This window comes from Acinetobacter sichuanensis (assembly GCF_003024515.2).
Lineage (GTDB): Bacteria > Pseudomonadota > Gammaproteobacteria > Pseudomonadales > Moraxellaceae > Acinetobacter > Acinetobacter sichuanensis.
This window is the reverse complement of record NZ_PYIX02000030.1, coordinates 1-53,356: the sequence shown is the minus strand read 5'-3', so window position 1 is coordinate 53,356 and position 53,356 is coordinate 1. Positions and strand designations below refer to the sequence as shown.

Genomic DNA, 53,356 nt, shown 5'->3' with positions numbered 1-53,356 from the left:
ATCCGACTTTTACCGTATATTTAGAATTTGAGTCACTGATTTCTATTAATGATAAAGAACGACATTATGCTTTTCCAACAGGCAAAAACTGGTTAACTCGTTTACCTATACTCGTGCAACTACCTGAAGACCGTAGTCTATTTAACTTACAAGAATTGTATCGTACGATGGAGTTTGATTTGAGTAAAATGAATCAAAAATGGACTGCTGCTATGAGTGCCTAATGATCTTGAAATTAAATTAAAATTTTCTATTTTATTAAAATACTTTACATTTATTCTTCATAAGAAATGTAAAGTATTTTTAAAGATAAACTTATTTAACATAAATCATTTATATTACAATTCTACAATACTTTTATTTTAATATTTATCTTAACTTCAAATAAGGAACATCCTACTTCTATTCACTAATTTTAATGTTATGGGGGTATTTACTTATGTTAAAAACAATTATTGTAACCTCATGGAAATACAATACAACTTCAAAATACTTAAAAATATTTTATAATAATGGCAGTGGTGAACTTTATTATCCTGTACCTGAGTTTATTTATAATAACTTATTGCGGTGTAATGATAAAACAGCTTTTGTACAAAAATATTTAGAGTATGATCTACATTTTACTCGGCTTACTATACTTTAAATCAAAAAAATCAGGCTAGTCCTGATTTTTTATCGTATATAATCTTTAAACGTAATCATAAATAAACCTGCACCTAAAGATAATGTCGTAGTTAAAAACCTTTGATCATTTTTAACTGCTTGTAGAAAAGTTTTTACTTCAGCAGTATGGGAAATGACATTATCTACAAATAATACACCACCTTGCTTATTCATTATTTCACTTAAATAAGGCCAATATTTAAGATATTGATCACGTTCAGCATCAAGTAAAATAAAGTCATATTTTTCTTGTGTTTGCGCTAAAAAATCAAAAGCATCACCTACCCAAAAATCAACTAAATGATCCAACTTAAAATCTTGAGCATAAGCTTTTGCTTTAATCGTACGCTCTTCATCAATTTCTAATGTGGTAATCCTGCCTTCTGTAACCTGTACTGCATCAGCAAGCCACAATGTAGAATAACCCGTCGAAGTACCTATTTCTAATACTTTTTTAGATTGTTGAATACGGATTTGCATTGCTAAATATTGAGCAGAATCGGGTTCAATATTTCTATAACGCTTTATTCGATCACATTGAGTGGCATCATATTTAATAAAAGATTGGTATAAATGATTTATTTTTTCAACAAAGTTTAAACTCATACTCATCACAATAATCCATTTTTTCTATTTAGTTTTAATATTGCACTTATTTACGTCAAACATATGACATTTAAAATAAATTACAATCTATTCTATTCCCTTTGAACAAGTACGACTATATCACTATTGTATTTATAAAATCGATTCGAATTCATTAATAAACTCAAAACGTGGTTGAACTGTGCCATTTTCCAACTCTATAGATTCATTAAACATGTCAAATGGTCTCACCCATATAGAAAAATCACCATATAAACACTGATAAACAACAAGTTTTTCTTGGGTTTCGCTATGCTGTGCCACATGTAAAACTTGATATAACTTTCCTTTATAATGTCGATAGATACCTTGTTTCATTCATTTAAACTTTTAAATTAAAAATTGAGTATAAAATTAAATTTTCTCTTATACAAATATTTAAATATAAAAAAATCCGCTTCAAGAGCGGATTTTTTTATATTTTCAATTAAGAAAAATCTAATTCTTTTTCAAAGCCTTTTAACTCATGACGAGCCATTGCTAAGTTTGATTTAGCACGATCTAATACTAAATAAAGGAACAAGTTTTCATTTGATTCTAAAGGACGAATTAAATGATACTGTTTACCTAAAGTAATTAGAATATCTTCAATTTGGTCATCTAGTTTTAATGCTTTTGCAACTTTACGTTTAGCACGAACAACTTCTGTATTACCAGCAGCAGCTAATTCTAAATCAATACCTGTACCAGCAGTAGCAAGTGATAAACCACTTTCGCTATCTACTAATGCAGCACAAACAAAACCATCAATATCTGATAAAGGTTCTAAAGTAATACGAGCCATAGGATTCCCCATTGTTTTCTTGTTTAACGTGTTATTCTGTTCTAGTTATATTATGAACTACAACTAAAACAATATTCCCCTCGATGGTTTAAATCGAGTTCTTTTCAAAAATCAATATGAAGTAATTTCAAAGTATTTACTCCCATATTCGACTTTTTATCTCTACCTAACTTTGCACTAATATATCAATATATAACGGTATGTATACAGTTTATTTTGAAATATTTTTATTTTTTTGTACGTCTTTCATTAAGTTGAATATTTAGATAAATTTTCAACCGTTGACTTCGTTTCGTAAAGCATTTGTCCAATTAAAATATCTTTAGATGTTAAAGCCACTAAAACCATTGGATACTGAGGGTGAGGCACCGCCGTTAATAATGCCTTACCATTTTCCGCATCAAGGGTAATGGTTTGGCATCCCACTAAATTAATTTCTGAAATAAAGGCTGTCACCATTGCAAGAATTGAGCTACTTACAGCCGCAATTTTTCCTGAATTATTGACATTCTTTTTATTTGCTAATGCAATTTCAAAACCATCTGAAGAACATAACATCACAAAATCAATACCAGAAACGCTGTTGAGCAAATTTCTAATTTTTAGTTCGCCATATGCTACAAACTCATCTGGAATTTTTCTTGATAGATTCACATCTAACATAACCCCACCTATAAATAGATTTAAATTAATTTACTTTTCATAGATATGACTCTAATTAAAAAGTTATTAATTTTATATTCGCCCCAAATTATAGTGAAATATATCACACATTTTTAAGTTTAATATACATACAACGCAATATTTTTTGTTATTTTCAGATTATTTTTTGCCTTTTCTGCACTCCTAAAACGTTTATTTAATTAACTTTTCAACTTAAATAAAATTATACTTAAGATGAGCTAAATTAAAATCATCTTGATTTATGCTTTAATATATGTACAAAGTGATTATTTAATAAAATCGAAAAAATAGATCACCAAAATAAAAACAAACTGTTTTACCTATGTTTAAAATTATCTTACTATAAGCTCAATGAATAAATTTACTCCCTTGGAGATTGTTAGCATGTTAGATGCAAATACTTCTGCTCAATTAAAAACACTTTTAGAACGCCTTGAAAGCCCGATTGAAATTGTTGCTTCTTTAAATGATTCTGATAAATCTGACAAAATCAAAGAACTTGTGACTGAAGTTGCTGCTCTTTCAGATCAAGTAACTGCTCGTTTTGATGGTCAAAATGACCGTAAACCAAGCTTTGGGATCGCAAAAGTTGGTGAACAACCGCGTGTATTCTTCGCTGGCTTACCTATGGGGCATGAGTTCACTTCATTGATTCTTGCACTTTTACAAGTTTCTGGTTATGCACCAAAAGTTTCTGATGAAGTTTTAGCACAAATTAAAAGTTTAAATTTAACTGCAAATTTTGATGTATTTGTCTCTTTAAGCTGTCACAACTGTCCAGATGTGGTTCAAGCATTAAACTTGATTGCGATTAATAATCCAAATACCACTGCAACCATGATTGATGGTGCATTCTTCCAAGATGAAGTTGAAGAACGCAAAATCCTTGCTGTACCAATGGTATTTCAAAATGGTGAGCATATCGGTCAGGGTCGTATGACGTTGGAAGAAATTGTTGCCAAATTAGATACAGGATCGGCAGCTAAAGATGCTGAAAAACTCAATGCCAAAGATGCTTTTGATGTTTTGGTGATTGGTGGTGGACCTGCTGGCGCAACTTCTGCGGTCTATGCTGCACGTAAAGGCATCCGTACAGGTATTGTTTCTGAACGCTTTGGTGGTCAGGTCATGGATACTATGGACATCGAAAACTTTATTTCAGTGCAAAAAACCCAAGGTCCTAAGTTCGGTGCAGATATGGAAGCGCATGTACGTGAGTACGGTGTAGACATTATGAATCTACAGAAAGTCAAAAACATAGTTGGTGCTGACCAAACAAGCAACGGCTTAGTTGAAATTGAACTTGAAAATGGCGCAAAACTTGAATCGAAAACCGTAATCCTATCTACTGGTGCACGCTGGAGAGAAATGAATGTACCGGGTGAGAAAGAGTATAAAACACGTGGTGTTGCATACTGTCCGCACTGTGATGGTCCATTGTTCAAAGGTAAACGTGTTGCTGTGATTGGTGGCGGTAACTCAGGAATCGAAGCGGCGATTGATCTTGCAGGTATTGTAGAGCATGTAACCGTGGTTGAGTTTGATACCAAACTGCGTGCTGACCAAGTTTTACAAGATAAATTAAACAGCTTGCCAAATACCACAGTAATCATGAATGCACTTTCAACTGAAGTGATCGGTGATGGTTCACAAGTGACTGCTTTGAAATATAAAGATCGTGCGACCAATGAAGAGCATATTGTTGAACTTGCAGGAATCTTTGTGCAAATTGGTTTATTGCCAAATACAGATTTCTTGAAAGAAACAGCTGTAGAACTTTCTAACCGCAACGAAATTGTAGTTAATGACCGCAACGAAACCAATGTCAAAGGTGTATTTGCCGCAGGTGACTGTACCACTGTGCCATATAAGCAAATCATCATTGCTGCGGGTGAAGGTGCTAAAGCCTCTTTATCTGCCTTTGATTATATTATTCGTTCTGGACAATAAGATATTTCACTTAAATTCTCTATTAAAAAAGCCTTTTATCTTTACTGATAAGAGGCTTTTTTAATGATCATTTTTTCATTAACAATTTTAAATATTTTTTTCTCATGATTTTGTTTATATTGCCAATATCCATTGTTATGGATTTAAAAAATAATAGGTTAAGAAGGTAAAACAAATGAATAAATTACTTGTTGCTTTAGGTCTTGCTGCTACCGTTGCACTTGTGGGTTGTAATAAAGACAAAGCTCCTGAAACTGGTGCCTCTACTGGTGAACATTTAGAAAATGCTGCTGAGCAAGCTGGACATGATGTTGCAAATGCAACTGAAAATGCAGCTAATGCAACTGCGACTGCTGTAGATAACGCTGCAAGTGCAACTGTAGATGCTGCTCATGATGCTGCTAATGCAACTGCACATGCTGCTGATGCGACTGTAGATGCTGCTAAAGATGCCACTGCTGCAACTGCTGGTGCTGTTGAACAAGGCGCTGCTAATGTAAAAGATGCTGCTAAAAACTAATATTTTCATACTATATAAAAAACTCCCACGGGAGTTTTTTATAATATTTGTACAGCTATCACATTCATCTCATTTATTATAAAAATAATTTAATCAAAATTACTGATTTCACTCATCAATTATTCTCAATATATTGCTCAATAATATATGTATTATAAATCTATGATCTCGTAATTAGTCACTTAAATTCTCTCACTTACTCAGCTTTTTATACTTCTCCTATGTCTATTGTTGCTGCAAAATCTGACCGATCGAATGCCTCGGTTTGGGTCGCTCTTGTTCTTTTAATTCTAGGTACTTTCGGTGCTTATTCCGTGGTTGGGCTGAATCAAGCCTTATTATTTCTTATTGGCGGTGCTTTGGGCATGACGCTCTATCACGCTTCTTTTGGTTTTACCTCAAGTTGGCGTGTGTTTTTAAATGAGCGTCGTGGTCGTGGACTCCGTGCTCAAATGATCATGTTGGCGCTTGCAGTGTTGCTGTTTTTCCCTGCTTTAGGCGCTGGTGAATTGTTTGGTCAATCTGTACAAGGTAATGTTAGCCCTGTCTCCATGTCTGTCATGATTGGTGCTTTTATCTTTGGGATTGGCATGCAACTCGGTGGTGGTTGTGCTTCGGGTACCTTATACACTGTTGGTGGTGGTAGTGCCCGCATGGTGATTACCCTGATCTTCTTTTGTCTGGGTTCATTGATTGCGACAACACATTTACAATGGTGGTTTGATTTACCACATTTCGCACCTGTTTCACTGGTGACAAGTTTAGGTGTTGTGCCTGCATTACTGCTCAATTTCGTGATTTTCGCAGTGATCGCATGTCTGACCGTTTACTTTGAGAAAAAGCGTCATGGCTCACTTGAAGTTGAAAAAGCAAGCACTCATCAAGGTTGGTCACGTTTTTTGCGTGGTCCATGGCCTTTGATTTGGGGTGGCATCATCTTAACTTTATTAAATTTTGCCACACTTGCTTTGGCAGGTCGTCCATGGGGCGTGACCTCTGCTCTGGCGGTCTGGGCAGCCAAATCTGCAAGTCTGCTTGGGGTTGATGTTGCTTCGTGGGCATATTGGCAAATACCTGCCAATGCCAAAGCACTTTCTCAATCTTTATGGTTTGATATTACCTCAATGATGAATTTTGGCATCATGCTCGGTGCTTTATTGGCAGCAAGTCTTGCAGGTAAATTTGCACCGAACCTGAATATTCCGAAACGTTCAATCATTGCTGCTGTTGTTGGTGGTTTATTATTGGGTTATGGCGCACGTTTGGCGTATGGATGTAACATCGGCGCTTACTTCAGTGGTATTGCTTCAGGCAGTTTGCATGGTTGGTTATGGCTTGTTTTTGCCTTTTTGGGCAATGCTATTGGGGTAAAAATTCGTCCATTTTTCTTTCCGAATGAAAAACCTCAAGCAACTACACTTACAGGTTGCTAACTGTTGTATAGGCTGATATTAAAAACTTAAATATTCAGTCCAAATGTTAAAACTTTAAGTCCTCTTGATTTACATCAAGGGGCTTTTTTTATATCCATTCTTAAATCAGTACAGCTCATCTATTTCAGCTTATACATTTGATATAGCTCTCAAGAAAAGCTCAAAAAATGTCATGCATTTTACAGCGGTCTAAAACAACATATTATAAGATGTATTTAATATATATTTTCATAAAAAATACTGAGTATAATTTGCTAATTTTCTTCAGCTTGGGCAAAGTAAAATAAAATATACGGAGCACATGGATATGACATTATTGGAACAATTGGGGATTCAGCATCCTATTTTACTTGCTCCAATGGCAGGGGTTTCCACGCCTCAACTCGCTGCTGAAGTTTCTGAACAGAATGTATTGGGTTCCTTAGGTCTTGGTGCAAATACGGTTGAAACAGCACGTCAGCAGATTTTGCAAACACAAGCTTTAACTCCAAAATCATTTCAGGTAAATTTTTTCTGTCATGACAATGTTGAAAATGACAGCGCAGCCAATCAAGCTTGGATTGATTACTTAAGCCCTCAATTTGCACAACTGAATGCTGAACCGCCAACAGAATTACAATGCATTTATCCAAGTTTTAAAGACAATGATGATTTTCTGAATTTGTGTCTGGAGACTAGGCCTAAAGCAGTCAGTTTTCATTTTGGTATTCCACATCCACATCAGATTCAAAAGCTTAAGGATGCAGGTATTGTGACCATGGTTTCAGCCACCAATCTGGTTGAGGCTCAAGCCATCGAAGCGGCAGGAATCGATGTAATTATTGCTCAGGGTGTAGAAGCTGGTGGGCATCGTGGTATTTTCAACCCATCCATTGATGCTGCCATCAAAACTTCGGATCTGGTGCAGTTGATTAAAAAACATTGTAGCCTGCCGATCATTGCGGCAGGTGGCATCATGAATGGTCAACAAGCCAAAGCCATGCTGGCGCTCGGTGCGGATGCAGTACAACTTGGGACAGCATTTGTACAGTGTAAATCATCCAATGCCAATGCAGCTTATCGTCAAGCCTTGTTTAATCAGCCTTTGACTCAAATTACAGCCACCATTTCAGGACGTCCTGCCCGTGGTTTAATTAATCATTGGCATGAGCAAATTGATGTTCCTGATCGGGCTGACCTTGCACCCTACCCTTATGCTTATGATCTTGCCAAACAACTTAATGCATTGGCAAGTAAACAAGGTGATTTTGGTTATGGTGCATTTTGGGCTGGTACAAATGTTGCGCAAATCCGTGCATTGGAAGCTCAGGATTTAATTAATCAGTTGGTCGTGGAAATCAATCACGCTTAATGCTTAGGCTAAAATTAATCATATTAAATGAATCTGTCACGATCAATCGACACAAAATGATTCATTATGTTGCTGCCATTACCTGAATCATTTGTGCTTCTGAGCATTACACAGGAGGGAATTTATTTTCATTTTTTACAATGTAAAATTATTCCCTTCTCTTTTTTTAAACAAAATAATCAATCACTTCGCCTGTCAATTTAACCGCACTTATGTCTCAGTTGATCACTCGATTCAATCTGCATTTAAACCACAATTATTAAGCCTAGCTTAAAATCAATCACAATATTTACATCTTAATTTCGCCAAAATAACAAGAATTATCAATGTAATTGTTTAATTTTAATTATCAAATATTTAACAATAAAAATAGCGCAAAGAACTATTTTTAGACCTGAATTATGCCGAACAGATATTGACCATCATTCAACTGAAAAATAAAATCCGCTCACAATTGAAATGATAATGATTATTAACAATCTTACGTCTATCAAAAATGTAGACGAAGCCTTCTGGGGAAGATATGAAACGAATTGGCTTGAGCATCATCATACTTGGACTGTTCCAAAACAGTTGGGCAGATGAAAACCTTTTTGGTTATGTAAAAGGTGCTGAAACTTTACCTAAAGGTGGACAAGAGCTTTATCAATGGGTGACCAATCGCAGTGATAAAGGTGCGGGACACTACTCTGCTTTTGATTATAAAACGGAATATGAACGCGGAATCACTGATAAATTTAATGCTTCCGTTGCCTTAAAAGCCATGTCATTGGACACCTCTGGCATTGTCATTGATGGTTATATGCCTGAAGACAAAAAATTTGCATTCAAAATAAGTGGTGTGGAATTGGGTGGAAAATATAATTTCCTGAGCCCTGCAAGTGAAACCGTGGGACTTTCCAATCAGTTTGAACTCAGCTATTCCACGATTGACCCACATTCAGGTCAGGACAAAGATACACTCAGCTTTGAAAATAATTTAATTTTACAAAAATACTTTATGGACGCAAGTCTGGTTTGGGTTGGTAATCTTATGTTTGAAGGTACCTATGCGAAACGTAGTCCAATCAATAATTTACCTGAAAATTTTGAATGGCCAACCAAACCTGAAATGGAGCTTGAGCTACAGCTTGGAACAGGTTTGAGTTATCGTTTCGCCCCAAACTGGTATGCAGGTGCTGAAACACAGTATGAAACAGAGTTTGAAACCGAAGTTGGGCAAGAGCGTTGGTCATGGTTTATGGGACCTTCTCTACACTATGGCTCTAAGGATTATTGGCTGACTGCAACATGGTTTCCACAATTACGGGGCGGGCGTGAAAAATTTGATGAACAGGATGATCGAGATCTGCACTTGATTGAAAAAACAAAAAATGAGTTCCGCTTAAAGTTTGGTTATAACTTTTGATTTAACAGTCGAGATATCAATATGAAATGGATGCCTTATGCAACAGCGCTGCTGAGTATTAGCCCGATCGTTGCACATTCTGCAGTTTATCTGAGTGCAGAACAAGCACAGAAACTGATGTTCCCAAACCTTGCACTAAAAAAAATACCTATCCATCTCAGTGAAGATCAACTCAAAAGCCTCAAAAAATCCTCTGGAATTTTTTATCCCTTCAAAGCTGATCAGGTTTATAAAAGCAGTGATGGAGGTTGGTTGGTCATTGATCAGGTATTGGGTAAACATGAAATGATAACCTATGCTGTTGCGTTGACCGCCAAAGGTGCGGTCAAACAAGTTGAAATTCTGGAATATAATGAATCTTATGGTGGACAGGTTCGTGATGCAGCATGGCGTCAACAATTTGTGGGTAAAACGCTGTCCTTACCTGTTGCCTTGAATAAAGACATTAAAAATATCAGTGGTGCCACCCTATCTTCCAAACATGTCACAGATGGGGTCAAGCGTATTCTTCAATTTCATCATTTGGTATTAGCAACATTAACAGTATAAGAGCCAAACCTTTATTGGGCACCATGGTTGAAATCAAACTGTATGATGACTTCATACCTCATGCGGCACATTCAATCATGGATCAAGCATTTGCCTGTATTGAAAAAGTTCAACAATTGATGAGCTTTCATGATCCTGCAAGTGAGTTATCACAGATCAACCGCAGTGCTTTTCAACAAGCGGTGCGGGTTCATCCATGGACTTATGCTGTTTTACAACGTGCTCAACGGGTATTTACAGCCTCTTCAGGCGTATTTGACTGTACTGTTGCCAATACTTTGATGGACTGGGAATTGTTGCCTACGCATCTCCCTATCGTAAACCCTGAAAAAATGAATTTGTCACAGGCACATTTACATTGTCTTTCTGCCAATAAGATACGGTTTACAGCTCCAATTGTGCTCGATCTGGGCGGCATCGCCAAAGGCTTTGCGATTGATGTAGCTATTTACTCCCTACGTAAACATGGCGTGAAAAATGCAGTGGTCAATGCAGGTGGAGATTTACGTGTTTTAGGGAATATTGCTGAACAAATCTTTATTCGAGATCCTCAGGCTCCTCAGCAATTATATGCCTGTGGAGAATTGGCAAATGGTGCGATTGCCACCTCTGCCTGCTATTTTTCCAAAGCCAAAAATCAAGGGCAATGGATCAATGCTTTGGTCAACCCATATACACGCCATGCATTGGATACCGACCACAGTTTTAGTGTGATCGCACCAAATGCCTGTATTGCCGATGCACTGACCAAAGTTGTTGCGATCACTCAAAATCTACAACACCCCTGTTTGCCTTTATTTTCGGCACAGGCATTCATTCTATAAATTGAGTTGGTATTGCCATGACATTTAGCTTAAAAATTCCGTTTCTGCAACGCTACTTGCTCTTTTTTATCTGGCTGATTCTTGCGCTAAGCGGACTCTATTTCGCATATACGCAGGACTGGAAAATGCAAGATCCTAGCGATTTTACGGTCAATGTACTAAAAACACATGGTATTTCGGCAGCCATTTTTTTAGTGATTTTCGGCTCAGTCATTGCTGTACATATCCGTATTGCACTGAATTTAAAGCGGAACATGCTGACTGGCTTAAGCATGCTTGTATTGATGAGCATTTTAGCGCTGACAGGAACAGGTCTATACTATAGTCCTGAAGAATGGCATGAAAATATCAAATGGACACATATTTGGCTTGGTTTAATCTGCATTTTTTGGTTGCCACTCCATATATGGATGGGTATTTTACTGAGAAAATCTAAAAATATAGCTTAAAATATCAGCTATACTTTATATTTACCTCTTGATTATTCTGCTTGTAACTCCACCAACATATAAACCAAATCAAGCTCGGGACAGCCATAACCCAATGCAGTCATGGCAGCCGTGATCTGCCCACGATGATGGGTGCCATGATTAAACACATGCAGCAATGTTGCAGCAAATGGCAAACACATCGCCTGTCCTAACGCTGTTTTATAATTTAAATTGCCCTGCAATACCGATTGATCCAATTGATTTAACCATATCATCCAATGATTTGACTTCTGCCTTAAATCATTCAGCAAAAGGTTTCTATCAGAATGAACGATTTGATTCAACGCTGAAACTGGAGATTGGTTCAAGGCAAATCTTGCGTACCACAAGCGATGTTCACCCAAAAGCAAATGATTGAGCGTGCCAAAAATACTGTTAAAAAATAATCCTGTATCCTGATAAAAATGTTGATCTGAAACAGATTCTAAGGCTTCCACCAAACGTTGTGTTGCCCATACATTATATTGGGCAAGTAAAAGTAAATTTTCTTTAGAATTTATCATCAACATCCCGTCTATTCATACTTGCTAAAATTTTATATCTGAATAAAATACACACAAAATTTCTCTATTTCACATTTTTATCATGATGAATCTAATTGTTTGCCAAGCGGTAAATCATTTTCCACTTGTTTAACTCAGTTTTTTAATTTTCAAAAACTTGGTTAAATTTTTAAGTGAGATTCATTATGCCTGCATATCATGAAATTCGTGCAGTATATGACCGTGACAGCATTACGGTCTATCAAGCCTATAACAAACAGATCGCGCAACTTGCCATTCAACAGCAAAAATTTGTTTCTCCATTTTCATTTCAAAGAATGACATGGATTAAACCGTCACTTTTATGGTTGATGGGACGCAGCAATTGGGCAAATAAATCGAGTCAGGAACATATTCTTGCGATTCGTATCCCACGTGATTTTTGGGAAATGTTGTTGAGTCAAAGTGTACATACCGATCCAAGTTTATTTCACCCCCAACACGATCAACCATGGCTAGACCTATTTGAGCAAGCACAGGTGCATATCCAATGGGATCCTGAACATAATTTGAAAGGTGCAAAATTAGAGCATCGCAGTATTCAGATTGGCATCAGTCGTTTTTTAATCCATTCATTTAATGATGCAATCCTAAGCATAGAGGATATCAGTCCAAAGGTGCAAAAAATGGCTCAGTTTCGTCGTAAGGGTCAATATAAACATGCGGAAAAATTATTGCCAAAAGAGCGGATTTATCCTGTGAGTGCCTCGCTCAAAAGACATTTAAATATTTCTTAAAATTATATGCTATGAAAAATGGGAGTAAATTTACTCCCATTTTCAACTATAATATCAATATGATTAAGCACCATATTTTCGTTGTAAATAATTTATAATTGCTTCAGATTCAAATATTTTTGCCCCTGTATTTGGATCTTCAAAATAAGGCACTTGAATATCTTTTTTCACACGCCCCATAACAGAGACAATCTTTTCACGCTTTCCGCCTTTTAGTGCTTCGTATTTACCTGGTTTCAAACGTAAAATCGAAGGACCTTGATCTTGCCAGCGCTCTTTTGCCACATTATGAAATACAAATGGAATCTCAAGCTCTGTTAAAACACCACGTACTACACGTGTATATGGGCTTGCTTCAAATCCCCAGAGCTGAACCAACTGCTCAGGTGCACTACGATTAATAATTTTTTTATTGATCCAAACGCCACGCGCGCCATTAATCAAAGTACCTGCAAATGCAACCAATGGAAGTTTTGGATAATGTGTATATTTTTTTGGTGTTTTTCCTGATTTACCGTAATTTTTAAACAAATATTGGATAATATCTTGTGATTCATACAGTTTTTCGCCTGTATTTTCATCTACAAAAAATGGAAATTGTGCTTTTCCACCCAATTCTTTTACAATTTTACGATATTTTGTGCCACCCTTAGGACAAGGATAGACCTCATAGTCTAGATTCAGTAGTGTCATCACTTCACGAACCCGACGACAAAATGGTGAACCTTCAAATTCATAGAGCTTTAATGCCTTTTCTGGCTGATTTGGAAATGCTGTTCCATTTGCACCACGACCACCTTCTGTAATGGCTGAAGCTAAAGCTTGTACAACTTTAATTTGATGATGTACCATTTTGCGATCCTTTGGGATGACCCTATTTTATAAATCAACTAATTTTTCTTTTGAAACAATAATTCCGTTGTTATCTACATAGATATATTCTTCAGAATTAAAGCTTACATTACCAAAATACAGCGTAATATCAACCTCTCCAATGCCTTTACGATTACTTTTTTGTGGAATTGAAGCCAATGCATGTACACCTAAGTCAAGCTCTGCTAAAGCATCAACATCACGCACACAGCCATAAATTACAACACCATTCCAGTGATTTTTAACAGCAGACTCAGCAATCATATCGCCCATCAATGCACAGCGCATAGAAGCACCTCCATCAACCACCAAAACTTTTCCAGTTCCATCTGTAGCCAATAATTCCTTAACACGTGAATTATCTTCAAAACATTTTACAGTCACAATCTGACCACCAAATGTTTTACGTGCGCCATAACTTTTAAAGAATTTTCCATCTAAAGATGGAATTAAAGTTTGAATGGCTTTTTCAGGGTTATCATCCAATAAATCACAAGTTACAAAGGGTACTGAAGTCACTTTAATTCTCCATTATTTGGCATTTTGTATGCTTAAATTATCATATATTTCAAATTGATGAGTTTGATTTTGTGCAGCCTCGACCATAGTATGAGCCACTTGCTCGGCTGTCACAGGTTTATATTTAAACGTATTTGGTATTAAATGTGAAAATTTTTGATAGGTCTTTTGAGAGATATCTTCTAAAAACCGTTTTTCGTTGCGCTCGCCCAATAATAATGATGGGCGAATAATCGAAACACGCATTAAACCAAGTTTCTCAATATACTGTTCCAATTCTCCTTTAACACGATTATAAAAAATTGGAGAAGATGGATTTGCGCCCAAAGCACTCACGAGCAGCAAATGAGTTTCAGTGCTTTCCAATAAATCAGCAAAATGTGCATTGATCTCAAAATCAATATTATAAAATGCTTGTTTTGATCCTGCTTTTTTAATGGTTGTACCTAAACAACTAAATGCATGACTATAACCATTTACATCTTGATCATTCAGCAATAAAAAGTCATCTAAAAGTAACTGATCTACTTTAGGGTGTTTTGCAAAGGCATCATCTTTTCGACGCACAACAACTGTTATTTTTTCACAGCAAGTTACTTGGTTGAGTTGTTCAACCAGACAACGTCCAACTAAACCTGTTGCACCAATAATAATTGCATTTTTAATCGAATAAGCCATTTTTTAATCAATCTCCTGAATTTATTACTAATCTAACGTTTTATTTAAAAAGTTTCTGCATCTATAATGTTGCCAAAGCAAGTCAAGACTTGACTTTAGGCTGTGCTTTAATCACAATATGGCACTTGTTTACGGGCTGGTGATAATCCTCTGATGTTGGTTTTCAGATGTGGTTTCAGCCCGCCCAGACCAATCTAATTCAAGGAGTGCACGAGTGGCAAACTCTGCTCAAGCAAAAAAACGTGCTAAGCAAAACGTAAAAGCGCGTAAACACAACGCAAGCTTACGTTCTATGGTTCGTACTTACATCAAGCGTACTATCGCAGCTATCTCAGCTGGTGAATATGCTGCTGCAACTGAAGCTTATAAAGCTGCAGTTCCAGTAATCGACCGTATGGCTGATAAAGGCATCATCCATAAAAACAAAGCAGCTCGTCATAAGAGCCGTTTGAATGCACAAGTTAAAGCGTTAGCTAACTAAGTTGTTGCATAGAAAAGAGCCCTTTTTAGGGCTTTTTTTGTGTCTGAAATTTGCTAATTTACTATTGAACTTGAATAACATTTGAACGTATAAAACCCCTTAAATAATGTCCCGTCATTACACGGCATTGTAATGGTTGATTTAATCGTTCTTTATTTTGCCAATGATCTAACTCAAGCTCTATTTGATAAATATATTTTTGATGTTTTGCATCAAATAGTGCAGGTGTTTTTTCAATCAACCCGATATATTCTGCTCCTGTTGGCGTATATGACCATGCTGTTAAATTTAATTTTTTATCATTTGTACAAAATAAACGGCTATTTATTTCAAAAAAACCACGTGTTCCAAAATCCTTGGAAGATTGTAGATGAATGATTATTTTCTGTGGATCCTGTTGCACTTGTTGTAATTGAATAACAGACTGAGGATAAACTCGCCAAACCTGCCATCCAATAATAAACAAAAGAAAACAGCCTAAATATTGTATGGTTTTATTTTTAAATATTTTCATCTCATTTTTAAATCATATCCGTTAGCACTTTTCAAAAATGAGCAAATCTTGTCATCCACTCAATACATTGCATAGTAATTCTATATAAACTATTTACATTTATAAAATTTTCAATATCTAAAATAACAACTTATAGAATTAATCTTTCATAAAGATATAAATAGATAGATTACAACACTCACTTAAAAAATAATCTAATTTTCCAACTTTTGAAAATCTCGAATAGATAATTGATTTATCTCACCACGCCAAATCCATTTTAAAAGACAATCCTCAAATGTATCACCCTCAAACCAGACAAATAGACCTTCCATCATTTGCGGCCAATCGACTTTAGTAACATGATGACGACCTGAAATTACCGCAATAATAGCCGCTAAAATCGTATCATGGCTCACAGCAAGGCTTAAACCCTGCGCATTTTGTGGATGCGTGTTATAAATCAACTCTAAAACATCAACCACCCCTGAGATAGGATGCTTCATGCCAGGTAAAGCATTATTCACAAAGCTATTAATAAAACCTAAAGCACCTTGTTTTTGAAAATAAGGGGCTGCTTGCTTAATATCTAAAACAAAACTTCCCGGCTCTACTAGTAAGCCTTGCTCCACAATCTCGATACGATGCGTATTATGGGGTTGGTTAATTAAATCAGCACCCTCTATCATCAGTGCTGCTGTATCAACACAACGTTGAATTGGGCTTGAAATACAATGCTGAATAATACGATCTGTCTGCTCTGTCAAATAAGCACCCCATGATTGCGCCAGATCTCGTCCTTGGGTAGTCAATTGCAAATCATAGCCTGCTAAGCCCTGCCCATCTACAATTTCACGAATCGAATGTCGTGTAAATAAAGTGACAGGTGTTTTTGTATCAGGCAATAAATCAATCGCTTTCAACATGCTTTTAGGCAATAGCTCAAGTGCCATACAGACTCAATATTTATCTTTTCATCATGCCTCACTATACCATGAGATACAAAACACTCAATCTTAGCCTGTCACGTTTGTAAGCGCCGCTAATGCAATTTTTTGGTTTTCCTGATCTCGGTATGCAATAAAACCATCATTAAGCACTGTTGCTCGTTGATTATAGGTAAATGCCTGAGCTTTTAGACTTACCAATCCTCCACCGATACTTTCTAACAAGCCCTGTCCTGCACTTGTATCCCATTCTGAGGTTGGATGAAAACGTGGGTAAATATCGATTTCACCTTCAAGCATCATACAAAATTTATAAGCACTACCCGCTTCACGCTTAATGACTGGCGTTTCTTGCTCAATATAATCAATATATTGCTGATATTTAGGATTTTTACTGCTATGACTTAACCCCACTTGAATTGCATCATTTGCGATATCTTTAAATTTGCTATAACGCAACCATGTCTGTTGTGAAAATGAATATTTATAAGGAAGTTCAGTCAAATAGCCAACGTACATGACTTGCTCAGTTGGCACAGCAATCAGAGAGAAAACCGTTTGATGATTTTGAATAAGACTCAGATTAATTGTAAATTCATCTCGTTCATGAATAAATTCTTTGGTTCCATCTAATGGATCAAGCAACCAGCATTCTGTCCAATGATGACGTTCAGAATGATCATTTTCTTCTGAGAGTACAGGAATATGAGGTGTTAAAATCGCCAATTGTTGTAGTAAAAATGCATTTACTCTTAAATCTGCTTGTGTCACAGGTGAATGATCATCTTTTTCATGAATATTAAACTCGCGCCCTGCACAATAATTTTGGTATTCTTCTAACAGTATTTGAGTTGCCTGTGCCAAGATTGGAACTAATTTTAAAATTTGCTCATCTTGCGGTGCTTGAGTTTTAATAAACATGGATTAAACCTATTTTTATGTCTGATTGTATAAAACCGATTATCATGTTTGATATGGACGGTACGCTTCTTGATTTGGCTTTTGATGATCTGATCTGGAATCATCAACTTCCAGAACGTCACGCAGCCACGCATCAATGCTCACTCGAACAAAGCCATCACACTTTACACGAATTTTATCAGCAGCATAAGCATACCTTATTATGGTATTCCTCAAAGTATTGGACTGCAAAAGTTGGTGTTGATGTACTTCAACTACAAGCTGACTTTCAACATAAAATCGCACCTCGTCAAGGTTGCTTTGAATTACTTAAACAATTAAAAGCACAAGGCTATCGTTGTTGGTTAGTGACCAATGCAGACCGCGCAGGACTTCAGTTAAAACTTGAAAATGTTGATTTAAGCCCTTATTTTGAAGTGATGGTGAGTAGTGAAGATATTGGTTATGCCAAAGAGTTTGTAGAATTTTGGCAAATTTTACAACAGCAACATCCTTTTGACTCTCAACATGCGATGCTGATTGATGATACTACGCCTGTATTACAGGGTGCTGAAAAATTTGGCATTCAACAGCTCGTCACAATTCGTCAGCCCTCAAGTTTAAAAGCAGCACGCCATGTCTTAGAACTTGAATATCCATCTATTAATGACTTAACTGAACTTTTACCTTTATTAACGCAAGACCAATTGAAGGATGTCGATGTCAAAACAGCCTAAAAATCAGCAAACTGAAAATAATCAAAATGAAGCAACTCGTGCAGATAAATGGCTTTGGGCTGCGCGCTTTTTCAAAACTCGTTCTATCGCAAAAGATGCAATAGAAGGTGGCAAAGTTCATCATAATGGTGAACGTATCAAAGTATCCAAAGAAATTCGAGTTGGTATGGAACTGACCATTCAACAAGGTTTTGATAAAAAAACGGTTCTTGTCAAAGCATTATCGAATGTACGTGGTGCTGCGCCCATTGCTCAACAACTTTATGAAGAAACTGAGCTGAGTATTGCACGTCGGGAATTGATTTCAACCCAAAGAAAATTGCATAATCTTGCTCGACCTGAGCATCGACCAAGTAAAAAAGACCGCCGAGAAATCAGCAAATTTAAACAAGAAAATGATTCAGGTTATGAGCAATCTTGGTCATATCATGATGAATAAAATCCAAAATTGCCTGCGCGACACCTTATGTCGTAGATAAGCGATTTTGCATAGATTCATAGATAATTTTCTGTCACTATTGCTTCTGTGGACGAAGATCAAATTTAAAGACATCCACTTAAGATAGTAGTGATATAGACATAGTTTTGAGGTTTCAAGATGGATGATAACAAAAGTAAAGCGCTAAATGCTGCATTAAGTCAAATTGAAAAACAATTTGGTAAAAACACAGTTATGCGCTTAGGCGAAAATACCGTACAAGCCGTTGAATCTGTTTCTACAGGCTCATTAACGCTTGATATTGCATTAGGTATTGGCGGCTTGCCAAAAGGTCGTATCGTTGAGATTTATGGTCCTGAATCTTCAGGTAAAACAACCATGACTTTACAAGCGATTGCCCAATGCCAAAAAGCAGGTGGAACTTGTGCTTTTATTGATGCTGAACATGCACTTGATCCACAATATGCACGTAAACTTGGCGTAGATATTGACAATTTACTTGTGTCTCAGCCTGATAACGGTGAGCAAGCACTTGAAATTGCAGATATGCTTGTACGCTCAGGTGCAATTGATATGATCGTAGTCGACTCAGTTGCTGCATTAACACCTAAAGCCGAAATTGAAGGTGAAATGGGTGACTCACATATGGGCTTACAAGCGCGTTTAATGAGCCAAGCATTACGTAAAATCACAGGTAATGCAAAACGTTCAAACTGCATGGTAATTTTCATTAACCAAATTCGTATGAAAATTGGCGTAATGTTTGGTAGCCCAGAAACAACAACTGGTGGTAATGCACTAAAATTCTACGCTTCTGTACGCCTTGATATTCGCCGTATTGGTCAAGTCAAAGAAGGTGATGAAATCATTGGTTCAGAAACGCGTGTGAAAGTGGTGAAAAACAAAATGGCGCCTCCTTTCCGTGAAGCACTGTTCCAAATTCTATATGGTAAAGGTGTGAACCATCTAGGTGAGCTGATTGACCTTGCTGTTGCACAAGATATCATCAATAAAGCAGGTGCTTGGTATTCTTATAATGGCAATAAAATCGGTCAAGGTAAAAATAACGCGATTCGCCATATGGAAGAAAATCCAGAAATGGCAAATGAGATCGAGAAGCTCATCCGTGAAAAACTACTCACCACTTCGAATGCAGCACCTGTAACAGAAGAGCTAGACGAAGAAGCTGAGTTTTTAGATGCTTAATACTGATTCATGAAATCAAAAAGATGAAACGCCCACAACGGGCGTTTTTTCTTAAGCGGTAATTGCACTACAATTTATGTTCCTAATCTGAGGATTTTATTTTTTATTATGACTGCACCTAAATTTCCAAAAATGCTCAATTACACCGCATTAAAACAGCAGTTTTCTGAAGAAGAAAATCTTGTTCTCTCCCCTCCATCAGAAACACATTTAAATTTTTCCGCAGAAAAGCAAACGAAAACACAAGAAGGCTTAACAGGAACTCGACTACGTTCTTATGCTTTTGCAACACTCACACGTAAAGAATATTCCAAAGCTGATCTCATTGAAAAATTATGTTTATATGCAGCAAACAGAGATGAAGTGATTGAATTAGTCGATGAGTTAGCTCAAGAAAATTATCAGAGTGATCAACGTGTTGCAGAAATGACGGTACGCAGTCAAGTACGACAAGGCAAAGGTCCAAATCGCATTAAAATGGCTTTACGTCATAAACAATTAGATAAAGACTTAGTGACAGAGGACTTAACTGAAATTGACTGGTACGAACAAGCCTATCAGCTCAAAGTTAAAAAATATGGAACTGAAGTTGCACAAGATGCCAAAATCAAAGCAAAACAAATTCGTTTTTTACAATATCGAGGCTTTGAAATGGATGCAATTATGAAGGCGATTCGCAGAAAGGTATCGGAGGATTAAAAATACAATGATGAACTTGAAATTAAAAATGATAAAAAAAAGTAATAATTATTTTAGAATATGGTGGCAGCCCTACTAGCAAAACCTCGGCACATCGTATTTCTGATACCGTTGCTACCTTCCGGTCCTGGCGGGGTTTTCAGAGTACAATTGCGAAGCCACCAGCAGGGCTACCATTGCAAGAACAGAGTATAGAGATTTTTTAACATCTTGCAAGTGAACATTTCTATTTTTCTTCTTTTTTATGACTGTTTGATTAATTCATCAGCAATATGAATAAAAACAGTATTATAAATTTAGTTTTTGCAGTATTTTCTTCATATTTCAGCAAAATAAAGCCCTTTTTCAAAGAAATGCTAGAACATTGTAAAAGTATCTTGCTTTTCCCCGCTGAGCCGTTTTAAATAAAACCCATTCTCTAATGATATGACTATTTCTACACTAGAAATAAAGTCAATAAAGTGACTTTTATGGATTCTAAATTATGCTAAAAAAGCAGGCTCTCTTTTCTATCGCACTTTTAACTTCTGCGACTTTATATGCCGTCCCAATCGAATCCAGAGGGTTAAGTGGTCAAAATGCAAGTGATGTAATTGGTCCAGCAGCCCCAATTACAGGCAATATGAATTGGGATTTGATGCAAAAGAACCAACAATTAGAAAATCAAATTCGAGAATTACGTGGCAAACTTGAAGAACAAGACAATGCCATTGAACAACTCAATAAAGAACTTTCCAATCGTTATACAGATTTAGACCAACGTCTTGAGTTAATGGCACAGAAACTAGAAGCGGATACAGAGTCAACGGATGAAACCCCTTCTGATGAGACTACTCCAGAAGAGCAAAAGCCTACAGAAAACCAATCCAATGAAGCCGCACCTATAGCAACCACGCCCAAGACTCAAACCCCGACAGAGCCTCCCGTACAAAATGGAACAAATACTAGCAGTGCTCAGGATTTAGAAAAAGCAGCTTACTCCATTGCATTAGAAGCTTATAAGCAAGGGGGAGCAAAAAAAGCAATTGAACCGATGCAAAGTTTTATTAAAAACAACCCAAACAGTATTTACACAGGAAATGCTTATTTTTGGTTAGCCGAATTCAATCTTGCGATTGACCCACCTAACTATGAAGAAGCTAAAAAAAATTATGAAGTTGTAGCAGCAAAATATGGGAACTCATCAAAAGCCCCACGTGCCCTCTATCGTCTTTATAGTATTGCAACAGAAGTAAATAAAAACCCACAAACAGCAAATGTCTATAAAAACAAATTACTCTCTGCTTTCCCTGATTCAGAAGAAGCTAATTTTTTAAAAAATAGTTAAAAAATGGGCATAAATCTCTAAAAATAAAAAAGACATCCTAAGATGTCTTTTTTTATAGCATTTCAAATTATCAATAACTCAACGCACAATACCACGTTTTGATTGAATTAAAGAATCTAATAAAAGCTGAGCTTCGGGTACTTCAGGAAGAATTTCTTCTGTAATTTTAGCAATCGCTTGTTCAGTCGTTAAATTTTCTTTATAAATCAATTTAAATGATTCACGTAAACCCTGAATCACATTTTTCGACCAACCTTTACGACGCATACCTTCGACATTCATTCCAAAGGCATGTGCTGGATTGCCTGAAACCATCACATAAGCAGGCACATCTTTTAAAATGAGTGAAGCACCGCCAATCATGCTATACGAGTCAATTTTACAAAATTGATGAATACCTGAGTTACCACCAACAATCACATAATTACCAATATGAACATGTCCTGCGATACCGACATTATTCGCAAAAATATTGTGATCACCAATTTGGCAGTCATGTGCAACATGGGTATTAACCATCAAGAGATTATGGCTACCTATTTTAGTAAGCCCATGATCTTGAACAGTTCCTCGATGCAAACTACAGTGTTCTCGAATTTTATTTGAGTCACCGATCTCTAACCAAGTTTCTTCACCTTGATACTTAAGATCTTGGCAAGCTTCACCAACACTCGCAAATTGAAAGATTTCATTGTCTTTACCAATACGAGTGAACCCTCCTACCACCACATGAGAATGCAGTTTAGTTCCTGCATCAATGGTTACATTGGGTCCAATAATACAATATGGTCCTATTTCCACATCAGATGCAATCTGTGCAGAAGAATCAATAATAGCGGTAGAATGGATTAGATCTGTGTTGCTCATGCCTGCTCTAATTTTTGATGAGAGATGATAATTTCAGCGGTTGCTGCTACCATGCCGTCTACACTAGCAGTACATAAATATTTGTAAATGCCACGTTTTTGCATAAGTAATTCAGATTTTAACACGAGTTGGTCGCCTGGAACGACTTGTTTTTTGAAACGTACTTTCTCTGCTCCAGCAAACAAAAATAATGAACCAGGTTTTGGCTTCTCATTATTCATAATAAAACCAAGAACACCAGACACTTGTGCCATCGCTTCCACGATCAGAACACCTGGCATAATTGGATAACCAGGGAAGTGACCTTGCATAAATTCCTCATTGATCGATACATTTTTGTACCCAACAATGCCATTTTCCGTTACTTCAGTTACACGGTCTACAAGCAAAAACGGATAACGATGTGGTAAATACTCACGAATCGTTTGGGTTTGCATAGGTAATTCAGGAACCGTAAAAGGTAGAGGTTTAGACTCAGTCATAATTATTTACGCGACTTTAAAGTTGATTCAATGGACTCAATTTGAGCCTGCATATGATCTATTTGTTTAACTAACTTGGTCAATGGCACATCTGCTAATTGTCTTAAACGTACAACCGTTCTTTTCCACTTATTTGTTTCAAATTGCCCAGTCCCTGAAGAATAAGAACCAGCCTCAGAAATACTCTTTGAGACCATTGACATTCCTGTAATTGTCACATTATCAGCGATATTTATGTGACCTACAACACCTACTGCCCCTGCAAATACACAGTTTTTGCCAATCACCGTACTTCCCGCAATACCACACTTCGCAGCAATAGCTGTATTTTCGCCAATTTGCACGTTATGTGCGATTTGCACAAGGTTATCAATAATAACACCATCATGGATGATCGTATCGTCCAAAGCACCACGGTCTATACTACAATTTGAACCAATACGAACATCATTACCAATTTGAACAGAACCCAATTGAACAATTCGATTCCATTTTCCTTGATAAGGTGCAAAACCAAAACCTTCGCCACCAATCACAGTATTCGAGTGAATACGCACACGGTTTGCAAGTTTAGATTTACCTGTAATCATCACATGAGAATCAATAAAGCAGTCTTTCCCAACTTCAACATCATGATCTAAATGAACATGTGATTGAATGACGGTATTATCGCCAACCACGCAATTTTCACCAATCACCACATAATGACCAATATAAGCATTTTCAGCAATAATAGCTGAATCAGCTATCTGCGCAGTCACTTCAATACCGCGTTTTAACACCTTATCTTCAAAATGATGCGTTAAAATTGCAAAGGCTAAATAAGGATGATCGACAACAATAAAGTTTTGATGATGGCTGAGCTGGTCTTTTAATGCAGCAGTGACAATTAATACTCCAGCTTTCGAAGCTTGTGCTTCTTGCAAGTATTTCTCGCCATTTACAAAGGAAATATCTTGAGCCTGAGCTTGCTCTAAACTTGCTAAAGCAGCGACTTTGAATTTAGATTGACCAATTAGCTCACCTTGAACAAGTTGAGCTAATTCATCGAGATAAAATTGATGAGATGTCATTGATTATTTAATAGCATTAACCTTTTGGATCATTTTAGCAGTTAAATCATTCTTTGCGTCATAAGCCAAAGCAGAGTTTTTATTCAAAACCATATCTAAACCGTTCTCTTGGCGCAATTGTTCAGCAGCTTGCTTCACACGTGCTTCAAAAACAGTATTCGTTGCCTGTATTGTTGCTTGCGCTTTACTTTGTACACTTTGCTGAATCGTTTGATATTCAGTCACTTTTGCTTGATATTGTTTCTGAATTTGCTCTGGGTTCGCACCTTTTGCTTGTGCTTGCTGCTGTAAAGACTGAATATCTTTAGAAATCTGCTCAAGTTTTGCTGTTTGTGGCTTAATTGTCTGCTCTAAACTGGCATTTTGTTGTTTTAAATATGTACTACCTTCAACAACTTTTTCAATATCAACAACACCGTAACCTGCTGCATTTACTAAGCCAGCAAAACCCAAACCAACAATAGCACCGACTATTTTTTTCATAATGTTCCCTTGGTAAATTTCTGATTTCATCATATCAAGAACTGATCGAACTTAGAAAGTTCGACCAATTTCAAATTGCAGCTCTTTAGTTTCATCACCTGGTTTATCATTCAATGGGAATGCATAACTCAATGATAATGGTCCAATCATTGTGATCCAAGTAAAGCCTACACCAACGCTATAACGCATATTGTCAGGTTCAAAACCAAAATTGTCTTCACAATATTTTTTAGCATTCACACCTGTACTATTTGGACCGAAGTACAAAGTTGAATCTGATTTAATATTACATTGGGTGTCAAACACTTGCGCACCTTCAGCAAAGATTACAGGACGAACCTGACGTGCCCAATCCCCTTTAAATGGTAAAGGTAAAGCCAACTCAGTACCAAATTGTACTAAAGCATTACCGCCGACTTCTTCATAGTTATAATCCTTGGTCTTGGTTTCGTTATAAGCAACACCAGGATAATTAGGACCTAAAGTACTATTGTCATAACCACGTACCGAACCATAACCACCTGCATAGAAGTTTTTATAGAATGGTAAATCATTACCATAACCTAACTTACCATAGCCACGCAGTACAAAGTCTTTACCTAAAGGCAAGAAAGCTTGCGCATCATAAACAATTTTTTGATATTCAACATCACTGCCTGGTAAAGCAACTTCTGCGTTAATACGATGTGACATACCACTAGTTGGGAAAATCGGACGGTTTAATGTGTTATAAGACCAACCAACGTTAAGACTATACGTTAAGAAATCACCTTCAAAGGCATTATTATAAGTGATTTCCTCAACCTTACATTTCATCCCTGTAATAACATCTTTACCTGTTTCAGGATCTTTCTCAGTAATGTCTTCCATTTGAGAATCACCCTTTTCATCCAAAGGACAATAGCTTGAACTACCTGTTGCCTTACCACCATTTGATAATAAATAATCACGCACATAGGTAGAAACATATGGACCTGTTGTGACTTTGGTACTATCAATATTTAAACCAGCACTAATATTCTGATTTTCATCAATTGGATAGCCAAAGTTAATACCACCACCAAAACTGTCTGTGACATAGTTATTAACGTTATAGTCATTATCTAACTTTGTCTTGCGGTAGTACATATTATAACCACGACTGACACCATCAATCGTAAAATACGGGTCAGTCACACTTAAGTTATAATAGTCTTGAGTTTCAGAACGAGATAAATCGATAGAAACACGATTACCTGTACCTAAGAAGTTGGTTTGGCTTAAACCTGCTTGGAATGTCATACCACCATTTTGTGAGTAACCCACAGCTAAAGTACTTGTACCTGAATGCTGCTCTTCCACTTCAATATTTAAGTCAACTTGGTCTGGTTGGTTAGGCAAACGTACAGGTTTTACATCAACTTTACTGAAAAAGCCTGTGCGCTCTAAACGTACTTTAGACAATTCAATTTTTTCATTGCTTGCTAAAGCACCTTCCATTTGACGCATTTCACGACGTAAAACTTCATCTGCTGTTTTAGTGTTACCTGTAAAATTGATACGACGTACAGTCACTTGCTGACCTGGATTAACATAATAGTTCAAGTCAACAGTATGTGTTTCACTATTAATTTCAGGTACAACATTCACTTCAGTATAATAATAACCAGCATTACCATATTTACGCAGCAGCAACTGTTTTACAGCATTTACTTTTTCTTGTGAATATGTTGTACCGTCTTTATAAATTTGTAATGCCTTTAATTCATCTGGCTTATATAAAGCATCACCTAAAAATTTTGACTGACCAAATTTATACTGCTCACCTTCATCAACAGAAACTTCAATGAAAATGTTTTTCTTATCTTCACTAATATTTAAATTTGAGCTATTAATATCAAAATTGATATAGCCTTTATTTAAGTACAATGCACGCAAAGCTTCCAAACTTGCTGACATTTTTTCACGAGCATAGCGATCATTACGTGTAATAACAGATGCCCAACCACTTTCTTTTACAGCAAAAGCACGTTTAATATCATCATCTTTAAATACAGTATTACCGATAATATTAATATCAAAAACTTTTGCAGGCTTACCTTCGTTGAAATTAATATTTAAATCAACACGATTATTTGGACGTGCAACTGTTTCAACCGTAATATCTGAGTCATAACGACCTTGCTGTGAATACTGCTGTTCAAGCTCAGTTTCTAAAGTTTGCAAAGATGACTTTTTAAGCACTTCACCTTCAGACAATCCCATCTTTTTTAAGCCTTCTTCTAAAGCTTCTTTTGGAATGAGTTTATTGCCTTTTAATTCAATTTTAGAAATAATTGGACGTTCAACCACTTTGAAAACTAAAACATCATTTTCCTTAGTCGCTTGAATATCATCAAAGGAATTTGAGGCATACAATGCACGAATTGCGTCCGCAATTGCAGGATCATTAATACGATCCCCACTATTGATGGGCAACAAAGCAAGCACATTACTTTGAGTTAAACGAACTAAACCATCTACACGAATGTCACGCGCAATGAATTCATCTGCTGCATGTACTTGCTGTACTGCTGCCATCGCACTAACGAGTGCCAAGGGCATAAATAAATGTGAGTGCTGCATGCCTATTATTTTCCAGTAAGTTAATTTTTCACTATCGCGTTTACAAACGCATAAAATCATTAAATATTGCTAAAAGCATCATGCTTCCAAGCAGTACCATACCAATTTTCAACCCAACCAATTGTATTTGTTCAGAAACAGGTTTTCCGCGTAAAACTTCAATAAAGTAATACACCAAATGACCGCCATCTAACATAGGAATAGGTAAGAGATTTAAAATCCCCAAACTCACACTCATCAGCGCCATAAACGAGATAAAAGTCTGCCATCCCATTTCCGCACTTTGACCTGCAACTTTAGCAATTGTAATTGGACCAGATAAATTATCTAAACCAATTAAACCACGTACCATTTTCACCATCGAATTTAAAATCATGCCAGAAATCTGACCTGTTTTTTCAACAGCAACAATAAAAGCTTCAGCAGGATTATATTGTATGGTTTGTTTATATTCAGCAGGAATATTTGCCTGACCAGATTGAGCTTGTACACCAAGCATTCCTGTGACATTTCCCATATTATCACGCTTGCCTTGTGGCATCACTTCTAAATGAACCACTTGACCTTGGCGTAATACATCAACCTTAAGTAACTTTTCAGGCGACTTTTGCACCACATCAACCACATCAAACCAGTCTTTCATTTTGACTTGATTAATTGCGATAACCTGATCACCCTCTTTCATTCCTTGACGAATTGCAGCGCCATCTTCACTTAGCTTATAGATCGTTGCAGGAATTTGAGGACGATAAGGTGTAAAGCCTAAAACATCAAAAGGTGACTGACTTTGATCTTTTAAAAAACCTTGGATTGGCAACTCAAAAGTTTTAATTTGACCTTGGCGCTCAGCCTGAACCTCAATATGACCTGTTTCCCCAACACGATCAACCAAAGCATAATTTAGCTTTTCCCATGTTGTTGTTGCAGTTCCATCAATTGCTAAAATTTTATCACCTTGTTGCATTTGAGCCATTGCAGCAGGTGTATTGGGTAAAATTTTACCTACACGTGTACTTAACTGCTCTTGTGCAGGTAAAAATAAAATCCAAAACAATAAAATTGCAAAAATCAAATTAATCAAAGGACCAGCAGCGACAATGGCAATACGTTTCCAAGGCGACTGACGATTAAATGCATAGGGTAAATCTTCCGCACTGACATTACCTTCACGCTCATCCAACATTTTGACATAACCACCTAATGGTAATGCCGAAAGTTGATACTGAATACCTGACTTTTTTGATGTCCATTTAAACAATGTTGGACCAAAACCAATTGAGTACACTAAAACTTTTACACCCAGTTTTCGTGCAACCCAATAATGCCCAAACTCATGTATTGCAATAAGCGGACCTAAAAGAAAAATGGCAGCAACAATGATAAAAAGGACATTCATAAATTAGCTTTCCAATTTCGAAATATATTCAGTTGCAATATTTCGAGCAACTTGGTCGGTCAGTAAAATCTTTTCAATTGATTCTGCTGAACTATTTTCCATAGCATTCAATGTCTGCTCAACAACTTGTGCGATCTGTAAAAATTGAATTTTTTCAGACAAAAATGCTGCAACCGCAATTTCATTCGCAGCATTTAAAATCGCAGGTGCCAATCCACCCGCTTTCATGGCTTGACGTGCCAATTTTAACGCAGGAAATCGTTCTAAGTCAGGCTCTTGAAAATTCAATTGCGAATGTACAAATAGATCTAAAGGAGGAACATGTGTTTGAATACGCTCAGGCCATGCAAGCGCATGAGCGATTGGCGTACACATATCAGGATTACCCATTTGAGCCAAAGTTGAACCATCTACATATTGAACCATTGAATGAATAATACTTTGTGGATGGACGACAACTGTAACAAATTGTTCTTGAATTGAAAATAAATGACACGCTTCGATAAGCTCTAGCCCTTTATTCATTAAAGTTGCTGAATCTACCGAAATTTTTTGCCCCATAGACCAGTTGGGATGTTTAACCGCTTGAGCAGGGGTAACATGCTGAAGTTGCTCAAAACTATGATTTAAAAATGGACCACCTGAAGCAGTAAGGAGAATTTGCTTTACACCTAACTTCGGCTCACCATTACGCTCTATTTGTAAATAATGTTGAGGCAGACATTGAAAAATTGCATTATGTTCTGAGTCTACAGGCAATAATAAAGCTTGATTTTCATGAGCAGCTTGTAACATCAGATCACCCGACATCACCAAAGCTTCTTTATTTGCCAGTAAAACACGCTTACCTGCTTTTACTGCTGCTAAGGTTGGCATCAAACCCGCAGCCCCAACGATTGCAGCCATAACAACATCTACCTCAGCATGTGCTGAAATAGCGATTAAACCTGCTTCATCCGTTAGTATTTCAATTTCTGGTAAATCAGCCTGCTTTAAAAGCTGCTGTAACTCATCTACACGCCCTGAAGGTACAACAACAATTTTTGGTTGATATAGTTTACAAATTTCACTCAATTCTTGAATACGGCTATGTGCTGATACTGCAAAAACTGAATAATTTTCAGGATGTTGTTCTATAACTTTTAAAGTGCTACGACCAATAGACCCCGTAACACCCAAGATACTAACAGATTGTGACATCTACAAATTTACACCAATAAGTTTTAATACATACAACCCTGCTGCAAAAATCGGCGCCGCGGCAAGCAAGGAGTCTATTCGATCTAGTACACCACCATGTCCAGGCAAAATACGTCCCGAATCTTTAATTCCAGCACGACGTTTAATCATAGACTCAAATAAATCGCCAAGCACTGAACTAAATACAGTAATAATAGAGAGAATAAGGAAAAGAATATGTTGAGGAAGCGTGAGTTCTAAGTATCGATATTGCACAAAAATGATAATGATAGCGACGGTAACGATACCACCTACCAAGCCTTCAATAGACTTGTTTGGACTCACATCAGGAGCAAGTTTATGTTTACCAAACTTACGCCCTACGAAATAGGCACCACTGTCTGCCCCCCAAACCAAGAGGAACAAATACATGAGCCACCAAGGCGAGCTATTCCACACACTAAAAATGGCTGTAACCGCAGCACTGATCAAGACCAAACCAACAATATTGAGCGTGGTGTTATACCAACCATCATATTCAGGATAAGATTTAACCCAAAATAAACTGCATAACCATGTTAAAACTGATGCACTCCATAAAATGAGTGCTAAATCATTAAAGTATAAAGCCAAACCAGAAATTAAAGCGGTAAATACCCCAAAAGCAGCTGCCTTTAATTTACGCACAGTCTCAGATTGATGAGGCATAAGTTTAAACCACTCATAACCTGCTGCTCCTGCTGCGATAATCATTAACACTAACATTGGGTATTGAGAAGTTGTGGCAAACATACAAATGAGTACAACTGCAACCAAAACCAATGCGGTAATTATCCGCTCTAACATTATAAATTCTCTATATGCTCTTGTTCAATTTGTTCAGAGGTTTTTCCAAAACGTCGTTCACGACCTGAAAAAACATTAAACGCATCTTCTAATTCTTGGACGGTAAATTCAGGCCATAAAGTTTGAGTAAAATACAACTCAGCATAAGCAGCCTGCCAAAGTAAAAAATTGGATAAGCGGAAATCACCACCTGTTCTGATCAACAAATCAACAGGAGCTAAATCTCCCAAACTGATCATTTGACCAAATAAATCAGCATTAATTTGATTCACATCAATTTTTTCATCTTTTACCAATTGTGCAATTTGTTGGGCTGTATGTGCGATATCCCACATTCCACCATAACTCACTGCAATTGTTAAAGTCATGTGAGCGAACTTAGCAGTCCTTTGTTCAGCATGCAACATTAATTCACATAATTCTGGAGAAAGCCGACTACGGTCACCAATAAATCTTAAAGCAATTTCAAACTTTTCCATGCGTGGAATCTGCTCATGAATTGTCTCTTCTAACAATTTCATTAATAAATCCACTTCATATTGTGGACGATTCCAGTTTTCACTTGAAAAAGCAAAGACAGTCAGTGCTTGCACACCCACTTTGCGACAATGCTCAACAATCGGATCTAGGACACTTTTGCCTTCACGATGCCCATCGCCTTTTTGCAATTGTTTCTTTTTTGCAAAACGATTGTTGCCATCCATGATGATAGCAACATGTTTTGGAAGATGGTTGTCTTCAGATGTGGTCATTATACGTCTTAGACCTTCATCAAATCTGCTTCTTTTGCAGCTAAGCGTTTATCAACTTCAGCAACATATTTATCAGTAATTTTTTGAATATCATCACCTGCACGACGCTCATCATCTTCAGAAATTTCTTTATCTTTTAATAATGATTTAATATCACCTAAGACGTCACGGCGAATGTTACGAATCGCAACTTTAGCGTTTTCAGCTTCATTACGTGCAACTTTCAACATGTCTTTACGTGTTTCTTCTGTCAATGCTGCCATTGGAACACGAATTGCATCAGCAGTTACAGGGTTCAAACCTAAGTCTGACTCACGAATCGCTTTATCAATTGCATTGACCATTGTACGTTCAAATGGTTGTACCAATAAAGTACGTGAATCTTCCACACCAATGTTTGCAACTTGGTTTAATGGAACATCAGAACCATAATAAGGAACCATAACACCATTGAGGATTGATGGATGCGCACGCCCCGTACGAACTTTTGCAAAACCGTGTTCTAACGAGTCAAGTGACTTGTTCATACGGTCTTCAGCATCTTTCTTAAGATCGTTAATCATATGATCTTCCTTATTTATCAAATATCTATAACGTAAAATTGCAGTAGTATAAAGAGCTTATTCACTCACGTACATTAGTTTGTAACGTGAGTTCCTTCTTTTTCACCCATAACAACTGAAAGCAATGAGCCTGCTTTATTCATATCAAAAACTTGAAGTGGCACATTATGATCACGACATAAACAAATCGCTGTTAAATCCATTACACCTAACTTTTCATCTAAAACTTGATCAAATGTTAAAGTATCGTATTTAACTGCATCGTCATATTTACTTGGATCTTTGTTATAAACGCCATCTACTTTCGTTGCTTTTAAAATTAAGTTTGCTTCGATTTCAATACCACGTAAACATGCTGCCGTATCTGTAGTAAAGAATGGATTACCTGTACCCGCAACAAATACACAAACTTCACCTTGAGTAAGATGACGAATCGCATCACGACTTGAATAAGACTCAACTACTGCACCAATTGGTAAAGCAGACATTAAACGTGTTTTAATATTACGACGTACTAATGCATCACGTAATGCCAAACCGTTCATTACAGTCGCTAACATCCCCATTTGGTCGCCAGTTACACGTCCAACTAAACCATCTTTTTGCAATTGGCTACCACGATATAAGTTACCACCACCTACAACGATACCAACTTGCACACCTAGACCAACTAAATGTGCAATTGCTAAAGACATTTGATCTAAGACTTGAGCATCAATCCCCATGTCTTTGTTGCCAGCAAGTGCTTCGCCTGATAATTTCAACAAAATACGTTCAAAACGTGGTTTTTTTGAATCTAACATCGTAAAACTCCAACCTCTATACTTTCAATTCTTTTTAAGTTTCAAATTTTTAAGCAGTTTGAATGCGAATTAGTTTTGCAAATAAATCATATTCATCTGCATCCGTAATTTCGACTTCAAGTAAGTCACCTGCTTTAATTAGAGACTTATCAATATCTTCAACAAAAACATTACCATCAATTTCAGGCGCATCAGCATAAGAGCGTGCTACTGCAACAGGAAACTCTTCTTCCAAATCATCAACAAGCACTGTCATGGTTTGACCAATACGTTTTTGCAGTTTTGCTGCAGAAATTGCTTGCTGTACTTCCATAAAGCGTTCATAACGCTCTTGTTTAATCTCTTCTGGTACATGATCTGGTAAGTCATTTGCTGTTGCACCCTCAACTGGTGAGTAAGTGAAGCAACCTACACGATCAAGTTGTGCTTCTTTCAACCAGTCAAGCAACATCACAAAGTCTTCTTCAGTTTCACCTGGAAAACCTACCACAAAAGTTGAACGAATCACCAAATCAGGGCATTTTTCACGCCATAATTTTAAACGCTCTAGTGTATTTTCACTGTGCGCTGGACGCTTCATTAACTTTAAGATACGTGGACTTGCATGCTGAAATGGAATATCCAAATACGGCAGGATTTTTCCTTGAGCCATCAAATCAATAACAGCATCCACATGTGGGTATGGATATACATAGTGCAAACGCACCCAAATACCCAATTGACCTAATGCTTCGCACATGTCATAAAATTTAGTTTTTACTGGCTGACCATTCCAGAAATCCAACTTGTATTTGGTGTCTAAACCATAAGCTGAAGTATCTTGGGAAATGACTAAAACTTCTTTCACACCTGCTTTTTTCAACGCCTGTGCTTCAGTTAAAACTGAACCCACTGGACGTGAAACTAAATCACCACGCATGCTTGGAATAATGCAGAATGTGCAACGGTGGTTACAACCTTCTGATATTTTCAAATAAGCATAATGTTTCGGTGTTAAACGAATCCCTTGTTCTGGAACAAGGTCAATAAATGGATTATGTTTTGGTGGCTCAGGAACGTACTGATGTACCGCTTCCATCACTTCCTGATATGCCGCTGCACCTGTCACTTTCAAGACATTTGGATGCATCGCACGAATTTTGTCTTCATCTTTACCCAAACAGCCTGTCACAATGACACGACCATTTGCGCTCATGGCTTCGCCAATCGCGTCTAAAGACTCTTGTACTGCAGATTCAATAAAACCACAGGTATTTACAACAACTAAATCTGCACCATCATAATCTGATGCAACATCATAACCTTCAGTCTTTAACTGAGTTAGAATTCGTTCGGAATCTACCAATGCCTTAGGACAACCTAAAGAAACAAAACCGACTTTGGGGGACTTCATGAATCTGCGCTCCACTAGAATCCGCGTATTGTATGTCTTTTCCGAGCATAAAAACAGGTGAAAACCACACTCTTTACAACTTGCACCAAAATATAACCAAACTTTTTATCATTTTTTTACAATGCACCATTTTGGAACACTGATATAATTATTTATCACTTTATGACGAACAGAATAGAAAATAAAAGTGAGTTTTTGCACAATTTTCAAGACCCATGTAAAAAAATTGTGCAACTCAATAAAGTTGGCGTGCATTTTGCTTTATATCAGGACGATTTATCTTAAATTAGTCACCCAATTTATGGGAAAATAAAATGAGGTGCAGATGCCATTGCGCTATTTTAAAACAGGAAAGTTCAGCTAATGGATCAATACCCAAGCATTGACTATCGACTACTTGTGGATAATTTAACCACCGCAATTCTTTTGATCGACTCAGATTTAAATATTTTTTATTTAAACTCATCTTGCGAAGCACTTTTTGACATCAGTTTACTGCGGGCGGCAGGTCAACCTGTCATGAATATTTTACATGCACCCAATGATGGTTTTAACACTTTAGACGCTTTAACCAACTCACTCAAAACAGGTCAAGCTTATACTCGCCGTGAAGCGACGATTAATGTCAACTTTAAAGATATTCATGTGGATTATTCAGTTTCACAAATTAATACTGACAAACCTTATCACCCTTTATTGCTCATTGAACTCAATCCGATTGATCGCATGTTAAAAATTTCTAAAGAAGAAAGTTTAACGCAGCAGCATCAAATCACCCGCCAACTGATTCGGGGCGTTGCACATGAAATTAAGAACCCTTTGGGCGGTATTCGTGGTGCGACTCAACTTCTTGCTCGTAGTTTAAACGACCCGCAATATACCGAGTTTACGGATATTATTATTAGTGAAGTCGATCGTTTAAGAAATCTTGCAGATACGATGTTAGGTTCTCGTCAGCTTCCAAGTTATGAGTTGGTGAATGTTCATGAACCTTTGGAACGCGTGCGTTCATTGGTTGCCAACCAAACCAAGAAAAAAATCAAAATTATTCGTGACTATGATCTTTCTCTGCCCGAAGTGAAAGCAGATCGTGATCAGCTTATTCAAGTCATGCTCAATATTTGTGTTAATGCAGTACAAGCAATTACTGAAAATAAAGAATTTTTTGTAGATCATCAACCTGAACTCATTTTACGTACTCGTATTCAACGTCTTGTCACAATCAATGGTGTACTTCATCGCTCAACGATTCGCATTGATATTGAAGACAATGGTATAGGTATTCCACAAGAAGTTGTTGAGTCAATTTTCTATCCTTTAGTAACCACGCGTGCGAAAGGAACAGGTTTAGGACTCAGCATTGCCCAAAATATCATGCACCAACATAATGGAATGATTGAATGTCAATCGATTCCTAAAAAAACAGTCTTTAGCTTATATTTACCTTGGGAGTCTAACCATGTCACATAATAAAATCTGGGTGATTGATGATGACCGCGCAATGCGTTGGGTCTTAGAAAAAACCTTCAAAGAAGAAGGTTTTGATGTGACGAGTTTTGAGGAAGCTCAATCTGCTTTAGAGCAACTTCCAACAAATGCACCTGATGTGATTCTCACAGATATTCGCATGCCGGGTATTGATGGGCTCACTTTTCTTGGCAAAGTTAAAGGTAGCTACCCCGACTTGCCTGTTATCATTATGACAGCACATTCAGATTTAGAGTCTGCTGTATCAAGTTATCAAACAGGTGCTTTTGAGTACTTACCTAAACCTTTTGATATTGATGAAGCCTTAGCATTGGTAAATCGTGCTATTTTACATATCAATAAACTACAACAACAAGAATCAGCAAAAGCAACACCCATCCAATCGACTGAAATTATTGGTGAATCTCCTGCCATGCAGGAAGTTTTCCGTGCCATTGGACGTTTATCTCAATCGCATATTACAGTATTAATCAATGGTGAATCTGGCACAGGTAAAGAGTTAGTTGCGCATGCGCTACATCGTCACTCACCGCGTAGCAGCAAACCATTTATTGCGCTCAATATGGCAGCAATTCCTAAAGACTTGATTGAAACTGAGTTATTTGGTCACGAAAAAGGTGCTTTTACAGGGGCAAATACTCAACGTCAAGGACGTTTTGAACAAGCCAATGGCGGTACATTATTTTTAGATGAAATCGGCGATATGCCATTTGAAACTCAAACACGCTTACTTCGTGTTTTAGCAGATGGTGAGTTTTATCGAGTTGGTGGACATATTCCTGTGCGTGTGGATGTACGTATTGTTGCAGCAACACATCAAGATCTAGAAAAACTTGTCCATGATGGACGTTTCCGTGAGGACTTATATCATCGCCTCAATGTTATTCGCATTCATATTCCAAAACTCTCTCATCGCTCTGAAGATATTCCAATGCTTGCTCAACATTTCTTGGCAAGCGCAGGCAAAGAACTCGGTGTTAGCCCAAAAATCTTACGCCAAGAAACTCAAGATTATATTAAGCAATTGCCTTGGCCGGGAAATGTCCGTCAACTGGAAAATACGTGCCGTTGGCTCACAGTGATGATCACGGGGCGTGAAGTTTATCCTGAGGACTTGCCTTCTGAGTTAAAACAAATCCCGCTCAATAAAGCCGATGAGCAAAACAAAACGCAAGGTGGTATTGATCGAATTGCAGTACATCATTGGGATGAATTACTTGGGCAATGGGCGGTACAAAAGTTAAAAAATGGCGAGATGAAATTACTTGATATTGCCACACCGATGTTTGAACGCACATTGATTAATGCTGCACTGCAACAAACACGCGGTCGTAAGCGTCATGCAGCAGAATTATTAGGTTGGGGACGTAATACCTTAACGCGTAAACTCAAAGAGTTAGGTATGGACTCTGCTGACGATGATGAAGAAGATGAAAGCAATAAAGCAGTAAATGAATAATTTTTAGCTTTAGACCATTAAATTTAAGAATAGAAAACTTTCGGGTTTTCTATTCTTCATCAAGATCGTAGAGCATTTCTAAAAACTCATGCAATCCATTCGCAACAAACTTGATATTTTCAAAGTAATTTTCACCACTTTCCTCATGCGCTAACTCATGATCCCAATAGTAAATTTTAGATTTAAATTCATCTCTCCAACCCAATAGCAAATGATCACCTCCACCTGTTGAAGCGATTGGCAACATACTTTTAGGATAACGATCACTCATTGCATGTTGTACGCTATCAAATGAATCCTTCCAATCTAACAAACCATAAAAATAATTAATGACCTCATCACCAAAACAGTCTAGTGTCGGTCGACCACCATTATGTTGCTTTAGAAACAACTGATATTCTATAGGTAAATCAATTGCATACTCTGTTTGAAATGTTTGAATTTCTTCATCTGTTACCTGAGCATGCGCTAACAAATAAAGTTGATATTTTAAAAACTTGTTATTTTTCTTCGTTGGATGAGATTTTAAATAAGCCAACTCTTCATCATCTACTGCTAAGCGTTTTATTTCTAACACAATCATTATCACTCTTGATCAATCAATTCTGCATTTAACATCAGATCTTCAAAATTTTTGTACAATTGTCTAACACTCTCTTCATCCAACCAATATTCCCAAATACTCATATCCACTAAATTAAAATAAAGCCGAGTACCATCTCCTGAACGAGCAAATACAAAAGTTTTTATAAATTGATCTGATTGATAACTCTGCCAAATTTGTAAATATTCATAAGTACATAGCTCTTGTTTTACTTTAGAAAATAATTTCTGAATAGGATACAAATCAATATCATGCGCATTTTTAATATATAAACAATAATACTCAAACTGCGTTAAAATCTGTAAATAGTGCGTTGGGAATTTAACTTTATACTTTTCTTCAATATTTAAAAATTCTTGAATCATTTTTTATATCCTATTATTTTTTTAAAATTAAAAAAGGCATGCAATACGCATACCTTCTCTTTACACCATAACACATCATCAATGTGCAGGCTGAAAACCTAAACGCGCTTCAATCGTGTCATAACACCATTGGAAAATAAAGGTATACACCAAAATACACGAGGTCATGCCCAAATCAAGCAAAATCGCTTGCCAAATACTCATATCCATCGCATATGCCACCATTGGAATGGTCGCCAACATCAAACCACCTTCAAAGCCAATTGCATGCAAAATACGCACACCAATTGTTCTTTTAAACTGATGTTTCTTTTCCAATTTTTCAAAAAAATGGTTGAAAATCATATTCCAGACCACAGATGTAACTGCCATCGCTACACCTAAAGTTCCCGTCACTTCCATAGGAACTTCAAAAATAAAACTCAATGCAATCGCAATGATCACCAATAAGATGATTTCATAGCTGAGCGCATGAATAATCCTTCTTTTGGAAATCAACATTTTTCAATACTCAAATTTATTCGACAAATGCAATTTTATTTTTATAATAGTGAATAATAAAGTTAGATTCTCTCAATAAAATTGATAGATAGACCCTAAAGTATGAATATCAACCAAGAACAACTGATTGTTTTTAAAACCGTTATGGAATGTGGCTCTTTTTCTGCGGCTGCACGTAAACTTGCAAAAGTTCCCTCTGCCATCAGCATGTCCATTGCAAATTTAGAAATAGATTTAAATTTAAAACTTTTTGAGCGCATTGGACGTGAACCTATTCCAACCCCTCAAGCACATGTTTTATATGAAAAAACAGAACAACTTCTGATTGAAATAAATCAATGGAAACAGCAAGCTTTGGCTCTAGCCAATGGCTTAGAAACATCATTGAATATTGTCGTTGTCACTGAGCTTTTACATACCGATTGGACAGAATATATCTCTTTACTCGCTGAGCATTTCCCAACTTTACAAATCAATATTTTTTCTGCACCGCAAGAAGATGCTTTAAAAATGCTGATTAACCAAACCGCACAACTCGCTCTAATGTTTGAACGTGAAATCTTAGAACGTCGTGAACAATTTGTTGAAGTTAAACGTGAAGCTTTAGTGCCTGTTGCTGCACAGCATTTCCCACTTGCACAAAATGATGTGGTGACTTTCGAGGAAATTTTACAAAGTCGGCAAATCGTGGTGGCAAGTCGAGATAAAACCATAAAACCCGAACTACTGTATTCAAAAAATTACTGGCGAACCGATAATCATCATTTGGCATGTTCAATGATTTTACAAGGCTTAGGTTGGGGCGTTTTACCTTTACAAATTTTTGAGGAAAATAGTCAGTACAAAAAAAATCTCAAAATTTTAAATTTGGCAGATTTTACGCCCAAGTTTGAATATTACGTCGATTTGGTTTGGAATCGTGAAAGTCATTTAGGACAAGCTGCTCGTTTTTTGATTAATCACATCAGAAATCAAAGAATTCATACAAAATAATGCATACTAAAACACCAAAACCACTTTCGATGAAATCTCATTGTGTTATAAATAAAGTTACATGTATTTTTTCTAAGAATTAAACAGCAATGACACAATCTGCATTAGAGCAATTAAAACAACTCACCACTATTGTTGCCGACACAGGTGATTTAACTGCCATTCAACAATTTCGCCCTTTAGATGCAACGACCAATCCATCTTTAATTACAGCAGCAGCACAGCAGCCTGAAAGTAAAGAATTAATCGAGTCGGCTTATCTACAAGCAAAACAAGAAGGTTATCAAGCAGATTTACTCATTGAGCGCACGATTGATATTTTAACAGTCAAATTAGGTGTTGAAATTTTAAAAATTGTGGAAGGTCGCGTGTCTACCGAAGTTGATGCTGCCCTTTCTTATGACACAGAAGCAACGATTGCTAAAGCCAAAGAATTGTTAGCATTGTACAAAGACTATGGCGTAGATCAAAATCGTATTTTGATCAAAATCGCTTCGACTTGGGAAGGTATTCAAGCAGCCAAAGTACTTGAAGCTGAAGGAATCCATTGTAATTTGACTTTACTCTTTGGTTTACACCAAGCAAAAGCATGTGCTGATGCAAATGTCACTCTTATTTCACCATTTGTGGGTCGTATTTTAGATTGGTATAAAAAAGCTGAAAATGTGGATCACTACACTATTGATAAAGATCCCGGCGTATTGTCAGTGAAACAAATTTATCATTTCTATAAACAGCATGATATTCAAACAGAAGTCATGGGAGCAAGTTTCCGTAGTATTGATCAAGTACTCGGGTTAGCAGGTTGTGACTTATTAACTGTTGCACCGAGTTTATTACAACAACTTGAACAAGATACTCGTACAGTCACTGCACAAATTTCTGAAAATCATGCACATGCACACCAAGAGCATACTTATATTGCACTAGAAAAAGCACAATTTAAACAAGAACTTGAAAATGACCTTATGGCATTTCAATTATTACAATCTGGAATTGATGGTTTTATCAAAGCACGTGAACAATTACAAAGTTTATTGCGTCAGTCTTTTGGTTTAGATGCTGAAATTCAGGCTTAAATAAAGCTAAATTAATTTCTTCATTTTTATGCTCAAAACCGAGTTTAGGCTTATAATCTGACTCGGTTTTTTTACCTTTAGACATAAAGTGAGCATCTGGTGTTTGGTATTACAGATATTGTAACGTTTGTTATCGGCACAATTTTTATTGTGATTTTACCTGGTCCAAATTCACTTTATGTTATGTCGATTGCATCGCGCTTTGGAATTAAAATTGGTTATGTGGCAGCACTGGGTGTTTTTACTGGCGATTTAATTTTAATTTTATGTACTGTTCTAGGCGCAGCATCTTTACTACATAATTTCCCTTGGTTATTTATTTTATTAAAAATCATTGGTGCAGCTTATTTATCTTATTTAGGTATTCGCTTAATTATTGCGAGTTACCATACATGGTTAAATACCCACGCTCAAAACATTGAAGCTTCAACCTCTACAACACAAAAGAATATTCATCCCTTTAGAAGTGCATTGACCATTAGCTTACTGAATCCTAAAGCAATTTTCTTTTATTTGTCTTTTTTTATTCAGTTTGTAGACCCTGACTATACTCATCCTGCACTTAGTTTTTCGATTCTTTCGATTGTGGTGCAAATCACCAGTATGGCATATTTAAGTATTCTCATTTTTTCTGGCGTTAAATTGGCACACTTTTTTAATCGTCGTTATAAAATTGCAGCCATTGGCGTTGCCGCAGTTGGGTTACTGTTTTGTGGCTTTGGCTTAAAACTGGCTTTTTCAACAATGTAAGTGCCTAAAAAATAATAAATATTCACAATGTGAGAATTTTTCATGTAAAGCCTGTTTTTGCAACTCTCCCAAAGGTGTATGATTTACACACTTTTTCGCTCAACTCAAATCTTCGCAACGGATTATGCAAAAACTTCTTCAAGATTTCTCGATCCCCGCTGTCTTCGCAGGCTTTATTACCTTTCTGGTTGGTATTAGTGTTTCTTCAGTCTTGGTTATTCAAGCTGCTCAACTACTTGGTGCAACACAAGCACAAATCACTTCATGGTTTTGGGCTTTAGGCTTAGCAATTGGTTCATGTGGATTATTTTTATCTTGGAAATTTAAATATCCTGTTGCTACGTCATGGTCTACTGCGGGTTTAGCACTTATTCTTGCTTCAGGCAGTGGCTATACACTCTATGAAGCCATTGGTGCTTTTTTAGTGTGTGGGCTACTGACTGCAATTTTAGGTTTTTTAGGCATTTTTGAAAAAGTACTGACTTATATTCCTCAAAGCTTAACCAGCGCTATGCTTGCAGGTGTATTACTTAAATTTGGTATAGAAATATTTGCCAGTATGGAAGCAAATTGGGGATTTATTCTTTCCATTTTAGCGATTTACATCATTAGTAAACGTCTATTTCCACGCTACTGTATTGTTATTACCGTTATTTTAGGTGTCATGATTTGCCCATTGTTTATGCAGTTTAAAAGCGCAAATATTCACCTCGCTTTAGCACAACCAATTTGGATGAAACCTGAGTTTACTTGGTCTGCTTTATTTGGTTTAGCCTTACCTTTGTTTGTCATTAATATGGCATCGCAATATCTTCCTGGGCTTGCCATGATTAAAAGTTACGGCTATGAACCTCACGTAAAACACTTGATTGGTTGGACAGGTTTCGTCCAAACCATTCTTGCACCTTTTGGCTGTTTTAGTGTCAATATTGCTGCGATTAGTGCTGCGATTAGTTTAGATGATCAAGTACATCCCGATCCTAAAAAACGTTATATCGCAGGCATGAGCTGTGGTATTTTCTATATCATTATGGGCTTATTTGCAGCCACACTCACCAGTATTTTAATGTCATTTCCACATTTATTTATTACCGCATTAGCAGGCATTGCATTATTTGGTACTATCGGACATAACATTTCAATTGCTTTTACCAATATTGAAGACCGTGAAGCAGCATTACTCACCTTTTTATTTAGTGCCTCAGGTGTACAATTCTTTGGTATAGGCTCAGCATTTTGGGGCTTACTGTTTGGCTTAGCTGTTTCTATGATTTTAAAATTTAGAACTAAAGCATAATTTTATCAAGGTGTTATATTACATCAATACAACACCTGAATGTTTTATGTTTAACCTAGCTCATCTTCAATTTCATACTCATCAAATAATGCCCAAACTTGTGATAAAAAAGGTTCTGGCAAACCATCCTCAAATTTTGAACTGCGTGTTAAATGCTTTCCTTCTAACACTTGCAACATTTTTTCAGGTATTTCCTGTTGTATTTCAATCTCAGCATATTCAGTGACCCAATTATATTCATCATGATCATGACTTGGGTCATAAGCAAAGTTTTGATTTTTCCAAAAACCGTTTAGATATTTTTGTTCTAACTGCTGTAAATAATCATAACTTTCAATTGACCAGCTTGCTTTTTCTAATACTTCTTCACGATTTTTATATTGCTTTAAATAACGTATTCCACTCATCCAATAAATCGCTAAAATCACCGCTTGATCAACCTCAGCATGATTTAAAATCCAGTTCAGTAAATATTGGTTTCCATCCCAATTAGAACTAATCACAGATTGATAAATATCTTCAGGTGTCGCCTGTTGTAAAAAGTTAAGCCAAATCTGATCTATTAGATCAGTAAAAACTGCATTTGATATTTTTTTCATCGCTTTCTAAGTTTATTTAAAAATTCTCAGCAAGATTATAAACAAAAAAAAAAGCTTATCCTAGGATGGATAAGCTGGAAAAATTGAACAAAGAAACAACAACGAGAAACTGATCACTATTTTAATTTTCGAACATGATTTAAACAAATACATTAAAACAATAATAAAAAACCTCAGTTTTCTTAAATTATTGTGACAATGTAGAGTAGCACGATGTCGAATCTTAAAAAGCAATAAAGACTAAGACATAAAATTCATTTTTCAGTCATTTGATGGCTTATATTCGACTTTAGTTTTAAATTTCAGGATATTGACCTGTACCTTCTGGCCACGGTGAAAGTAGCTCAAAACCAGTCTCTGTCACATAAACCATATGTTCCCATTGCGCAGATAATGAACGATCCATTGTGATCACAGTCCAACCATCTTTTAACTCTTTTACGCGCGCTTTACCTGCATTAACCATAGGTTCAATGGTAAAAACCATTCCAGTTTTCAGCTTTAAACCTTGTCCCGGTTGACCATAGTGCAACACGTTTGGTTGCTCATGATAAACTTTACCAATTCCATGACCACAATATTCACGAACAATACTATAACCTTCACGATGTGCAACGCTTTGGATTGCATAGCCGACATCACCTAAAGTTGCCCCTGGTTTTACAGCATGAATACCCGCTACCATCGCCTCATAAGTCGTTTCGACTAGCTTTTTTGCAGCAGAACTGACATTTCCAACGTAGTACATACGACTGGTATCACCAAAATAACCATCTTTAATAATCGCAACATCAATATTGATAATATCACCATCATTTAAAATGGTTGTTGCGGATGGAATCCCATGACAAACCACTTCATTTGGAGAAATGCATGTGGTTTTTGTATAACCATAGTAGCCAACATTCGCAGGAATGACCTTCAAAGTATTCACAATAAAATCATTGCAAATATTATCTAAATATTCGGTACTTACACCTGGTTTAACATATTGACCTATCATTTCTAAAACCTGAGCAGCCAAACGTCCAGACACTCTTAGTTTTTCAATATCCTGTTCGGTTTTAATCGTGATAGTAGAAGCTTTCATGTCATCCGCCCTCAAATGTAAGCCATCATTATAGGCGCTATAGAAAAAAAATGGACAAATAGAACGATGAAATTAAATCATTGTATTGGGTCAATTATGCAAATAAATCACTTAAAATATCGAAGTGAATTGCCATTAAAAACAAAATAATTCAAATATTTAAAATATTATTTTTTTTGAATTTTATTAAAAAGCACATTATTTTCATTAAGATAACTTAACCTTTTTCCTGAATTTCCCGCCCTTATATAATTTTTTTTAATAAGGTTCATAAAATAAAATACAAAAAGCTCGACTTTTCCCCTAAAATCTACGGTTTTTGTAATCCTAACTCTCCTATGACAAGTCTTCGTACTAAGGATATTATTGCTTTAGGGTTTATGACTTTCGCCTTATTTATTGGGGCGGGCAATATTATCTTTCCACCTATTGTTGCGCAACAAGCGGGTGAACATGTTTGGTTAGCAGCATTTGGTTTCTTAATCACTGCTGTTGGTTTACCCGTGATTACCATCATGGCACTTTCTAAAACTGAAGGTTCAATTGCACTTTTAAGTTCACCTTTAGGAAAAGTTGCAAGTTTAATTTTAACTGTAGTTTGCTATTTATCTGTTGGACCACTCTTTGCAACACCACGTACTGCAACAGTTTCCTATGAAATCGGATTTTCATCCTATTTTGGTAACTCAAGCTATAGTTTGATGATTTACAGTATCATCTATTTTGCAGTTGTGACTTTAGTTTCACTATATCCAAATAAACTGCTAGATACAGTAGGTCACGTCCTTGCACCGTTAAAAATTATTTCTTTAGCAATCTTAGGGATTGCAGCAGTAATGATTCCTGCGGGCTTTATCCCCCCTGCTATTGATGGCTATATCGCAAGTCCTGTTTCTGAAGGCTTTGTGAATGGTTATCTTACGATGGATACATTAGGCGCTTTGGTTTTTGGTATTGTCATTATTCATGCCATTCATTCACGTGGTGTGACTGATAAAAAACTGGTGACTAAATATGCGATCATTGCAAGTTTAATTTCAGGCGTAGGACTTACATTAGTTTACTTAAGTTTATTTAAGCTAGGCTTAGGAAGCCATGAAGTTGCACCAAATGCAACCAATGGTGCCGTTATTTTACATGCTTATGTACAACATGCTTTTGGTGATCTTGGTGCTTTATTCCTGACAGCTTTGATTTTTCTGGCTTGTATGGTGACTGCAATTGGCTTGACTTGTGCATGTGCTGAATATTTCGCACAACTTACTAAAATTCCTTATAAAGTTTTAGTATTTATCCTCGTTTTATTCTCTTTAATTATCTCTAATCTTGGTTTAACAAAACTGATCGCTGTGTCTGTCCCTGTACTCAGTGCAATTTATCCACCTGCAATTGTGGTGATCATGTTGAGCTTTTTTTGGAAATATTTTAATCGTCCAAGTTTAGTGATTGCGCCTGTAACTGCTGTTGCTTTTGTCTTTGGTATTATTGAAGGAATCAAAGTGACTTCTTTTGCCAATATTTTACCTGATGCAATTCAACATCTACCTTTAAATCAGCAAAATCTGGCTTGGTTACTACCTTCTTGTGCCATTTTAATTATCTTTGTTGCAATCGACAGACTTAAAAAATAGATCTTTTAATGTTTGTTCTTAAAATCTTATTTTACCCAAATAGAGATTTTAACAGTACACAATAAACGTTACATTTACCCAATGAGCTTTTATTGTTTGCAACAAGATTAAACAAAAAATGCAATACAATATCATGATTTTTATAAATATTACCTAATAATACAACATTCGTCTTTTGTCTAATTAGCACTTTTCATTCTCTTTATTATGTTGTACTTTTATATAAGTTCAGCAGACTATTAATCTCAGCAATGATATTTATGGTTAAAATTTAACCTATTTTAAAAATAAATGACCTAATGTAATATTGTCATAAATATGTCACATTTATTTAGGATAATAGAGATATTTGCATTCGAAATAATAATTTGCTATGGTAAGGATCAACCAAGCAATTCAGACTAAAACAATGGGGTTTTTGTCGAGCAGACAGGAGGGATGAGGATGTTATCATTACATTCAAATAAGCAAGTCTTCATTAATTCTTTGAAGGCTAACAAAAAACTGGTCATTTACTTAAGCACAACTTTAGCTTTGATGACTATTCTATTTTTACATGGTCTCGTTCAAGGCAACTTAAAACCTGAGTTTTTTGTATATGCTTTATTCGTTTCTGCCGCATTTTGTCTATGGGAATTGATCGACCACAAAACCCGTAAATCAGCCAAAGCAGCAAGTATTAAATAAAAGATGGATGCTTAGCATCCATCTTTTTTGAAGTAAAAGTACTCTACAAATTGCATCTAATTTTAAAAATAAAAACCGAAGATTACACCCAAAACTAAAATACCAGTCGCCAATACCTCCCCCAAAACCAAAAGTACCATCGCACTTGTCATCAACCAATTAGGTAAACTTTTATTCCCCATTTTATGCGGTTGTTTAAATTGGTTTGTCGTATCTTTTAACCAACCATGTACGACATAACTTGCAATCGAAAAAGTAAAAAAAATCAAATTAATCAGTACACAAAGTAAATTTATCAGGTCTGACCAAATCGAAAAGTATGCAAGCACAGCTAAAATCAACGTTGCTGGTGCATAAAGCAAGCTACTTCGATGTGCAATATCCACATAATAGTGCGCACGTGATTGTTCAGAATTACGGATTTGTGCATACTTCCATACGCCTGTCAGCATGCCCACCCAAAGATATAAACCACTAAAAATAATTGCGAACTTAACCGCATTTGAAAATTGCATTACATCCATTATTGAATTAACTACCCTATTCCATTTTCTTGTAGTGTACCCATGTTCTCATTTATTTTTTGACTCTCTAGTCATAATTTAATCAAGTTTCTTTTTAGAACTTGTATATTGTAGAAACAAGTTCATAATCATTTTTGAATCAATCATGCAAAATTCTGAAAAACTCAATATTACCTGTAAAGATGGTTATACTTTAAGTGCAACCTTTTACGAAAATACGCAAAAAAATCAAAATTTACCTATTTTAATTTGCCCCGCTACAGGGATTGTGCAAAGCTTTTATCGCTCTTTTGCTGAATGGCTAGCAGAACAAGGCTATCAAGTTATGGTCTTTGATTTTCGTGGTATTGGTGCTTCATTACATGGTCCATTAAAAAAATCTCAAGCAAGTATTCAAGATTGGGGACAGCTTGATATTCCCGCTGCCATTGATGCGCTTTTGGTCAAAACACAAAAAGAACAAGTCATTCTTGTTGGGCATAGTGCAGGTGGTCAACTCCTTGGAATCGCCCCTAATTATGCAAAAGTAGCAAAAGTCATTGCAATTTCAGGCTCAACTGGACATGTCAAAGGCTTGAAAGGTCGCACCAAACAACTTGCACCTGTTATGTTTAATATTATTTTTCCAATTTCGAGCTTTTTTAAAGGCTACGGCGCAACAAAAATGATGGGAATGGGTGAAAATTTACCGAAAAATGTTGCAAAACAATGGGCACAATTTTGTAGCCGTCCAGGTTATGTAGAGAATGCTTTAGGTAAAACAATTTTTGAAGATTATCATCAAAATATTACCTGCCCTATTTCGGTCTATTGGTCATCAGATGATGAAATCGCAACTGAAGCCAATGTTAAAGATCTCCTGCGCCTTTATCCAAATGCTAAAACAACAATGCATGAACTCGTTCCACAAGATTTAGGGCATAAATCTATCGGACATATGCTGATGTTCAAAAAATCACATCAAAATATTTGGTCAATGATTGAAAAAGAAATAGCCGCTTAAACCAGTTTCAACACTGAATGCTGTAATCCTCGTTCAGTGTCTTTTTATTCTTACAAAAAATGCCTCATTATTGAGGCATTTTTATTTTATTTAACCTAATCAATCAGGTCGAGTAATTTTAACGGTTTTAATGCGATTTTCATCCATTTCTAAAACTTCAAAATCAACACCTTCTTGGACAATATGCGTTCCAACTTTGACATTACCCTGAGTTTTATCAAAAATTAAACCCGCCACACTAAAATAGTCTGAATCTTCTTGAACTAAATCGACTGTTTCTAGCTCTAATTCAAGTTGATACAAGTCAAGCATTCCCGATGCTCTCCATGTTGTGTCATCAACTTTCACCAGTTCAAGCTGTTCATCTGCATCAGGAAACTCACCCGCAATGGCTTCAAACACATCTAATGGTGAAATCAAACCTTGAATATTACCAAACTCATTCGTGACTAAAACCAGTGAACCTTTTGAAGTACGCAAAGTATGAATTGCATCAATCACCTTCATTTTTTCAAAAATAAAAATTGGGCGCTGACGCTTCAATAACGCTTGTAATTGTTCAGGCTCATCCAAAGCATCTATTAGCTCTTTTGCACGTACAATCGTTACGACTTTATCCAACTGACCACGACATACAGGAAATAAACTATGTGGTACAGACAAAATTTGATTTCGAATACACTCAGCATCATCCTCTAAATTTACCCAAGAAATTTGATTTCGAGGTGTCATAATAGAGGCAACACTACGTTCAGCAAGTGTTAAAACCCCTCCTACCATATAACGTTCTTCATCTACAAAGGCTTTTTTCGCTTCTATGGTTTCAGGTGATGCTGACACATCTGTATCTAACTTACTCCCCATAAGCTTTAAAATAGAATCCGCTGTACGGTGGCGTAAAGGAATTTTTGCTTTATGTTTTTCAGCATTTCGGTTACTAAATTGGTTAAATGCTTCGATTAAAATCGCAACACCAATACCTGAATAGATATAGCCTTTTGGAATATGGAAGCCAAAACCTTCTGCAATTAGACTAATACCAATTAACAATAAGAAACTTAAACATAGAATGACAACAGTTGGATGTCTATTTACAAATGCAGTTAATGACTTTGAAGCCAACAACATGACAGCCATAGCAACAACCATAGCAACCATCATCACATAAATATTATCTACCATACCAATGGCAGTAATTACAGAGTCTAAAGAGAACACCGCATCTAAAATAACGATTTGAGCAACAACAGCCGTAAAACTTGCATAGACAACATTACTGGTGACATGAACTTCAGGCTTGCCTTCCATTTTTTCATGTAATTCTGTTACGGCTTTATAGACTAAGAAAAGCCCGCCAAATAAAAGAATTAAATCACGACCTGAGAAGGTCTTATCGAAAACTGTAATAAGAGGTTGAGTTAGCGTAACTAACCATGAGATTGCAAATAACAATCCTAAACGCATGATTAAAGCGAGAGAAAGACCAATAACACGTGCTTTATCACGTTTTTCAGGCGGTAATTTTTCAGCTAGAATGGCAATAAATACGAGGTTATCAATACCTAAAACAATTTCTAAAACAATTAGAGTGAGTAGACCTACCCAAATACCAGGATCTAATAAAAATTCCATTATTAGATCTCCTGCTCTTTATTCTTATTCATTATACAAAACTTAAATTTTAACCTACACGGCGACGGATCCATGAATGAGACCTTTTCAACTATATTGCTCTTAATTATGCACAATCTAGATATTTTGTAATTATTTTTTTTATTATTTTACAAATAAAAATAAATTTCGTGTTTTATCACCAAATTAAAATTCAAAAAATAAATAGTTCCATTTAAATAAATCAGTAAAATTGATTTAGAATCATCTAGTATTTTATTTCAAGCCTTTGTATTCTAATTCTATAAATTTAATAAATGTATGCGTTTTTATTTTTTATGACATTTTAGACAGAAACTTTTGTTTGTAAAGCCAAGTCTAAGAGTACCTTTTTTTAATTAAAATATCACACGAACATGATTGATATTTCATCTACATTATTTTAATGAAGTATTCATGTATAAGTGAAGTAAATCACTCTATTATATGAATAATTTTTTAAATAGCGTAAGTGTACGGTATCTAGGTTGAAACAAACCTAAACCCTATATAGAAATATTAAAATAGCTTATGAATGGGATTAATTTTAATAAATACCCCTCATTAAAATTAGATAAATAGCCAAAAAGCAAAACAAGAACAGTACACTAAAAACTGGACTTGAAAGATCAAACAATAGCAAAACTATTGAAATTCTTGTGCTGAGTTATTTAGTCCAGAAAGTAAGCATCATGCAATATGCTACTTAAAATTAAGCTCAAATGACAAATGATTAAACTCAAAAATGATAAATTTACACTTACACTAAGTAACAGAGTTTAAACAATTATAAAGTAAATCTTCATAGTATTTCTTTATTTTTAGCATTATTTGTTTATTTTTGTATTGATTTTAGGTATCAATTTACAATACTATTACAATTGTTATTACATCTGGTTAATAATTAGAAAAAACAAGGAATCTTTTTGATGACCAAAAAATATTCAAAATTTTTACCAACAACTGATAATTTTAATTTGGAAAATTTTCCATATTACTGGATTACACAAGTTCATTCTCAGTATGTACTTAATGTCGACCATGCTTTAAAAAAGTATGGTGTAGATAATTCTAGACGTCGTTTATTATTAGCACTTGAGTCTAAACCAGACGCAAGTGTTTCTGAACTATCAGACATGATTGTTTCAAAAATGTCGACCACAACTAAAATTGTCTATCGATTAAAAGATGAAGGCTTAGTTAATACCTATTCTTGCAGTCAAGATGCACGTATTACACGAGTAAACTTAACCGACTCTGGTCGACAAATGACAATTAAAATCAATGATTTAATGAGTGTTGTTTTAGAGCAATCTTTTGAAGGTTTAACCCCACTTCAAATTGAAAAAATGATGGAAAGTTTGAAACATATTTTTAAAAATTTATCACGTTAATTTATAAAGCGCTCTGCTTTATAAATCATCAAACATGTTTAACTGTGGAGAGTTTTTTGCTTGACGTTGTTGGGGACAATAAAAGCACTCAAACTCCTCCACAGGAAAACCCTGCATAAATGTCATAATATTTGGGTTTTTCCATGCGAGCCATTGCTCGATTCTTTCATGCGGAATGACAACGACTGAACGCTTAATATTACCTGGTTCATGAAACTCTTTCATCATTGCATGATCTATAGCATCCATACCAAACACTAAAGAAACCTTGTATAACCTTTTATTACTTTTGTTTATATCTACATGATTTTATTGATTTGATGTTATTACTACATATAACCTTGTATGAGATGACATGTCTTTCCTTTGTGAGTAAGATGGTGAGTAAATTAATTTAAACCATAATGGTTGTTACTCACAGCATGTTAAACGACTTAAAAATCAAGCAATTAAAAGCCAAAGAAAAAGTGTATCGTGTTGCTGATCACTCTGGTTTGTGTATAGAAATTCGACCAACTGGAAAAAAGTTCTGGCGCTATCGCTATAGATTCTTGAATAAACCTCAAATGTTAACGATTGGGCAATATCCTGAAATAAGCTTGTCTTACGCTAGATCCAAAGCAATTGAAATGCGAGAACAATTAGCTAAGGATATTGACCCAGCTGCGTTTAAAAAAAATGAACGGCTAGAAGCCTTACAATCTCAGAATGATACCTTTAGTGCCATTGCCAAAGAATATTGCAATCATAAAAAAAACTCTAAATCAGAAACTTGGTTGTATGTTCGCGAGTTGTCTTATGCAGTTGATATATTCCCTTTGATTGGCAATAAACCAATTAAGGATGTTACTTCTGTCGATATAAAAAATATTATGGATAATGCTCTTAAGCGTGTAGAAAAATCAGGAAAAGGGACTGGTGAAAATAAATCAATACTAGTTAGGCAACATATAGCCGAGGTTATGCAGTATGCTATTATTTCAGATAAACTTAATAATAATCCAACTTATGCATTGCGAGGATATATTCACAAACCAGAAGTAGAAAACGCTCAACCAGTTAATAGTAAAGATCGAAAGTTGATCATGCCGAGTATTGATAAGTATACGGGCTCTATTAGTACTAAAAATGCTCTCAAAGCACTTATCTATACAATGTTACGCACAATCGAGATTCGCAGAGGTTTAAAAGAGTATATAGATTTTGAAGCCCGTACATGGACAATCCCAGTTGCATCGAAATCCGATATTCTTGCAGGCAAACGCAACATGAAGAAAAACCGTATTCACATTGTGCCACTGTCAGATCAAGTTGTTGATATTCTTAAGGCACAATTTGCCGCCTACCCAGATAGTCCCTATATTTTCCCAGGCATTAACAATAATACAATGATTGGTCCAACAACGCTGAATCAGGCATTTCGGAATATGAATCTAGGTCATATCACGATGCATGACTTTAGAGCCACCGCCTCCACTGATCTAAATGAAGCAAACTACAACTCTAACTGGATTGAGTTGCAGCTTGCACATGTGAAGGGTGATAAGGTCAAAGCAACTTACGATCATGCAAAATGGTTAAATGATCGTAGAAAAATGATGCAAGATTGGGCAAATATTGTTGATAGCTGGAAGGAGTGAATTAAAAACTGATTTTATATACATGATACGAAATTTTTATTATTGTTTTTGCAAAATTGTCATTACATTTTAGCTTTTTTTATTCCAAAGTTATTACTGACTATTTTTTTAATCAAATTGGTTATAAAAAGTTGAAAATAATTCTGTCGATAAAAGCCCTTGGTTAAGGGCTTTTTCTGTAATATTATGCCACCACACTAAAAATACTAAAATCAATAAATACAATGGATTATAAATTTCATAAAGTTTGGTCAAGCTCGAAATTTAGTTTGACCAAG

The 53,356-nt window shown here is 36.1% G+C and carries 58 protein-coding genes, 1 other RNA gene and 1 pseudogene; 28 read left to right on the top strand and 32 right to left on the bottom strand.

What is annotated here, in order from left to right:
* Both C9E89_RS23325 and C9E89_RS15765 read left to right on the top strand, forming a co-directional pair.
* A pseudogene (locus C9E89_RS23325) lies at window positions 1–224 on the top strand (hypothetical protein); the annotation flags it as partial.
* A gap of 215 nt (window positions 225–439) precedes the next feature.
* On the top strand, window positions 440–646 hold the full coding sequence (locus tag C9E89_RS15765) for a KTSC domain-containing protein (protein WP_107009294.1): 207 nt from the start codon (window positions 440–442) through the stop codon (window positions 644–646).
* Between the two features lie 29 nt (window positions 647–675).
* Here C9E89_RS15765 and C9E89_RS15760 read toward each other — a convergent pair whose 3' ends face one another.
* The 4 genes from C9E89_RS15760 to C9E89_RS15745 all read right to left on the bottom strand — a co-directional run bounded on the left by C9E89_RS15760 (window position 676) and on the right by C9E89_RS15745 (window position 2,758).
* Entirely contained in the window at window positions 676–1,278 is a 603-nt protein-coding gene (locus C9E89_RS15760; protein ID WP_107009290.1) for an O-methyltransferase, read from the bottom strand.
* A gap of 126 nt (window positions 1,279–1,404) precedes the next feature.
* Entirely contained in the window at window positions 1,405–1,629 is a 225-nt protein-coding gene (locus tag C9E89_RS15755; protein WP_107009289.1) for a DUF1653 domain-containing protein, read from the bottom strand.
* Window positions 1,630–1,738: 109 nt separating this feature from the next.
* Window positions 1,739–2,095 (bottom strand): roadblock/LC7 domain-containing protein, encoded by a 357-nt coding sequence (locus C9E89_RS15750; protein ID WP_107009288.1) that lies wholly within the window; start codon window positions 2,093–2,095, stop codon window positions 1,739–1,741.
* Window positions 2,096–2,344: 249 nt separating this feature from the next.
* Entirely contained in the window at window positions 2,345–2,758 is a 414-nt protein-coding gene (locus tag C9E89_RS15745; protein ID WP_107009287.1) for a roadblock/LC7 domain-containing protein, read from the bottom strand.
* Between the two features lie 405 nt (window positions 2,759–3,163).
* Here C9E89_RS15745 and ahpF point away from each other — a divergent pair, with 405 nt between their 5' ends.
* The 8 genes from ahpF to C9E89_RS15705 all read left to right on the top strand — a co-directional run bounded on the left by ahpF (window position 3,164) and on the right by C9E89_RS15705 (window position 11,263).
* A complete protein-coding gene (ahpF, locus tag C9E89_RS15740; protein WP_107009286.1) occupies window positions 3,164–4,729 on the top strand; it encodes an alkyl hydroperoxide reductase subunit F in 1,566 nt (521 codons plus the stop codon).
* Window positions 4,730–4,904: 175 nt separating this feature from the next.
* Window positions 4,905–5,249 carry a hypothetical protein gene (locus C9E89_RS15735; protein WP_107009285.1) on the top strand — a complete coding sequence of 115 codons (345 nt, stop codon included), beginning with the start codon at window positions 4,905–4,907 and terminating at the stop codon, window positions 5,247–5,249.
* A 221-nt stretch (window positions 5,250–5,470) separates the two neighbouring features.
* The gene (locus C9E89_RS15730; RefSeq protein WP_107009284.1) at window positions 5,471–6,682 is read left to right on the top strand and encodes a YeeE/YedE family protein; all 1,212 of its coding nucleotides are present in this window, start codon (window positions 5,471–5,473) and stop codon (window positions 6,680–6,682) included.
* Between the two features lie 307 nt (window positions 6,683–6,989).
* Window positions 6,990–8,033, top strand: a complete 1,044-nt coding sequence (locus tag C9E89_RS15725) for an NAD(P)H-dependent flavin oxidoreductase (protein ID WP_107009283.1) — start codon at window positions 6,990–6,992, stop codon at window positions 8,031–8,033.
* 523 nt (window positions 8,034–8,556) lie between these two features.
* A complete protein-coding gene (locus C9E89_RS15720; RefSeq protein ID WP_107009282.1) occupies window positions 8,557–9,441 on the top strand; it encodes a DUF6662 family protein in 885 nt (294 codons plus the stop codon).
* A 21-nt stretch (window positions 9,442–9,462) separates the two neighbouring features.
* Entirely contained in the window at window positions 9,463–9,990 is a 528-nt protein-coding gene (locus C9E89_RS15715; protein ID WP_107009281.1) for an FMN-binding protein, read from the top strand.
* Window positions 9,991–10,013: 23 nt separating this feature from the next.
* Window positions 10,014–10,814 (top strand): FAD:protein FMN transferase, encoded by an 801-nt coding sequence (locus C9E89_RS15710; RefSeq protein ID WP_107009280.1) that lies wholly within the window; start codon window positions 10,014–10,016, stop codon window positions 10,812–10,814.
* A gap of 125 nt (window positions 10,815–10,939) precedes the next feature.
* Entirely contained in the window at window positions 10,940–11,263 is a 324-nt protein-coding gene (locus C9E89_RS15705) for a hypothetical protein (protein WP_116746702.1), read from the top strand.
* A 32-nt stretch (window positions 11,264–11,295) separates the two neighbouring features.
* On the opposite strand, the gene C9E89_RS15700 is transcribed toward C9E89_RS15705, so the two are convergent.
* Window positions 11,296–11,808 (bottom strand): DinB family protein, encoded by a 513-nt coding sequence (locus C9E89_RS15700; protein WP_107009293.1) that lies wholly within the window; start codon window positions 11,806–11,808, stop codon window positions 11,296–11,298.
* Between the two features lie 185 nt (window positions 11,809–11,993).
* On the opposite strand from C9E89_RS15700, the gene C9E89_RS15695 reads away from it, so the two are divergent.
* Window positions 11,994–12,584, top strand: a complete 591-nt coding sequence (locus C9E89_RS15695; RefSeq protein ID WP_107009278.1) for a DUF4291 domain-containing protein — start codon at window positions 11,994–11,996, stop codon at window positions 12,582–12,584.
* A 63-nt stretch (window positions 12,585–12,647) separates the two neighbouring features.
* Here C9E89_RS15695 and C9E89_RS15690 read toward each other — a convergent pair whose 3' ends face one another.
* Genes C9E89_RS15690 through C9E89_RS15680 form a run of 3 tightly spaced genes read right to left on the bottom strand, consistent with a single transcriptional unit; the run spans window position 12,648 to window position 14,654 of the window.
* Window positions 12,648–13,436 (bottom strand): glutathione S-transferase N-terminal domain-containing protein, encoded by a 789-nt coding sequence (locus C9E89_RS15690; RefSeq protein WP_107009277.1) that lies wholly within the window; start codon window positions 13,434–13,436, stop codon window positions 12,648–12,650.
* 27 nt (window positions 13,437–13,463) lie between these two features.
* Window positions 13,464–13,976 (bottom strand): ribonuclease E activity regulator RraA, encoded by a 513-nt coding sequence (gene rraA, locus C9E89_RS15685; protein ID WP_107009276.1) that lies wholly within the window; start codon window positions 13,974–13,976, stop codon window positions 13,464–13,466.
* Window positions 13,977–13,988: 12 nt separating this feature from the next.
* On the bottom strand, window positions 13,989–14,654 hold the full coding sequence (locus C9E89_RS15680) for a Rossmann-fold NAD(P)-binding domain-containing protein (protein ID WP_107009275.1): 666 nt from the start codon (window positions 14,652–14,654) through the stop codon (window positions 13,989–13,991).
* 214 nt (window positions 14,655–14,868) lie between these two features.
* Between C9E89_RS15680 and rpsT the strand changes: the two genes are divergently transcribed.
* On the top strand, window positions 14,869–15,135 hold the full coding sequence (gene rpsT / locus C9E89_RS15675) for a 30S ribosomal protein S20 (RefSeq protein ID WP_107009274.1): 267 nt from the start codon (window positions 14,869–14,871) through the stop codon (window positions 15,133–15,135).
* A 61-nt stretch (window positions 15,136–15,196) separates the two neighbouring features.
* Here the strand turns inward: rpsT and C9E89_RS15670 are convergent, their stop codons facing one another.
* The 3 genes from C9E89_RS15670 to C9E89_RS15660 form a co-directional block, all read right to left on the bottom strand.
* Complete coding sequence (locus C9E89_RS15670) at window positions 15,197–15,649, bottom strand: hypothetical protein (protein ID WP_107009273.1); 453 nt, start codon at window positions 15,647–15,649, stop codon at window positions 15,197–15,199.
* A gap of 194 nt (window positions 15,650–15,843) precedes the next feature.
* Window positions 15,844–16,581: a histidine phosphatase family protein gene (locus C9E89_RS15665; RefSeq protein WP_107009272.1), complete on the bottom strand. Its 738-nt coding sequence runs from the start codon at window positions 16,579–16,581 to the stop codon at window positions 15,844–15,846.
* 63 nt (window positions 16,582–16,644) lie between these two features.
* Window positions 16,645–17,496 (bottom strand): 3'(2'),5'-bisphosphate nucleotidase CysQ family protein, encoded by an 852-nt coding sequence (locus C9E89_RS15660; RefSeq protein WP_107009271.1) that lies wholly within the window; start codon window positions 17,494–17,496, stop codon window positions 16,645–16,647.
* A gap of 17 nt (window positions 17,497–17,513) precedes the next feature.
* Here C9E89_RS15660 and C9E89_RS15655 point away from each other — a divergent pair, with 17 nt between their 5' ends.
* The 4 genes from C9E89_RS15655 (at window position 17,514) to C9E89_RS15640 (ending at window position 20,556) form a co-directional block, all read left to right on the top strand.
* Entirely contained in the window at window positions 17,514–18,212 is a 699-nt protein-coding gene (locus C9E89_RS15655; RefSeq protein WP_107009270.1) for an HAD-IA family hydrolase, read from the top strand.
* Window positions 18,196–18,651: an RNA-binding S4 domain-containing protein gene (locus C9E89_RS15650; RefSeq protein ID WP_107009269.1), complete on the top strand. Its 456-nt coding sequence runs from the start codon at window positions 18,196–18,198 to the stop codon at window positions 18,649–18,651. The genes C9E89_RS15655 and C9E89_RS15650 overlap by 17 nt, the downstream gene beginning before the upstream one ends.
* 159 nt (window positions 18,652–18,810) lie before the next feature.
* Window positions 18,811–19,857: a recombinase RecA gene (gene recA / locus C9E89_RS15645; RefSeq protein ID WP_107009268.1), complete on the top strand. Its 1,047-nt coding sequence runs from the start codon at window positions 18,811–18,813 to the stop codon at window positions 19,855–19,857.
* 108 nt (window positions 19,858–19,965) lie between these two features.
* On the top strand, window positions 19,966–20,556 hold the full coding sequence (locus C9E89_RS15640; protein WP_107009267.1) for a regulatory protein RecX: 591 nt from the start codon (window positions 19,966–19,968) through the stop codon (window positions 20,554–20,556).
* A 70-nt stretch (window positions 20,557–20,626) separates the two neighbouring features.
* Here C9E89_RS15640 and ffs read toward each other — a convergent pair.
* Window positions 20,627–20,723: signal recognition particle sRNA small type (gene ffs / locus C9E89_RS15635), an RNA gene on the bottom strand.
* Window positions 20,724–21,037: 314 nt separating this feature from the next.
* Between ffs and C9E89_RS15630 the strand changes: the two genes are divergently transcribed.
* Window positions 21,038–21,883 (top strand): YbgF trimerization domain-containing protein, encoded by an 846-nt coding sequence (locus C9E89_RS15630; RefSeq protein ID WP_228199053.1) that lies wholly within the window; start codon window positions 21,038–21,040, stop codon window positions 21,881–21,883.
* A gap of 78 nt (window positions 21,884–21,961) precedes the next feature.
* Here C9E89_RS15630 and lpxA read toward each other — a convergent pair whose 3' ends face one another.
* The 12 genes from lpxA to rimO all read right to left on the bottom strand — a co-directional run bounded on the left by lpxA (window position 21,962) and on the right by rimO (window position 34,324).
* The gene (gene lpxA, locus C9E89_RS15625) at window positions 21,962–22,750 is read right to left on the bottom strand and encodes an acyl-ACP--UDP-N-acetylglucosamine O-acyltransferase (RefSeq protein WP_107009265.1); all 789 of its coding nucleotides are present in this window, start codon (window positions 22,748–22,750) and stop codon (window positions 21,962–21,964) included.
* A complete protein-coding gene (fabZ, locus tag C9E89_RS15620) occupies window positions 22,747–23,232 on the bottom strand; it encodes a 3-hydroxyacyl-ACP dehydratase FabZ (RefSeq protein ID WP_107009264.1) in 486 nt (161 codons plus the stop codon). The genes lpxA and fabZ overlap by 4 nt, the downstream gene beginning before the upstream one ends.
* Before the next feature lie 2 nt (window positions 23,233–23,234).
* Entirely contained in the window at window positions 23,235–24,305 is a 1,071-nt protein-coding gene (gene lpxD / locus C9E89_RS15615) for a UDP-3-O-(3-hydroxymyristoyl)glucosamine N-acyltransferase (RefSeq protein ID WP_107009263.1), read from the bottom strand.
* Between the two features lie 3 nt (window positions 24,306–24,308).
* Entirely contained in the window at window positions 24,309–24,788 is a 480-nt protein-coding gene (locus C9E89_RS15610) for an OmpH family outer membrane protein (protein ID WP_107009262.1), read from the bottom strand.
* Window positions 24,789–24,839: 51 nt separating this feature from the next.
* The gene (bamA, locus tag C9E89_RS15605) at window positions 24,840–27,392 is read right to left on the bottom strand and encodes an outer membrane protein assembly factor BamA (protein WP_107009292.1); all 2,553 of its coding nucleotides are present in this window, start codon (window positions 27,390–27,392) and stop codon (window positions 24,840–24,842) included.
* A gap of 40 nt (window positions 27,393–27,432) precedes the next feature.
* The gene (rseP, locus tag C9E89_RS15600) at window positions 27,433–28,788 is read right to left on the bottom strand and encodes an RIP metalloprotease RseP (RefSeq protein ID WP_107009261.1); all 1,356 of its coding nucleotides are present in this window, start codon (window positions 28,786–28,788) and stop codon (window positions 27,433–27,435) included.
* 3 nt (window positions 28,789–28,791) lie between these two features.
* Window positions 28,792–29,988, bottom strand: a complete 1,197-nt coding sequence (gene ispC / locus C9E89_RS15595; protein WP_107009260.1) for a 1-deoxy-D-xylulose-5-phosphate reductoisomerase — start codon at window positions 29,986–29,988, stop codon at window positions 28,792–28,794.
* The gene (locus C9E89_RS15590; RefSeq protein WP_107009259.1) at window positions 29,989–30,813 is read right to left on the bottom strand and encodes a phosphatidate cytidylyltransferase; all 825 of its coding nucleotides are present in this window, start codon (window positions 30,811–30,813) and stop codon (window positions 29,989–29,991) included.
* Window positions 30,813–31,565, bottom strand: coding sequence for a polyprenyl diphosphate synthase (uppS, locus tag C9E89_RS15585; protein WP_107009258.1), 753 nt, complete (start codon window positions 31,563–31,565; stop codon window positions 30,813–30,815). Before uppS ends, C9E89_RS15590 begins: the two co-directional genes overlap by 1 nt.
* Window positions 31,566–31,573: 8 nt before the next feature.
* The gene (frr, locus tag C9E89_RS15580; RefSeq protein ID WP_107009257.1) at window positions 31,574–32,128 is read right to left on the bottom strand and encodes a ribosome recycling factor; all 555 of its coding nucleotides are present in this window, start codon (window positions 32,126–32,128) and stop codon (window positions 31,574–31,576) included.
* 74 nt (window positions 32,129–32,202) lie between these two features.
* Window positions 32,203–32,931 carry a UMP kinase gene (gene pyrH, locus C9E89_RS15575; protein WP_004696558.1) on the bottom strand — a complete coding sequence of 243 codons (729 nt, stop codon included), beginning with the start codon at window positions 32,929–32,931 and terminating at the stop codon, window positions 32,203–32,205.
* Window positions 32,932–32,980: 49 nt separating this feature from the next.
* Window positions 32,981–34,324 (bottom strand): 30S ribosomal protein S12 methylthiotransferase RimO, encoded by a 1,344-nt coding sequence (gene rimO / locus C9E89_RS15570; protein WP_107009256.1) that lies wholly within the window; start codon window positions 34,322–34,324, stop codon window positions 32,981–32,983.
* A 363-nt stretch (window positions 34,325–34,687) separates the two neighbouring features.
* Between rimO and glnL the strand changes: the two genes are divergently transcribed.
* Both glnL and glnG read left to right on the top strand, forming a co-directional pair.
* Window positions 34,688–35,794, top strand: coding sequence for a nitrogen regulation protein NR(II) (glnL, locus tag C9E89_RS15565; protein ID WP_107009255.1), 1,107 nt, complete (start codon window positions 34,688–34,690; stop codon window positions 35,792–35,794).
* Window positions 35,784–37,271 carry a nitrogen regulation protein NR(I) gene (glnG, locus tag C9E89_RS15560; RefSeq protein ID WP_107009254.1) on the top strand — a complete coding sequence of 496 codons (1,488 nt, stop codon included), beginning with the start codon at window positions 35,784–35,786 and terminating at the stop codon, window positions 37,269–37,271. The genes glnL and glnG overlap by 11 nt, the downstream gene beginning before the upstream one ends.
* 49 nt (window positions 37,272–37,320) lie before the next feature.
* Here glnG and C9E89_RS15555 read toward each other — a convergent pair whose 3' ends face one another.
* From C9E89_RS15555 to aceI, 3 genes are all read right to left on the bottom strand, one after another.
* Entirely contained in the window at window positions 37,321–37,854 is a 534-nt protein-coding gene (locus tag C9E89_RS15555) for an SMI1/KNR4 family protein (protein WP_107009253.1), read from the bottom strand.
* Window positions 37,855–37,856: 2 nt separating this feature from the next.
* Entirely contained in the window at window positions 37,857–38,240 is a 384-nt protein-coding gene (locus C9E89_RS15550) for an SMI1/KNR4 family protein (protein ID WP_107009252.1), read from the bottom strand.
* 78 nt (window positions 38,241–38,318) lie between these two features.
* Complete coding sequence (aceI, locus tag C9E89_RS15545) at window positions 38,319–38,741, bottom strand: chlorhexidine efflux PACE transporter AceI (protein ID WP_107009251.1); 423 nt, start codon at window positions 38,739–38,741, stop codon at window positions 38,319–38,321.
* A 102-nt stretch (window positions 38,742–38,843) separates the two neighbouring features.
* On the opposite strand from aceI, the gene aceR reads away from it, so the two are divergent.
* From aceR to C9E89_RS15525, 4 genes are all read left to right on the top strand, one after another.
* Window positions 38,844–39,734: an HTH-type transcriptional regulator AceR gene (gene aceR / locus C9E89_RS15540; protein WP_107009250.1), complete on the top strand. Its 891-nt coding sequence runs from the start codon at window positions 38,844–38,846 to the stop codon at window positions 39,732–39,734.
* 89 nt (window positions 39,735–39,823) lie between these two features.
* Window positions 39,824–40,813: a transaldolase gene (gene tal, locus C9E89_RS15535; protein ID WP_107009249.1), complete on the top strand. Its 990-nt coding sequence runs from the start codon at window positions 39,824–39,826 to the stop codon at window positions 40,811–40,813.
* A 99-nt stretch (window positions 40,814–40,912) separates the two neighbouring features.
* On the top strand, window positions 40,913–41,563 hold the full coding sequence (gene leuE / locus C9E89_RS15530) for a leucine efflux protein LeuE (protein WP_107009248.1): 651 nt from the start codon (window positions 40,913–40,915) through the stop codon (window positions 41,561–41,563).
* A gap of 124 nt (window positions 41,564–41,687) precedes the next feature.
* A complete protein-coding gene (locus tag C9E89_RS15525; protein WP_107009247.1) occupies window positions 41,688–42,860 on the top strand; it encodes a benzoate/H(+) symporter BenE family transporter in 1,173 nt (390 codons plus the stop codon).
* A gap of 50 nt (window positions 42,861–42,910) precedes the next feature.
* Here the strand turns inward: C9E89_RS15525 and C9E89_RS15520 are convergent, their stop codons facing one another.
* On the bottom strand, window positions 42,911–43,459 hold the full coding sequence (locus C9E89_RS15520) for a DUF4274 domain-containing protein (protein ID WP_107009246.1): 549 nt from the start codon (window positions 43,457–43,459) through the stop codon (window positions 42,911–42,913).
* Window positions 43,460–43,754: 295 nt separating this feature from the next.
* Window positions 43,755–44,549, bottom strand: a complete 795-nt coding sequence (map, locus tag C9E89_RS15515; protein ID WP_107009245.1) for a type I methionyl aminopeptidase — start codon at window positions 44,547–44,549, stop codon at window positions 43,755–43,757.
* Window positions 44,550–44,887: 338 nt separating this feature from the next.
* Between map and brnQ the strand changes: the two genes are divergently transcribed.
* Window positions 44,888–46,180, top strand: coding sequence for a branched-chain amino acid transport system II carrier protein (gene brnQ, locus C9E89_RS15510; protein WP_107009244.1), 1,293 nt, complete (start codon window positions 44,888–44,890; stop codon window positions 46,178–46,180).
* A gap of 444 nt (window positions 46,181–46,624) precedes the next feature.
* On the top strand, window positions 46,625–46,867 hold the full coding sequence (locus C9E89_RS15505; protein ID WP_107009243.1) for a hypothetical protein: 243 nt from the start codon (window positions 46,625–46,627) through the stop codon (window positions 46,865–46,867).
* Window positions 46,868–46,929: 62 nt separating this feature from the next.
* On the opposite strand, the gene C9E89_RS15500 is transcribed toward C9E89_RS15505, so the two are convergent.
* Complete coding sequence (locus tag C9E89_RS15500; RefSeq protein ID WP_107009242.1) at window positions 46,930–47,391, bottom strand: hypothetical protein; 462 nt, start codon at window positions 47,389–47,391, stop codon at window positions 46,930–46,932.
* A gap of 145 nt (window positions 47,392–47,536) precedes the next feature.
* Between C9E89_RS15500 and C9E89_RS15495 the strand changes: the two genes are divergently transcribed.
* Complete coding sequence (locus C9E89_RS15495; RefSeq protein ID WP_107009241.1) at window positions 47,537–48,394, top strand: alpha/beta hydrolase family protein; 858 nt, start codon at window positions 47,537–47,539, stop codon at window positions 48,392–48,394.
* A 99-nt stretch (window positions 48,395–48,493) separates the two neighbouring features.
* Here C9E89_RS15495 and C9E89_RS15490 read toward each other — a convergent pair whose 3' ends face one another.
* On the bottom strand, window positions 48,494–50,026 hold the full coding sequence (locus C9E89_RS15490; protein WP_107009240.1) for a TerC family protein: 1,533 nt from the start codon (window positions 50,024–50,026) through the stop codon (window positions 48,494–48,496).
* Window positions 50,027–50,973: 947 nt separating this feature from the next.
* On the opposite strand from C9E89_RS15490, the gene C9E89_RS15485 reads away from it, so the two are divergent.
* On the top strand, window positions 50,974–51,438 hold the full coding sequence (locus C9E89_RS15485) for a MarR family winged helix-turn-helix transcriptional regulator (RefSeq protein WP_107009239.1): 465 nt from the start codon (window positions 50,974–50,976) through the stop codon (window positions 51,436–51,438).
* Window positions 51,439–51,456: 18 nt separating this feature from the next.
* Here the strand turns inward: C9E89_RS15485 and C9E89_RS15480 are convergent, their stop codons facing one another.
* A complete protein-coding gene (locus C9E89_RS15480) occupies window positions 51,457–51,687 on the bottom strand; it encodes a hypothetical protein (RefSeq protein ID WP_228199052.1) in 231 nt (76 codons plus the stop codon).
* A 173-nt stretch (window positions 51,688–51,860) separates the two neighbouring features.
* Between C9E89_RS15480 and C9E89_RS15475 the strand changes: the two genes are divergently transcribed.
* Window positions 51,861–53,078: a tyrosine-type recombinase/integrase gene (locus C9E89_RS15475; protein ID WP_107009291.1), complete on the top strand. Its 1,218-nt coding sequence runs from the start codon at window positions 51,861–51,863 to the stop codon at window positions 53,076–53,078.
* The last annotated feature ends 278 nt before the right edge of the window (window positions 53,079–53,356 follow it).

Coding starts and splice junctions, on each gene's coding strand:
- C9E89_RS15765 (WP_107009294.1), top strand. CDS start 440: ATGTTAAAAACAATTATTGTAACCTCATGGAAATACAATACAACTTCA.
- C9E89_RS15760 (WP_107009290.1), bottom strand. CDS start 1,278: ATGAGTATGAGTTTAAACTTTGTTGAAAAAATAAATCATTTATACCAA.
- C9E89_RS15755 (WP_107009289.1), bottom strand. CDS start 1,629: ATGAAACAAGGTATCTATCGACATTATAAAGGAAAGTTATATCAAGTT.
- C9E89_RS15750 (WP_107009288.1), bottom strand. CDS start 2,095: ATGGCTCGTATTACTTTAGAACCTTTATCAGATATTGATGGTTTTGTT.
- C9E89_RS15745 (WP_107009287.1), bottom strand. CDS start 2,758: ATGTTAGATGTGAATCTATCAAGAAAAATTCCAGATGAGTTTGTAGCA.
- ahpF (WP_107009286.1), top strand. CDS start 3,164: ATGTTAGATGCAAATACTTCTGCTCAATTAAAAACACTTTTAGAACGC.
- C9E89_RS15735 (WP_107009285.1), top strand. CDS start 4,905: ATGAATAAATTACTTGTTGCTTTAGGTCTTGCTGCTACCGTTGCACTT.
- C9E89_RS15730 (WP_107009284.1), top strand. CDS start 5,471: ATGTCTATTGTTGCTGCAAAATCTGACCGATCGAATGCCTCGGTTTGG.
- C9E89_RS15725 (WP_107009283.1), top strand. CDS start 6,990: ATGACATTATTGGAACAATTGGGGATTCAGCATCCTATTTTACTTGCT.
- C9E89_RS15720 (WP_107009282.1), top strand. CDS start 8,557: ATGAAACGAATTGGCTTGAGCATCATCATACTTGGACTGTTCCAAAAC.
- C9E89_RS15715 (WP_107009281.1), top strand. CDS start 9,463: ATGAAATGGATGCCTTATGCAACAGCGCTGCTGAGTATTAGCCCGATC.
- C9E89_RS15710 (WP_107009280.1), top strand. CDS start 10,014: ATGGTTGAAATCAAACTGTATGATGACTTCATACCTCATGCGGCACAT.
- C9E89_RS15705 (WP_116746702.1), top strand. CDS start 10,940: ATGCAAGATCCTAGCGATTTTACGGTCAATGTACTAAAAACACATGGT.
- C9E89_RS15700 (WP_107009293.1), bottom strand. CDS start 11,808: ATGATAAATTCTAAAGAAAATTTACTTTTACTTGCCCAATATAATGTA.
- C9E89_RS15695 (WP_107009278.1), top strand. CDS start 11,994: ATGCCTGCATATCATGAAATTCGTGCAGTATATGACCGTGACAGCATT.
- C9E89_RS15690 (WP_107009277.1), bottom strand. CDS start 13,436: ATGGTACATCATCAAATTAAAGTTGTACAAGCTTTAGCTTCAGCCATT.
- C9E89_RS15680 (WP_107009275.1), bottom strand. CDS start 14,654: ATGGCTTATTCGATTAAAAATGCAATTATTATTGGTGCAACAGGTTTA.
- C9E89_RS15670 (WP_107009273.1), bottom strand. CDS start 15,649: ATGAAAATATTTAAAAATAAAACCATACAATATTTAGGCTGTTTTCTT.
- C9E89_RS15665 (WP_107009272.1), bottom strand. CDS start 16,581: ATGGCACTTGAGCTATTGCCTAAAAGCATGTTGAAAGCGATTGATTTA.
- C9E89_RS15660 (WP_107009271.1), bottom strand. CDS start 17,496: ATGTTTATTAAAACTCAAGCACCGCAAGATGAGCAAATTTTAAAATTA.
- C9E89_RS15655 (WP_107009270.1), top strand. CDS start 17,514: ATGTCTGATTGTATAAAACCGATTATCATGTTTGATATGGACGGTACG.
- C9E89_RS15650 (WP_107009269.1), top strand. CDS start 18,196: ATGTCAAAACAGCCTAAAAATCAGCAAACTGAAAATAATCAAAATGAA.
- recA (WP_107009268.1), top strand. CDS start 18,811: ATGGATGATAACAAAAGTAAAGCGCTAAATGCTGCATTAAGTCAAATT.
- C9E89_RS15640 (WP_107009267.1), top strand. CDS start 19,966: ATGACTGCACCTAAATTTCCAAAAATGCTCAATTACACCGCATTAAAA.
- lpxA (WP_107009265.1), bottom strand. CDS start 22,750: ATGAGCAACACAGATCTAATCCATTCTACCGCTATTATTGATTCTTCT.
- fabZ (WP_107009264.1), bottom strand. CDS start 23,232: ATGACTGAGTCTAAACCTCTACCTTTTACGGTTCCTGAATTACCTATG.
- lpxD (WP_107009263.1), bottom strand. CDS start 24,305: ATGACATCTCATCAATTTTATCTCGATGAATTAGCTCAACTTGTTCAA.
- C9E89_RS15610 (WP_107009262.1), bottom strand. CDS start 24,788: ATGAAAAAAATAGTCGGTGCTATTGTTGGTTTGGGTTTTGCTGGCTTA.
- bamA (WP_107009292.1), bottom strand. CDS start 27,392: ATGCAGCACTCACATTTATTTATGCCCTTGGCACTCGTTAGTGCGATG.
- rseP (WP_107009261.1), bottom strand. CDS start 28,788: ATGAATGTCCTTTTTATCATTGTTGCTGCCATTTTTCTTTTAGGTCCG.
- ispC (WP_107009260.1), bottom strand. CDS start 29,988: ATGTCACAATCTGTTAGTATCTTGGGTGTTACGGGGTCTATTGGTCGT.
- C9E89_RS15590 (WP_107009259.1), bottom strand. CDS start 30,813: ATGTTAGAGCGGATAATTACCGCATTGGTTTTGGTTGCAGTTGTACTC.
- uppS (WP_107009258.1), bottom strand. CDS start 31,565: ATGACCACATCTGAAGACAACCATCTTCCAAAACATGTTGCTATCATC.
- frr (WP_107009257.1), bottom strand. CDS start 32,128: ATGATTAACGATCTTAAGAAAGATGCTGAAGACCGTATGAACAAGTCA.
- pyrH (WP_004696558.1), bottom strand. CDS start 32,931: ATGTTAGATTCAAAAAAACCACGTTTTGAACGTATTTTGTTGAAATTA.
- rimO (WP_107009256.1), bottom strand. CDS start 34,324: ATGAAGTCCCCCAAAGTCGGTTTTGTTTCTTTAGGTTGTCCTAAGGCA.
- glnL (WP_107009255.1), top strand. CDS start 34,688: ATGGATCAATACCCAAGCATTGACTATCGACTACTTGTGGATAATTTA.
- glnG (WP_107009254.1), top strand. CDS start 35,784: ATGTCACATAATAAAATCTGGGTGATTGATGATGACCGCGCAATGCGT.
- C9E89_RS15555 (WP_107009253.1), bottom strand. CDS start 37,854: ATGATTGTGTTAGAAATAAAACGCTTAGCAGTAGATGATGAAGAGTTG.
- C9E89_RS15550 (WP_107009252.1), bottom strand. CDS start 38,240: ATGATTCAAGAATTTTTAAATATTGAAGAAAAGTATAAAGTTAAATTC.
- aceI (WP_107009251.1), bottom strand. CDS start 38,741: ATGTTGATTTCCAAAAGAAGGATTATTCATGCGCTCAGCTATGAAATC.
- aceR (WP_107009250.1), top strand. CDS start 38,844: ATGAATATCAACCAAGAACAACTGATTGTTTTTAAAACCGTTATGGAA.
- tal (WP_107009249.1), top strand. CDS start 39,824: ATGACACAATCTGCATTAGAGCAATTAAAACAACTCACCACTATTGTT.
- C9E89_RS15525 (WP_107009247.1), top strand. CDS start 41,688: ATGCAAAAACTTCTTCAAGATTTCTCGATCCCCGCTGTCTTCGCAGGC.
- C9E89_RS15520 (WP_107009246.1), bottom strand. CDS start 43,459: ATGAAAAAAATATCAAATGCAGTTTTTACTGATCTAATAGATCAGATT.
- map (WP_107009245.1), bottom strand. CDS start 44,549: ATGAAAGCTTCTACTATCACGATTAAAACCGAACAGGATATTGAAAAA.
- brnQ (WP_107009244.1), top strand. CDS start 44,888: ATGACAAGTCTTCGTACTAAGGATATTATTGCTTTAGGGTTTATGACT.
- C9E89_RS15505 (WP_107009243.1), top strand. CDS start 46,625: ATGTTATCATTACATTCAAATAAGCAAGTCTTCATTAATTCTTTGAAG.
- C9E89_RS15500 (WP_107009242.1), bottom strand. CDS start 47,391: ATGGATGTAATGCAATTTTCAAATGCGGTTAAGTTCGCAATTATTTTT.
- C9E89_RS15495 (WP_107009241.1), top strand. CDS start 47,537: ATGCAAAATTCTGAAAAACTCAATATTACCTGTAAAGATGGTTATACT.
- C9E89_RS15490 (WP_107009240.1), bottom strand. CDS start 50,026: ATGGAATTTTTATTAGATCCTGGTATTTGGGTAGGTCTACTCACTCTA.
- C9E89_RS15485 (WP_107009239.1), top strand. CDS start 50,974: ATGACCAAAAAATATTCAAAATTTTTACCAACAACTGATAATTTTAAT.
- C9E89_RS15480 (WP_228199052.1), bottom strand. CDS start 51,687: ATGGATGCTATAGATCATGCAATGATGAAAGAGTTTCATGAACCAGGT.
- C9E89_RS15475 (WP_107009291.1), top strand. CDS start 51,861: ATGTTAAACGACTTAAAAATCAAGCAATTAAAAGCCAAAGAAAAAGTG.